The 56281-nt window shown below is 70.4% G+C and carries 53 protein-coding genes (1 of these 53 running past the window's edge); 27 read left to right on the top strand and 26 right to left on the bottom strand.

The window, feature by feature from the left end; genetic code table 11:
- The 3 genes from ACIBVP_RS25785 to ACIBVP_RS25775 form a co-directional block, all read right to left on the bottom strand.
- Window positions 1–232, bottom strand: the 5' end (the start) of a protein-coding gene (locus tag ACIBVP_RS25785) for a single-stranded DNA-binding protein (RefSeq protein WP_396108878.1). The gene continues 263 nt to the left of window position 1, outside the view; the window shows 232 of its 495 coding nt (coding positions 1–232); the start codon lies at window positions 230–232; its stop codon lies beyond the left edge, outside the window.
- A 16-nt stretch (window positions 233–248) separates the two neighbouring features.
- Window positions 249–545 (bottom strand): 30S ribosomal protein S6, encoded by a 297-nt coding sequence (gene rpsF / locus ACIBVP_RS25780; RefSeq protein ID WP_396108877.1) that lies wholly within the window; start codon window positions 543–545, stop codon window positions 249–251.
- A 73-nt stretch (window positions 546–618) separates the two neighbouring features.
- Complete coding sequence (locus tag ACIBVP_RS25775) at window positions 619–1626, bottom strand: hypothetical protein (protein ID WP_396108876.1); 1008 nt, start codon at window positions 1624–1626, stop codon at window positions 619–621.
- 188 nt (window positions 1627–1814) lie between these two features.
- Here ACIBVP_RS25775 and ACIBVP_RS25770 point away from each other — a divergent pair, with 188 nt between their 5' ends.
- From ACIBVP_RS25770 to ACIBVP_RS25760, 3 genes are read left to right on the top strand one after another with little or no spacing between them, the layout of a single operon-like run.
- On the top strand, window positions 1815–2585 hold the full coding sequence (locus ACIBVP_RS25770) for a deoxyribonuclease IV (protein WP_396108874.1): 771 nt from the start codon (window positions 1815–1817) through the stop codon (window positions 2583–2585).
- Window positions 2582–4033: a glycosyltransferase family 87 protein gene (locus ACIBVP_RS25765; RefSeq protein WP_396108872.1), complete on the top strand. Its 1452-nt coding sequence runs from the start codon at window positions 2582–2584 to the stop codon at window positions 4031–4033. The genes ACIBVP_RS25770 and ACIBVP_RS25765 overlap by 4 nt, the downstream gene beginning before the upstream one ends.
- Before the next feature lie 24 nt (window positions 4034–4057).
- Entirely contained in the window at window positions 4058–4549 is a 492-nt protein-coding gene (locus tag ACIBVP_RS25760) for a hypothetical protein (protein ID WP_396108871.1), read from the top strand.
- A 271-nt stretch (window positions 4550–4820) separates the two neighbouring features.
- Here the strand turns inward: ACIBVP_RS25760 and ACIBVP_RS25755 are convergent, their stop codons facing one another.
- The 3 genes from ACIBVP_RS25755 to ACIBVP_RS25745 all read right to left on the bottom strand — a co-directional run bounded on the left by ACIBVP_RS25755 (window position 4821) and on the right by ACIBVP_RS25745 (window position 9912).
- Window positions 4821–6380 (bottom strand): glycosyltransferase family 87 protein, encoded by a 1560-nt coding sequence (locus tag ACIBVP_RS25755; protein ID WP_396108972.1) that lies wholly within the window; start codon window positions 6378–6380, stop codon window positions 4821–4823.
- A gap of 114 nt (window positions 6381–6494) precedes the next feature.
- Window positions 6495–9425 carry a transglycosylase domain-containing protein gene (locus ACIBVP_RS25750; protein ID WP_396108870.1) on the bottom strand — a complete coding sequence of 977 codons (2931 nt, stop codon included), beginning with the start codon at window positions 9423–9425 and terminating at the stop codon, window positions 6495–6497.
- An 82-nt stretch (window positions 9426–9507) separates the two neighbouring features.
- Window positions 9508–9912, bottom strand: a complete 405-nt coding sequence (locus ACIBVP_RS25745) for a DUF5318 domain-containing protein (RefSeq protein WP_396108869.1) — start codon at window positions 9910–9912, stop codon at window positions 9508–9510.
- 265 nt (window positions 9913–10177) lie between these two features.
- On the opposite strand from ACIBVP_RS25745, the gene ACIBVP_RS25740 reads away from it, so the two are divergent.
- Complete coding sequence (locus ACIBVP_RS25740) at window positions 10178–10756, top strand: PadR family transcriptional regulator (protein ID WP_396108868.1); 579 nt, start codon at window positions 10178–10180, stop codon at window positions 10754–10756.
- A 96-nt stretch (window positions 10757–10852) separates the two neighbouring features.
- The gene (locus ACIBVP_RS25735; protein WP_396108867.1) at window positions 10853–11944 is read left to right on the top strand and encodes an inositol-3-phosphate synthase; all 1092 of its coding nucleotides are present in this window, start codon (window positions 10853–10855) and stop codon (window positions 11942–11944) included.
- Here the strand turns inward: ACIBVP_RS25735 and ACIBVP_RS25730 are convergent.
- The gene (locus ACIBVP_RS25730; RefSeq protein WP_396108971.1) at window positions 11941–12288 is read right to left on the bottom strand and encodes a winged helix-turn-helix transcriptional regulator; all 348 of its coding nucleotides are present in this window, start codon (window positions 12286–12288) and stop codon (window positions 11941–11943) included. The genes ACIBVP_RS25735 and ACIBVP_RS25730 overlap by 4 nt on opposite strands.
- A 139-nt stretch (window positions 12289–12427) precedes the next feature.
- On the opposite strand from ACIBVP_RS25730, the gene ACIBVP_RS25725 reads away from it, so the two are divergent.
- From ACIBVP_RS25725 to ACIBVP_RS25695, 7 genes are all read left to right on the top strand, one after another.
- Window positions 12428–13060, top strand: coding sequence for an LUD domain-containing protein (locus ACIBVP_RS25725; protein ID WP_396108866.1), 633 nt, complete (start codon window positions 12428–12430; stop codon window positions 13058–13060).
- A gap of 31 nt (window positions 13061–13091) precedes the next feature.
- Window positions 13092–13607 (top strand): sigma-70 family RNA polymerase sigma factor, encoded by a 516-nt coding sequence (locus tag ACIBVP_RS25720; RefSeq protein WP_396108865.1) that lies wholly within the window; start codon window positions 13092–13094, stop codon window positions 13605–13607.
- Window positions 13604–14287, top strand: a complete 684-nt coding sequence (locus tag ACIBVP_RS25715) for a hypothetical protein (RefSeq protein ID WP_396108864.1) — start codon at window positions 13604–13606, stop codon at window positions 14285–14287. The genes ACIBVP_RS25720 and ACIBVP_RS25715 overlap by 4 nt, the downstream gene beginning before the upstream one ends.
- 125 nt (window positions 14288–14412) lie before the next feature.
- A complete protein-coding gene (locus ACIBVP_RS25710; RefSeq protein WP_396108863.1) occupies window positions 14413–16464 on the top strand; it encodes a PhoX family protein in 2052 nt (683 codons plus the stop codon).
- 78 nt (window positions 16465–16542) lie between these two features.
- A complete protein-coding gene (locus tag ACIBVP_RS25705) occupies window positions 16543–18558 on the top strand; it encodes a PhoX family protein (protein WP_396108862.1) in 2016 nt (671 codons plus the stop codon).
- Window positions 18559–18567: 9 nt separating this feature from the next.
- Window positions 18568–19257, top strand: coding sequence for an SDR family oxidoreductase (locus tag ACIBVP_RS25700; RefSeq protein WP_396108861.1), 690 nt, complete (start codon window positions 18568–18570; stop codon window positions 19255–19257).
- Window positions 19257–19892 (top strand): hypothetical protein, encoded by a 636-nt coding sequence (locus ACIBVP_RS25695; RefSeq protein WP_396108860.1) that lies wholly within the window; start codon window positions 19257–19259, stop codon window positions 19890–19892. Before ACIBVP_RS25700 ends, ACIBVP_RS25695 begins: the two co-directional genes overlap by 1 nt.
- Here the strand turns inward: ACIBVP_RS25695 and ACIBVP_RS25690 are convergent.
- The 8 genes from ACIBVP_RS25690 to ACIBVP_RS25655 all read right to left on the bottom strand — a co-directional run bounded on the left by ACIBVP_RS25690 (window position 19889) and on the right by ACIBVP_RS25655 (window position 27789).
- Window positions 19889–21187 carry an amidohydrolase family protein gene (locus tag ACIBVP_RS25690; protein WP_396108859.1) on the bottom strand — a complete coding sequence of 433 codons (1299 nt, stop codon included), beginning with the start codon at window positions 21185–21187 and terminating at the stop codon, window positions 19889–19891. The two genes, ACIBVP_RS25695 and ACIBVP_RS25690, sit on opposite strands and share 4 nt — an antisense overlap.
- Before the next feature lie 20 nt (window positions 21188–21207).
- A complete protein-coding gene (locus ACIBVP_RS25685; protein WP_396108858.1) occupies window positions 21208–22248 on the bottom strand; it encodes a nitric oxide synthase oxygenase in 1041 nt (346 codons plus the stop codon).
- 135 nt (window positions 22249–22383) lie between these two features.
- Window positions 22384–23028 carry a tRNA (guanosine(46)-N7)-methyltransferase TrmB gene (gene trmB / locus ACIBVP_RS25680; protein ID WP_396108856.1) on the bottom strand — a complete coding sequence of 215 codons (645 nt, stop codon included), beginning with the start codon at window positions 23026–23028 and terminating at the stop codon, window positions 22384–22386.
- A gap of 62 nt (window positions 23029–23090) precedes the next feature.
- Window positions 23091–23699 (bottom strand): hypothetical protein, encoded by a 609-nt coding sequence (locus tag ACIBVP_RS25675; protein WP_396108855.1) that lies wholly within the window; start codon window positions 23697–23699, stop codon window positions 23091–23093.
- A gap of 318 nt (window positions 23700–24017) precedes the next feature.
- Window positions 24018–24779: an ABC transporter permease gene (locus ACIBVP_RS25670; protein ID WP_396108854.1), complete on the bottom strand. Its 762-nt coding sequence runs from the start codon at window positions 24777–24779 to the stop codon at window positions 24018–24020.
- 4 nt (window positions 24780–24783) lie between these two features.
- Window positions 24784–25734: an ABC transporter ATP-binding protein gene (locus ACIBVP_RS25665; protein ID WP_396108853.1), complete on the bottom strand. Its 951-nt coding sequence runs from the start codon at window positions 25732–25734 to the stop codon at window positions 24784–24786.
- 245 nt (window positions 25735–25979) lie between these two features.
- Window positions 25980–26636 carry a response regulator gene (locus tag ACIBVP_RS25660; protein ID WP_396108852.1) on the bottom strand — a complete coding sequence of 219 codons (657 nt, stop codon included), beginning with the start codon at window positions 26634–26636 and terminating at the stop codon, window positions 25980–25982.
- Between the two features lie 10 nt (window positions 26637–26646).
- Window positions 26647–27789, bottom strand: a complete 1143-nt coding sequence (locus ACIBVP_RS25655; RefSeq protein ID WP_396108970.1) for a sensor histidine kinase — start codon at window positions 27787–27789, stop codon at window positions 26647–26649.
- Window positions 27790–28012: 223 nt separating this feature from the next.
- Here ACIBVP_RS25655 and ACIBVP_RS25650 point away from each other — a divergent pair, with 223 nt between their 5' ends.
- The 6 genes from ACIBVP_RS25650 (at window position 28013) to ACIBVP_RS25625 (ending at window position 35296) form a co-directional block, all read left to right on the top strand.
- On the top strand, window positions 28013–29596 hold the full coding sequence (locus ACIBVP_RS25650) for a dynamin family protein (protein ID WP_396108851.1): 1584 nt from the start codon (window positions 28013–28015) through the stop codon (window positions 29594–29596).
- A gap of 5 nt (window positions 29597–29601) precedes the next feature.
- Window positions 29602–30141, top strand: a complete 540-nt coding sequence (gene grpE, locus ACIBVP_RS25645; RefSeq protein ID WP_396108850.1) for a nucleotide exchange factor GrpE — start codon at window positions 29602–29604, stop codon at window positions 30139–30141.
- Window positions 30138–31982: a dynamin family protein gene (locus ACIBVP_RS25640; protein WP_396108849.1), complete on the top strand. Its 1845-nt coding sequence runs from the start codon at window positions 30138–30140 to the stop codon at window positions 31980–31982. Before grpE ends, ACIBVP_RS25640 begins: the two co-directional genes overlap by 4 nt.
- A gap of 86 nt (window positions 31983–32068) precedes the next feature.
- Complete coding sequence (locus tag ACIBVP_RS25635) at window positions 32069–32830, top strand: DUF6802 family protein (RefSeq protein WP_396108848.1); 762 nt, start codon at window positions 32069–32071, stop codon at window positions 32828–32830.
- Between the two features lie 316 nt (window positions 32831–33146).
- Window positions 33147–34970: a phosphoenolpyruvate carboxykinase (GTP) gene (locus ACIBVP_RS25630; protein WP_396108847.1), complete on the top strand. Its 1824-nt coding sequence runs from the start codon at window positions 33147–33149 to the stop codon at window positions 34968–34970.
- 107 nt (window positions 34971–35077) lie between these two features.
- Entirely contained in the window at window positions 35078–35296 is a 219-nt protein-coding gene (locus tag ACIBVP_RS25625; protein ID WP_396108846.1) for a hypothetical protein, read from the top strand.
- A 147-nt stretch (window positions 35297–35443) separates the two neighbouring features.
- On the opposite strand, the gene ACIBVP_RS25620 is transcribed toward ACIBVP_RS25625, so the two are convergent.
- On the bottom strand, window positions 35444–36451 hold the full coding sequence (locus tag ACIBVP_RS25620; RefSeq protein WP_396108845.1) for a sigma-70 family RNA polymerase sigma factor: 1008 nt from the start codon (window positions 36449–36451) through the stop codon (window positions 35444–35446).
- A complete protein-coding gene (locus ACIBVP_RS25615; protein WP_396108844.1) occupies window positions 36448–37440 on the bottom strand; it encodes an NADPH:quinone oxidoreductase family protein in 993 nt (330 codons plus the stop codon). Before ACIBVP_RS25615 ends, ACIBVP_RS25620 begins: the two co-directional genes overlap by 4 nt.
- A 91-nt stretch (window positions 37441–37531) precedes the next feature.
- Between ACIBVP_RS25615 and ACIBVP_RS25610 the strand changes: the two genes are divergently transcribed.
- Entirely contained in the window at window positions 37532–38113 is a 582-nt protein-coding gene (locus ACIBVP_RS25610) for a peroxidase-related enzyme (RefSeq protein WP_396108843.1), read from the top strand.
- Here the strand turns inward: ACIBVP_RS25610 and ACIBVP_RS25605 are convergent.
- From ACIBVP_RS25605 to ACIBVP_RS25590, 4 genes are read right to left on the bottom strand one after another with little or no spacing between them, the layout of a single operon-like run.
- Window positions 38103–39029: a GNAT family N-acetyltransferase gene (locus ACIBVP_RS25605; RefSeq protein ID WP_396108842.1), complete on the bottom strand. Its 927-nt coding sequence runs from the start codon at window positions 39027–39029 to the stop codon at window positions 38103–38105. The two genes, ACIBVP_RS25610 and ACIBVP_RS25605, sit on opposite strands and share 11 nt — an antisense overlap.
- Window positions 39030–39063: 34 nt before the next feature.
- Entirely contained in the window at window positions 39064–39933 is an 870-nt protein-coding gene (locus ACIBVP_RS25600) for an ROK family protein (protein WP_396108841.1), read from the bottom strand.
- A 5-nt stretch (window positions 39934–39938) separates the two neighbouring features.
- Window positions 39939–40700 carry a peptidylprolyl isomerase gene (locus tag ACIBVP_RS25595; RefSeq protein ID WP_396108840.1) on the bottom strand — a complete coding sequence of 254 codons (762 nt, stop codon included), beginning with the start codon at window positions 40698–40700 and terminating at the stop codon, window positions 39939–39941.
- Window positions 40697–44809 (bottom strand): NEW3 domain-containing protein, encoded by a 4113-nt coding sequence (locus ACIBVP_RS25590; RefSeq protein ID WP_396108839.1) that lies wholly within the window; start codon window positions 44807–44809, stop codon window positions 40697–40699. Before ACIBVP_RS25590 ends, ACIBVP_RS25595 begins: the two co-directional genes overlap by 4 nt.
- Before the next feature lie 148 nt (window positions 44810–44957).
- On the opposite strand from ACIBVP_RS25590, the gene ACIBVP_RS25585 reads away from it, so the two are divergent.
- Together ACIBVP_RS25585 and ACIBVP_RS25580 are read left to right on the top strand one after the other, a co-directional pair.
- Entirely contained in the window at window positions 44958–46154 is a 1197-nt protein-coding gene (locus ACIBVP_RS25585) for an AAA family ATPase (RefSeq protein ID WP_396108838.1), read from the top strand.
- Window positions 46155–46382: 228 nt separating this feature from the next.
- Window positions 46383–46529: a hypothetical protein gene (locus tag ACIBVP_RS25580; RefSeq protein ID WP_396108837.1), complete on the top strand. Its 147-nt coding sequence runs from the start codon at window positions 46383–46385 to the stop codon at window positions 46527–46529.
- A gap of 627 nt (window positions 46530–47156) precedes the next feature.
- Here ACIBVP_RS25580 and ACIBVP_RS25575 read toward each other — a convergent pair.
- Complete coding sequence (locus ACIBVP_RS25575; protein WP_396108836.1) at window positions 47157–48428, bottom strand: acetyl-CoA C-acetyltransferase; 1272 nt, start codon at window positions 48426–48428, stop codon at window positions 47157–47159.
- A 105-nt stretch (window positions 48429–48533) separates the two neighbouring features.
- Between ACIBVP_RS25575 and ACIBVP_RS25570 the strand changes: the two genes are divergently transcribed.
- Both ACIBVP_RS25570 and ACIBVP_RS25565 read left to right on the top strand, forming a co-directional pair.
- Window positions 48534–49856: a 3-oxoacyl-ACP reductase gene (locus ACIBVP_RS25570; protein ID WP_396108835.1), complete on the top strand. Its 1323-nt coding sequence runs from the start codon at window positions 48534–48536 to the stop codon at window positions 49854–49856.
- Window positions 49856–50695 (top strand): MaoC family dehydratase, encoded by an 840-nt coding sequence (locus tag ACIBVP_RS25565; protein WP_396108969.1) that lies wholly within the window; start codon window positions 49856–49858, stop codon window positions 50693–50695. The genes ACIBVP_RS25570 and ACIBVP_RS25565 overlap by 1 nt, the downstream gene beginning before the upstream one ends.
- Here the strand turns inward: ACIBVP_RS25565 and ACIBVP_RS25560 are convergent.
- Entirely contained in the window at window positions 50679–51272 is a 594-nt protein-coding gene (locus tag ACIBVP_RS25560; RefSeq protein ID WP_396108834.1) for an NAD(P)-dependent oxidoreductase, read from the bottom strand. The two genes, ACIBVP_RS25565 and ACIBVP_RS25560, sit on opposite strands and share 17 nt — an antisense overlap.
- On the bottom strand, window positions 51224–52120 hold the full coding sequence (locus tag ACIBVP_RS25555) for an EamA family transporter (RefSeq protein ID WP_396108833.1): 897 nt from the start codon (window positions 52118–52120) through the stop codon (window positions 51224–51226). Before ACIBVP_RS25555 ends, ACIBVP_RS25560 begins: the two co-directional genes overlap by 49 nt.
- Before the next feature lie 63 nt (window positions 52121–52183).
- On the opposite strand from ACIBVP_RS25555, the gene ACIBVP_RS25550 reads away from it, so the two are divergent.
- Window positions 52184–52666 (top strand): MarR family winged helix-turn-helix transcriptional regulator, encoded by a 483-nt coding sequence (locus ACIBVP_RS25550; protein WP_396108831.1) that lies wholly within the window; start codon window positions 52184–52186, stop codon window positions 52664–52666.
- On the opposite strand, the gene ACIBVP_RS25545 is transcribed toward ACIBVP_RS25550, so the two are convergent.
- Window positions 52663–53304 carry a TetR/AcrR family transcriptional regulator gene (locus tag ACIBVP_RS25545; protein WP_396108829.1) on the bottom strand — a complete coding sequence of 214 codons (642 nt, stop codon included), beginning with the start codon at window positions 53302–53304 and terminating at the stop codon, window positions 52663–52665. The genes ACIBVP_RS25550 and ACIBVP_RS25545 overlap by 4 nt on opposite strands.
- 78 nt (window positions 53305–53382) lie before the next feature.
- Here ACIBVP_RS25545 and ACIBVP_RS25540 point away from each other — a divergent pair, with 78 nt between their 5' ends.
- The 3 genes from ACIBVP_RS25540 to ACIBVP_RS25530 all read left to right on the top strand — a co-directional run bounded on the left by ACIBVP_RS25540 (window position 53383) and on the right by ACIBVP_RS25530 (window position 55584).
- Entirely contained in the window at window positions 53383–53991 is a 609-nt protein-coding gene (locus ACIBVP_RS25540) for an SCP2 sterol-binding domain-containing protein (RefSeq protein WP_396108828.1), read from the top strand.
- A 94-nt stretch (window positions 53992–54085) separates the two neighbouring features.
- Window positions 54086–54490: a hypothetical protein gene (locus ACIBVP_RS25535; protein WP_396108827.1), complete on the top strand. Its 405-nt coding sequence runs from the start codon at window positions 54086–54088 to the stop codon at window positions 54488–54490.
- Between the two features lie 2 nt (window positions 54491–54492).
- Window positions 54493–55584, top strand: coding sequence for a hypothetical protein (locus ACIBVP_RS25530; RefSeq protein WP_396108826.1), 1092 nt, complete (start codon window positions 54493–54495; stop codon window positions 55582–55584).
- Between the two features lie 13 nt (window positions 55585–55597).
- Here the strand turns inward: ACIBVP_RS25530 and ACIBVP_RS25525 are convergent, their stop codons facing one another.
- Complete coding sequence (locus ACIBVP_RS25525; protein WP_396108825.1) at window positions 55598–56221, bottom strand: DUF3558 domain-containing protein; 624 nt, start codon at window positions 56219–56221, stop codon at window positions 55598–55600.
- Window positions 56222–56281: the final 60 nt, after the last annotated feature.

The raw sequence follows: 56281 nt of genomic DNA, 5'->3' as shown, positions 1-56281 counted from the left end.
TGACGCGGGCGCCACGCGTGAGTGACTCCGCCACGTTCTCCGCGGCCTGCCGCCAGATGTTGCACCGCAGGAAGAGGGCTTCCCCGTCCTTCCACTCGCCGGTCGCCCGGTCGAGGGTGCGCGGTGTCGACGCCACCGTGAAGTTGGCGACCGCCGCGCCGGACTGCGTGAAGCGCAGCTCGGGGTCCGCGGTGAGGTTGCCAATGACGGTGATGATCGTGTCGCCGGCCATCTTGGTACCTCCGGTTTCAGGCCTTCGCGGCGTCGCGCCGCAGGACCTTGGTCCGCAGCACCGACTCCTGGAGGCCCAGCTGGCGGTCGAGCTCCTTGACCGCGTCGGGGTCGGAGTTCACGTCGAGCACGGCGTAGATGCCCTCGGTGTGCTTCTTGATCTCGAACGAGAGGCGGCGCTTGCCCCACACCTCGACCTTCTCCACGTTCCCGCCGGAAGTGCGGATCACGTTGAGGAAGTTCTCGAGGGTCGGCTGCACGGTCCGCTCGTCCAGAGTGGGATCGAGGATGACCATGACCTCGTAATGACGCATGAAGACCACTCACCTCCTGTGGACTCGGCGGCCACGGACTTTCCGTGGCAGGAGGGGTCTTGCGCCCAACAGGCTACAGGGCGGGTCGCGGCGCCTTGCGGAGGACCCACGTGCGGACCAGCGCGGCCGTCACGCACGACAGCACGAGCACGGCGAGCAGCACGGGGAACTCGACGCGCTGACCGGCGGGCGGGTCGATCGCCTCGGCGCGGCCCGCGACGTCCACGCCGTCGTCGGGTGGCGTGTCGCCGACGATGCCGAACTCCGGCGAGTAGCCGGGCACGCCGCCGCCGTACCGGACGCCGGGCGCCGGTGCCCACAGGCCGGCGCGGGCGAACGGGATGTTCGAGTAGTCGGCCATGGGCCAGCGGCCGAAGTCCCACAGGCCGGGCTGGTAGAGGTCGAGGCCGACGCCGGGCAGCCCGCCGAGCGGCGGCTGGTTCGGCGCGGGCATGCCGCCGGTGCCGCCGTTGCCTCCCGTGCCGCCGGTGCCGGAGCCCGGCGGGGTCTCGGCGCCACCACCGCCGCCGCCACCGGGCAGGCCCGGGAGGCTCTCGATGACCTTCGCGGTGGTGCTCTCGGACGCGTCGGCGACCGCGTCGGCACCGTCCTGAACGGGGGCCGCGGCCGCGTTGACGCCCTTGACGGTCACGCCGCAGCCCGCCGTGAGCGCGGACTGCACGCCCTCCACGACGGCCGCGAGCACCGGTCCGAGCAGCGGGATCTTCTTCAGTTCGGCGGTCACGGCGTTCGCGATGGTGCCGCCGGTGATGTAGCCCTGGCCGGTGGGGACCGCGCCGATCGGGATGGGCGGCAGCGCGGCGAAGACCGGCCGCACCGCGCCCGCCAGCACTGGCCCGCCCAGCGGCACGGCGCGCACGACGTCGAGGACGACGTCGATCACGGCGGCCGGGGCGAGCGACACGGGCTGGCCCGGCTTGCCCTCCACCGACGCCGCGCAGGAGCCGATGACGATGGGGTCGGCGGCCGTGGCCGTGCCGCTGCCCGCCACCAGACCCGTCAGTGTCGTCGTCAGGACGAGTGCCATCGCGGCGGCAAGCCTCTTTACGCGCCCGCGCATGCCGTCCCTCCTGGTACTCGTCGGTAACACCTACGGATTCAACGACCGTAACCCGGGTTGGTGACGGTGGCCAGGTGGATCCGTGACCGTAACGATGCCGTTCCACCATCCGGCGCAACCGACCACTCGGCCGGTGTACGCCGACGCCTCCTCTTGGTGTTCGCCATGGCCGACTACGCTCGCGGGCCATGAGCATCGGCGCCCACATCCACAGCGACGACCCACTCGGCGCCGCACGGGAGCGCAACGCGGACGTCGTGCAGTTCTTCCTCGGCGACCCGCAGAGCTGGAAGGCACAGCCGCCCCACCCGCAGGCCGACGCCCTGCGCGAGGCGGGCATCGACGTGTTCGTGCACTCGCCGTACCCGGTGAACATCGCCTCGACGAACAACCGGATCCGCATCCCGTCGCGCAAGACGGTCACCCAGTACGCCGAGTCGGCGGCGAAGACCGGGGCGAAGGGGCTGATCGTGCACGGCGGCCACGTCACGCAGAAGGACGACCCGGCCGACGGCCTGGTCAACTGGCGCAAGTTCTTCGAGCGCCAGGCCGAGGCAGGCGGCTTCCCGCTGCCGATCCTCATCGAGAACACCGCGGGCGGCGACAACGCCATGGCGCGCGGCTTCGACATGCTGGCGCGGCTGTGGGACCAGGTGGGCGAGTTCGGCGCGGGCTTCTGCCTCGACACCTGCCACGCGTTCGCCGCCGGTGAGGACCTGGTCGGCATCGTCGAGCGGGTCAAGGCCATCACCGGCCGCATCGACCTGGTGCACCTCAACAGCTCGCGCGACGAGTTCGGGTCATCGCGGGACCGGCACGCCAACATCGCGACTGGCATGATCGAAGCCGAACAGCTCGCCGCAGTGGTCAAGGAGGCCGGCGCGCCCGTCGTGGTGGAGACCCCGGCGGACGGGCAGGCCGACGACATCGCCTACCTGCGTGAGGCCATGGGCCGGTGAGCACGGTGCCGGCCGGTGCGGCGGCACCAGAGTCGCAGCCGAGGTCAGGAGAGGACGACGTGCCCGAGGAGGTGGGCTCGGCGGGGGACGGTGCCGCCGAGCGGCCGGGCGTCGGCGCCCGTCTCACCTCGCTCGGCCTGGTCCTGCTGACCGTGCTGTGCGGCATCACCCTCGTGCTCGGGTTCGTCAACAAGGACCGCTGCTCGGGGCCGCGCTTCGACGAGTGGGGCCGCAGCCAGCCGGACTTCGACATGCGCCGCTACGAGGACGTCTGCTACTCGGACATCCAGACCCTGTGGATCGGCAGGGACATCGACCGGCACGTGTTCCCGTACGTCCACGGCAGCCTCTCCGAGGAGGGCTGGCCGGTCGGCGGTGTGGTCGAGTACCCGGTGCTGACGGGCGTGTTCATCTGGGCGTCGGCGATCCCCGCGGCCACGGACGCCGACTTCCTGCTGTACTCGGCGCTGCTGCTCGCCCCGTTCGGCCTGGCCACGGTGTGGCTGCTCGGCCGCATGTCGGGGTGGCGCGCGCTGCTGTGGGCGATCGGCCCACCGCTCGTGCTGTACGCGTTCCACAACTGGGAGCTGCCGGTCGTCCTGTGCGCGACGGCGGCGTTCTACGTGGTGCACAGGGGGTGGGGCAGGCGCGGCTCCGACCGCCCGCTGCTGACCCGCGCGACGGCCGCGGCCGTGCTGCTGGGGCTCGGGTTCGCGTTCAAGGTGTACCCGGCGATCTTCGTGCTGCCGCTGATGCTGTACGTGCTGACCGGCGGCCGGGGCGGCAGGGAGGACGACGGGCGGCCGAGCCCGGACTGGAAGGGCGCGCTGCGGGTCGCGTTCACCGCCCTGGGCACCGCGGTGGCCGTGAACGTGCCGTTCATGGTGGCCGGTTTCGAGGGCTGGCGTGCGTCGTTCACGTTCCAGCTGCTGCGCAAGGCCGACATCACCACGAACTCCATCTGGTTCTGGGGCCTTCGGCCCAGCTCCAACCCGGAGAACGTGCCGGTGCAGGAGCTGATCGGTGTCCTCTCGCCGGTGCTCATGCTCATGTCGTTCGTCGTCGCGTGCGCCATCGGCTGGGCGCGGTACCAGCGCGAGGGCTCCTACCCGTGGGTGCCGGTGTCGGCGGCGATGCTGTGCGGGTTCCTGCTGCTGCACAAGGTCCACTCGCCGCAGTACACGTTGTGGCTGATCCCGATGTTCGTGCTGCTGCGTGTCCGGTGGGGCTGGATCCTCGCCTACCTGGTTGCGGACCTGGCGATGGGCATCGGCATCTTCCGCTGGTACTACGAGATCTTCTACGGCGAGCACGGCGACATCCTCGACGGTTTCGCCGCGCAGGCGGTGATGATCGGCGTGTGGGGCAGGGCGGCGCTGCTGGTGGCCCTGTTCTTCGCGTTCCTGTCCGCGAAGGAGACGTTCCGGCGGGAACGCTTGACAGTCTGAGTGGTGCTGCCCTTACATGCGCGCATGACGGCAGCGGAAGGCACGGACGCGAGCGTGCTGGCGGGCGCCGTGGTGGCGTCCTCGGTGGGCCTGTGCGTCGTCGGACTGTTCGCGCTGCCGGACGCCACGCTGGGCATCACGGGCGCGACGTTGATCCCGCTGCTGCTGGGCGCGGCGGGCTTCCTGGTGATGATGCTGTTCGTCGACCCGGTGATCACCCCCAAACAGCGCCCCACCCGCGACGAGATCCACGTCTGGCTGTCGAAGACGGTGGTCTACCGCCTGCCGGTGACGGAGATCCCGGTGCTGTCGTGCCTGGTCATCGCGTTCGCGGGGCAGGAACGCGGGGCCCTGCTGACCGGACTGCTGGGCACACTCGTGCTGGCGACGGTGTGGTGGCCGGGCGAGCAGTACTTCAACGCGATGCGCCGCCGCCTCCAGCCGCTGTCGGCGGACGGCCTGCTGGACGAACTGCTGACCGCCGCGAACGGCCGCCTGAAGCTGCGCACCCGCTGAGTTGTCCACAGGCGCCTCGCTCGCGCGCCGGAACCGTCGGTGGCCGCCGGTAGCGTGGCGACCGGGGGCCGGAGGCCAGGCTCGGCGGTCGCCCGGACGCCCTGAAACCCAAGAGCCACAAGGACTTCCGCTCGTCGACGGGGTGTGGGTCGGCCTCCGGCCCCCGGTTGCCAGCCTACGCGTGGGGGCCGACATTCCCGGTCGGTGAGTGCCGAGTTGTCCACAGGCCGGCGAGTTGTCCACAGCGACCCTGTGGACAGGAGGCCACGCCTCACACCGGCACTTCCTCCTCGCGGCGGCGGCGACGGCCGCGAAGCACCACCTTGTCCGGCGCGCCGTCGAGCACACCGCCCGCCGGGTCGTCGTCGCCGGTGACGCGGACCAGGTCCTTCGCCGGGCGGTAGATCTCGTAGATGATCAGCGCGCACAGGCCGAGCACCGCCAGGTCCCGGACCACCACGAACGACAGGAACCAGTCGGCGGGCAGCCCCTTCTTGTCGTCGCCGAGGTAGAACATCATCCTCGGGGCCCAGACCAGCGCGTCGAGCGTCATCCAGCCCAGCAGCAGCCGCCATCTCGGGATCGCCAGCGCCGCGAGCGGCACCAGCCACAACGAGTACTGCGGGCTCCACACCTTGTTGGTCACCAGGAACGCGGCCACGATCAGGAACGCCAGCTGCGCCACCCGCGGGCGGGTCGGGGCGTGCAACGCGACGAACGCGACACCCGCACAGCACGCGAGGAACAGCACCGCCGTCACCGTGTTGAGCACTGCCGGGGTCTCGCCGAACGCGAGTGGACCGTCGAAGCCCTGCCAGCCGGTGAACTGGGCGACCACGTTGTACAGCGAGTCCGGATCGGCGCCGCGGAGGCTGTTGCGGTGGAAGAACTCCCACCACCCCCTCGGGTAGAGCAGGGCGATGGGCAGGTTCACCGCCGCCCACGTCAGCAGCGCCGCCGCCGTGGTGGTCCAGAACGCACGCATCCGGCCGGCTCTGATGCAGAGCACCAGCAGCGCGCCCAGCAGGAACAGCGGGTAGAGCTTCGCGGCGCCGCCGATCCCCAGCAGCACGCCGGCGAGGAGGGGGCGTTGTCGCGCCCACGCCAGCAGCGCGGTTGCGGCGCAGGCAGTCGCCAGCGTGTCGAAGTTGGTGAACGCGTGCACCATCACCAGCGGCGACGCGGCGATGAGCGCGGCGTCCCACGGGCGTCGGCGGTTCGTCCGCGTGACCGCCCAGATCGTCACCAGCCACGCCAGCGCCAGCCAGAACGCGGAGATGTCGAAGAACACGGTCACGGCCAGGCCGGTCGGGAGCCACCCGGCCGCCGCGATCGTCAGCCAGCCGTCGGTCATCTTCGCGTTCACCCACTGGAAGAGGCCGGTCAGCACCGGGTACTCCATCCAGCGTTCGTGCTGCGTCGGCTTGCCCTCGTCGTCGTACCAGCTGGTCTTGTACGGGAAGCCGCCCTTGTCCAGCTGTTCCGCCGAGTACAGCGGGATGATGTCCGAGTAGCACATGGCGGTGAACGGGCGGTTCGACCGCCAGTCCAGCTCCAGCTGCTTCGAGTCCTCGTTGTAGTACTGCTGCACGCACGCGGCCTTGCCGAACCAGCCGATCGCCAGGCCGATGATCGCGATCAGCAGCGCCACGCGCAGCGGCGTCCAGAACCAGTGCCTGCCGATCACGGCGTGCACGCCGAGCGGGCCGCCGACCGGGCCGCTGCCCGCACGTGCCAGCGGTTCGGTCCACGTCGGGATCACCCGATCGGCAGGGGTGAGTGTCGCGGTGTCGCTGACGTCGCCCGTCCCGGTCGGCGTGTCGTCCGCCACCTTGTCTGGCTCCGTCTCGCCCGGCACGGGCGCGATGCTACGGGGCCCGGTGATCGTCCGGCCGCGCACCTCTCCCCGGAAACGGACAGAGGCCCCGCTCGGGGGCCTCTGTCGTCAGTTGTCGCTCGGTGATCGGTCACCGCCGCCACCGCCACCGATTGTCGGGATCCCTGGTCCCTCCGGATCCGTTTCGTCGGTCGTCGTCTGCTCCGGCGTCGTCGTCTCGGTCGTCTCGTCCGGCTTGCTGTTCGGCGGCCTGTCGCCGGTCGGCCTGTTGTCGGTGGGACGGTTGTCCGACGGGCGGTTGTCCGACGGGCGGTTCTCGCCGTTGTCGTCGTCGTCGTTCAGCTCCGGCTCGGGCTTGCCGATCGGCTCGAACTGGCCGAACGTCAGCTTCTCGGCGTCCTTGAGCCAGTCGTTCATGAACTTCTGCCAGATCTCGCCCGGCAGACCGGAGCCGTAGATGATGTTGCCGTCGGCGTCCTTCAGCGGCACCTGCTTGTTCTTCTCCTCGGCGGCCAGCGACACCGCGACCGAGACCTGCGGGGTGTAGCCCACCATCCAGGCCTTGGCGTTGTCCTCGGTGGCGCCGAACTGGTGCGTGCCCGTCTTGCCCGCGCACGCACGGCCGTCGTCGCAGGGGATCTCGGAGTACTCGGGGATCTCCAGGAGCGACTCGGTGACGTTCCGCGCGATCTGCCGGTTCTTCGCCGGGTCCTTGTCGAACGCCTGCTTCCCGTCGAGCGTCTCCTGGTCCGGCTTCCACACCGTCTTGCCGTCCGGGCCGAGAATCGCCTCGATCATGTGCGGCTTGTGGTAGATGCCGCCGGAGGCGAACGTCGCGTAGGCCGACGCCATCTCGTACGTGCTGACCCGCGTCTTACCACCACCGATGGAGATGTTGGCGTCCGGCGCGGCGCCGTTCTCGCCCTCCAGCGGCGAGGTGATGCCCGCCTGGGCCGCCGCGGCGGCGACCTTCTTCGTCGTGACCTCGTTCAGCGCGATGTCGTAGAACACGGTGTTGATCGACTTCTTCATCGCCTCGGCGACCGTGCAGTTCTCGCCGCACGACATGCCGCCGGAGTTGCGGACCTTGCGGCCGTCGAAGATCCGGTCGGTCCTGCCGTCGTAGGTCTCGTAGAGGCCCTTGCCCTTCTCGAGCAGCGCGACCAGGTCGAACGGCTTGAACGACGAACCCGGCTCCTGCCGCGCCTTCGCCCAGTCGAAGCCCGCTGCCTTGCCGCCGTAGTAGGCGAGCACGGAACCGTTCTTCGGGTTGACCACCACCATGCCCGGGAACAGGTTCTTCGGCTGGCCCTTCAGCACCTCGTTGACGGCGGCCTGCGCGGTCTTCTGCGCGCGCTGGTCGATCGTCGTCTGGATCCGGTAGCCCTTCTGCTGGAGCTCCTCCAGCGGGTACCCCGCCTCCTCGGCCTCCTCGAGCACGGCCGCCTGGATGTGCGCGCCAGGACCGGTGACGGCCTTCGGCATCGCCTTGTCCCTCGGAATCAGCTTGGGGAACGTCGCGGCCTTCCGCTCCTCGGCGGTGACCCACCCCTTGTCGAGCATCTGGTCCATCACGAACTTCCAGCGGCGCTGCTGGTAGGCGACGTCCTCGGGCTCCTCGGAGTCCTGGCTGGGGCGCTGGATCATGCCCGCGATCAGCGCGGCCTGCGACGCGGTGAGCTTGTTGAGGTCGTCGACACCGAACCAGGCCTTCGCGGCGGCGGAGATACCGTTCGCGCCCCGGCCCAGGTAGATGGTGTTCAGGTACGAGGTGAGGATCTGCGGCTTGGTGTAGGTGTTGTTCATCTTGTAGGCCTTGACGACCTCGACCGCCTTGCGGGTGTAACCCCCGAGACCTTCGGACTCCTCCTTGCCCGTGGCCTTCTTGATGTACTGCTGGGTGATCGTGGAACCACCGCCGGAGCCGCCGGTCACCTGGTTGTAGCCCGCGCGGAGCACACCGCCGATGTCGAAGCCCGGGTTCGTCTCGAACTCGGCGTCCTCCGCGGCGTACACGGCGTGCTTGACCGTGTCCGGGATCTCCTCGTACGTCACCATCCGGCGGTTGCCGTTCGGCGGCACGATCTGCGACAGCTGCTTGCCGCCGGACGCCTTCGAGTAGGTCAGGGTCACGACCTGGCCCTGCTCGGCCGCCACCGCCTTCGCGTCGGGCACCTCGACCACCTGGTAGGCGACGAAGAACCCGATGATCGGCGTGATGATGGCGAACGCGGTCATCACGTAGCCGGTGCGGCGCACGCGGCGCCAGATCTTCTTGCGCCGTCGTTTGCGGTCCTCGTCGCTCAGCGGGCCGTCCTCGTCCTCGTCGTAGTAGAGGTCCGGATCGTCGTTGACGTCCTCGTCGTAGTCCGGTTCGCGGTGCGTCAGCAGCTCCGGCTCGGGGCCGCTGCCCCGGTGCACGGGCGGCAGCAGCTCGGTCGGGCCGTCCGGGCCAGCGCCGGGCGGGGTCATGCCGGGGCGTGGCGGGCCGGCGGGTCGCGGACGGACCACGCGGGTCGCCTGCCCGGGACCACCGGGAGGGCGGGCGCCTGCCGGGCCGGGCGCGCCGTTCGGGAAGCCGTTCGCACCGGGCGGCGGCGTGTGCGGGCCACCGGGGCGGCGGCCCGCTGGCGCGCCGGATTCCGCGCTCGGCCACGCGACGGGCCCGGACGAACGCGGCGCGGGGCGGGGTGGGGCGGGCGGCCGGGCGGGTGGCTCGGCGTCCGGCCAGCGGTGCTCACCGCCGCTGTTGCCACCGCCGCTGTCGGCGCCCGGCCACTGCGGCGCGTCGTCACGGCGGGCGTGACTGCCGCCGGAGCGCCCGTTGCTCGGGGCGGCCTCGTGGCGGGGACGTCCGTTCGAGTGCCCGTTGGACGGGCGGGCGGGCGCGGCGTCGTCGCCGTCGTCCTCCCAGAGAGGACTCCAGAAGCCGGTGCGCTCCTGAGCCTCCTCTCCGCGGTTACCGCGCGAACGCGGATCGTCACCACTCGGCCATGCCGGCTCGCTCTCGCGATACCGGTGGTTGCGATGGTCGTTCACGTGAACAGGCCTCCCAGAGCGACGCACGGCAGGGCACGCCGCGTGGTGGTCGAGGGCAGCTGAGCAGGCAAAACCGTCAGTCTCACTCCGCCGCTGTCCTCCTCCGTGGCTTGTGGGTGTCTATCCCACCCGTCCCCAGGACGTATGACTGCACCAGGTGGTTCCATCCACAGGTGCGGCAAACTTCGACGACGTACACCGTGAACTCCGTGAAGAGCGCCGCCATCCGCACGAGCTCCTCCGGCGCGCGGGCCGAGCCCGACGCGTGCTTGAGTTCGTCGCCGTAGACCCAGGACACCTTCGTCACCGGTTCCTTGCGGCAGACGGGGCACGTCACGTCACTCGGTTCGCCGTGGAACTTGGCGGCACGCAGCAGGTACGGGTTCGCGTCGCACACGTCCATGGTGCCGACACGACCGGAGTGCACCTCCGCGAGCAGCGCCTTGCGCTGCAACGCGTAGTCGACCACCTGCCGCTGTGTACGCACGGAGCACAGCGTACGCGGCGCCGTTACCACGTCCACGCGCCGATTGGCGCACGGCGCGCGGCAGTGTCGCCACTCTGCGTTGAAGAAGTGATGTGGTCACGGTTTGTCAACGGCCGTGACCTGCGGTTGCGCTGTGACCTCGCCGAGACGTTCCCGTGTCCTGAGAGTTCGTGATCACTGCCACGTCTACTTCTTCGAAACCTCCCTGATGTATCGGCGCGATATAGTGGCCGAGTAGGTCAGGTGCGCACGAGAGGAGTGGCGGATGCTTGAGTTCGCGATCCTCGGGTTGCTGCACGAGGCCCCGATGCACGGCTATGAGCTGCGGAAACGACTGTTCGACATGCTCGGCACGCTCCGCGCGTTCTCCTACGGCTCGCTGTACCCGACGCTGCGCAGGCTGCTGAAGGCCGGGCTGATCGTCGAGGACGACGAGCGGGAGCAGGACGGCGTGGACGAACGGGCGGCCGCGCGTGCCTGGGGCAAGCGCGCCAAGCGGGTCTACAAGCTCACCGCGGAGGGCAAGGAGCGTTTCGCGGAGATGCTCGCCGACGTCGGCCCCCAGGCCTACGACGACGAGGGCTTCGGTGTTCACATGGCGTTCTTCTCCCGCACGCCCGCCGAGGTGAGGATGCGCATCCTCGAAGGCCGCAGGCGCCGGGTGGAGGAACGCCGGGAAGGGCTGCGCTCGTCGGTGGCGCGGGCGGGTGAGCAGATCGACCGCTACACCCGCGAGCTGCACCGGCTCGGGCTCGAACACAGCGAGCGGGAGGTCCGCTGGCTCAACGAGCTGATCGCGACCGAACAGAGAGAGCAGAAGGAACGGCAGGACGGCGTCGAATGACGGCGCTGACTGACACTGGCAGGTCAGTGCGGATCTGCGACTTCGGACCACCGCGACCGGGGCGTCGCGGTTCACACAGGGAGAAGGAGAACCGGCATGGGCGAACAGCGTCGCAGCGTCCGGGTGGCGATCGTCGGCGTCGGCAACTGTGCCGCGTCGCTGGTGCAGGGCGTGCACTACTACCGTGACGCCGACCCGGAGACCCGCGTCCCGGGCCTGATGCACGTCCAGTTCGGCGACTACCACGTGCGGGACGTGGAGTTCGTCGCGGCGTTCGACGTGGACGCCAAGAAGGTGGGCCGCGACCTGTCCGAGGCGATCGTCGCGAGCGAGAACAACACGATCAAGATCTGCGACGTGCCGCCGCTCGGGGTGAGTGTGCAGCGCGGGCACACGTTCGACGGCCTCGGCGAGTACTACCGCGAGATCATCACCGAGTCCGACGAGCAGCCGGTCGACATCGTCGCCGCCCTGCGCGAGGCGAAGGTCGACGTCCTGGTGTCGTACCTGCCGGTGGGGTCGGAGGAGGCGGACCGCTTCTACGCCCAGGCCGCGATCGACGCGGGGGTCGCGTTCGTCAACGCGCTGCCGGTGTTCATCGCGTCGGACCCGGAGTGGGCGGCCAAGTTCACCGAGGCCGGCGTGCCGATCGTCGGCGACGACATCAAGTCGCAGGTCGGCGCCACCATCACGCACCGGGTGATGGCGAAGCTGTTCGAGGACCGCGGGGTGGAGCTGCTGCGCACGTACCAGCTCAACTTCGGCGGCAACATGGACTTCATGAACATGCTGGAGCGCAAGCGCCTCCAGTCGAAGAAGATCTCCAAGACGCAGTCGGTGACCTCGCAGATCCCGCACGAGATGGCGAAGGCGGACGTGCACATCGGCCCGTCGGACCACGTGCCGTGGCTCGACGACCGCAAGTGGGCCTACGTGCGCCTGGAGGGCAAGTCCTTCGGTGACACCCCGCTGAACCTGGAGTACAAGCTGGAGGTCTGGGACTCCCCGAACTCGGCGGGCGTGATCATCGACGCGGTGCGTGCCGCGAAGATCGCACTGGACCGCGGCATCGGCGGCCCGATCCTGTCGGCTTCCTCGTACTTCATGAAGTCGCCGCCGGAGCAGTACTCCGACTCCGAGGCCTACGACGCGGTGGAGAAGTTCATCGCGGGCGAGCTGGACCGCTAGATCGCCCGCTGGTCCGCGCGGCGGTCGTACGCCGCGCGGGCCTCGTCGATCTCGTCCGCGTGGTCGTAGGCCCACCTCATCAGGGAGCACACGGTCTCGGACAGCGTCAGGCCGAGCCCGGTGAGGTGGTAGTCGACGCGCGGCGGCACCACCGGGTGGACGGTGCGTGCCACGACCCCGTCGCGTTCCAGCGCGCGCAGGGTCGAGGTCAGCATGCGCTGGCTGATGCCGTCGATCGCGCGGCGCAGTTCGGTGAACCGCAGGGTCTTGCCGCCGAGCTCGTAGATCACCGAGATCGACCACTTGTCGCCGACGCGGTCCAGGACCTGTCGCGCGTGACACATCCGGTCGCGCTGCTCTTCCGGTACCTGCACGGTTACCTCCGGCTCACCGAGGCAGAAAAAGGTGCCGTCTTCCGGCACACACCATAGTTCCTCACGATGGGGTCAGTTACCAATCGGAACCACCCATCGAAGAGGGGCTATGACCACCACAGAGGCGCTGCCGGTCGACGAGTCGTTCGCTCACGTCGCCGAGGCCGAGTCGATCCACCGGGCGGCCAAGGGCCTCGCCGAACGCAACTACACCACCCACGTGGTCGACACCGTCGCCGACGCCCGCTCGCTCGTCCGTGACCTGCTGCCCCGCGACAAGGCCATCTTCACCGCCAACAGCGAGAGCGTGCGGCTGTCCGGCCTGGTCGCCGACATCGACGAGGGCGACGAGTTCGTCTCCGTCCGTGCCCGGCTCGCGGGCACCGACCCGGCCGACGTCCGCGCGCAGATCACCATGGGCGCCGTGCCGGACGTGATCGTCGGCAGCGTGCACGCGGTCACCGAGGACGGCGTGCTCGTCGTGACCTCGTTCAGCGGCAGCCAGCTCGGCCCGTACGCGGCCGGTGCGGAGAAGGTGATCTACCTCGTCGGCGGGCAGAAGGTCGTGCCCGACCTCGACACCGCGCTGCGTCGGGTCCGCACCCACTGCCTGCCCATCGTGGCGAACGCGATGCGCGAGCGGGGCATGGACTCGTTCATGGGCAAAACCCTGATCCTGGAGCGGGAGTTCCTGGCCGACCGTGCGACCGTCGTTCTCGTCAAGGAGGCGATCGGCTTCTAAACCCAGGAGCCGTGCCAGGAGTCAAAGGGGCATGAACACGGCGACCGGGCACACGTCGGAACCCCGCACGGCAGGTGCGGGGTTCGACGCGGTGTTCGACCAGAACTTCGAGCTCATGAAGCGGCTCGCGTTCCTGCTCGGCGCGGACGACCCGGAGAACATCGCGCAGGAGGCGTTCGTCCGCCTGCACGGCCGCTGGTCGAGGCTCGCGAGCGCGGACAAGGCGCTGCCCTACCTGCGCAGGACGGTCGTGAACCTGTCCAGGTCGCGGCTGCGGCACCTGCGCGTCGTGCGCGGGACGCCGCGTGACCGCGACCGCGACACGGCCTCGGCCGAGTCCGTCGCGCTCGCCAACCGTGCCGTGGCGGACGCGCTCGACCGGCTGACCCGCCGCCAGCGGCAGGTCGTGGTGCTCCGCTACTGGCTCGACCTCGACCAGCGGTCGATCGCGGACACGCTGGGCATCGCCGTGGGCACCGTCAAGGCAACTACCAGCCAGGCCATGGCCGCGCTGCGCGAGGCGCTGGCCGGGGAGGATGACCGATGAACGACCTCGAGGACCGCCTGCGGACCGGTCTCGGCGAACTCGCCGACACCGTGCCCCCCAGCCCGCACGCCCGCGCCGACCTCGACCGGCGGCTGGCGGGTGGACCCCGGCGGCGCGTCCCACTGATCGCCGCGGCCGCCGCGGTGGTGGTCGCCGCCGTGGCGGTGCCCGTCGCCGTGAGTGGCGGCGGACCAGGGTCCGCGCCGGTCGCGACCGGACCCACGACCGCGGAGCCCGGCAGTTCGACCGGCTACCTCGTGGGGCCGGTCGAACTCGGCCGGTTCGGTGACCACAGCGCCGTGCTGTACGTGCGGGAGAAGGGCCGCGGTGAGGAGATGTGCATCGCCGAGCAGGGTCCGGAAGGCCCGCCGGTGCCGAGGATGTGCGAGCAGGTGCCCCCGACGTGGCCGGCGCCCATGGGCTTCGTGCTCGATTATTCGGTGCTCGGCGGGGACGTGCCGGACAGTGGGCCCCTGCCACACCTGATGCTGTTCGTGGTCGCGCCGCAGGTGCACGAGCTGGAGGTCCGGGCGGCACTCGGCGAGCCGGTACCTCTTGATCTCGTCGCCGAGGTCCGAGGCGCGCGGTTCCTCCTCGCCGACTTCGGTGGCTCGAAGCAGGGTTTCGGCTACACCGCCAAGGACGCGAACGGGACCGTGCTGGTGACTGCGATCAGCTGATCACACTCCGTGTGACCTGCGCGGATGTCCCAGCTGTTCATCTTGTCTTCATCTGCACAACGCGCACCGCTGGTCTTGGCCTCCTAGCGTCGGGCCGTTCCCAGACCTGACAGTGGAGGCCAAGCGTGTCCCCAGCCGACAAACCCCGGCTCCTCCCGTTGCTCACCACGAACCACAAGGGCGGGCGGTCCTCGATCACCTGCCTGTACCGGTGCGGCAACGCCTGCTCGCACGAGGCGCCGAACACCTCGGACAACACCTACTTCGCGGACGTGGTGGCCGACGTGGTCAGCCGCCGCAAGATGCTCAAGGCCGGCGCGGTGATCGCCGTCGCGGGTGCGGGTATGGCCGCCGTCGGCACGGGGACCGCGGTCGCGACGCCGGGGCGCGGTCACGGCAATCACGGCGCCGGCCGCGGCACCGGCCTCGACTTCGAGCCGGTCGCGCCGAACGACCTCGACGCGGTCGTCGTGCCGGAGGGCTACGAGCAGGGTGTGGTCATCCGCTGGGGTGACCCGGTGCTGCCGGGCGCGCCGCGGTTCGACTTCGCGAACCAGACCGCGGCCGCGCAGGCCGAGCAGTTCGGCTACAACAACGACTTCTGCGGCCTGGTCCCGTTGGGCCACGACCGCTACGTCATGGTGTCCAACCACGAGTACACCACCGAGTCGGCCATGTTCTACGGCTACGACCCGGCCAACCCCACCCGCGAGCAGGTCGAGATCGCCTGGGCCGCGCACGGTCTGTCCGTCGTCGTGGTGGAGCGGAACCGCCGCGGCGGTCTCGAGGTGCAGCTGGACCGGCACTACAACCGCCGCATCACGATGACCTCGCCGTTCGAGGTGCGTGGCCCGGCCGCCGGCTCGGCGTACCTGAGGACCAAGGCGGACCCGACCGGCCGCCGCGTCCTCGGCACGCAGAACAACTGCGCCGGTGGCGTGACGCCGTGGGGCACGATCCTGTCCGGCGAGGAGAACTTCAACCAGTACTTCGCGAACGCCGACAACGTCACCGACCCGGTCGCCAAGGCGCGCAACGCCCGCTACGGCATCCGCGGGACCGCGTCGGAGCGCAAGTGGGAACGGTTCGACGAGCGGTTCGACCTGGCCAAGAACCCCAACGAGGCCAACCGGTTCGGCTGGGTCGTCGAGATCGACCCGCTCGACCCGGACTCGACGCCGGTCAAGCACACCGCGCTGGGCCGCTTCAAGCACGAGGGCGCCAACGTGATCGTCGCGCGCGACGGCCACGTGGTCGCGTACATGGGCGACGACGAGCGCTTCGACTACATGTACAAGTTCGTCACCGACGGCAGGTACAAGCCGGGCAACAGCCGCTACGCACGCGAGCACAACAAGCGGCTGCTCGACTCCGGCACCCTGTACGTCGCGAAGTTCACCGGTGACAGCCCGGCCGCCGAGATCGACGGCTCCGGCACGGTCCCCTCCGACGGCGAGTTCGACGGCTCCGGCGAGTGGATCCCGCTCGCGCACAACGACAAGTCGTTCGTCCCCGGCTTCACCGCCGAGGAGGTCTACGTCTTCACGCGGCTCGCCGCCGACGTGGTGGGCCCGACGAAGATGGACCGCCCGGAGGACGTCGAGCCGAGCCTGAGGAACGGCCGCGTCTACGCCGCGCTGACCAACAACTCCGACCGCGGCAAGGCGGGCAAGGAAGGCGCGACCGAGCCGAACCCGCGGGTCGGCAACAAGCACGGCCACGTCCTGGAACTCGAGGAGCGCCGCGGTGACCACACCGGCACCCGGTTCTCCTGGAAGGTGCTGCTGCTCTGCGGTGACCCGGCGTCCCCGGACACGTACTTCGCCGGCTACGACAAGTCGCAGGTCAGCCCCATCTCCTGCCCGGACAACGTCGGGTTCGACAGCAAGGGCAACCTGTGGATCTCCACGGACGGCAACGCGCTGTCGCACAACGACGGCCTGTTCGCGGTGCCGGTCGAGGGCCGCGAGCGCGGGCACGTCAAGCAGTTCCTCACGGTGCCCGACGGTGCGGAGGCCTGCGGTCCGGTCGTGACCGACGACTTCGTGCTCGTCTCGGTGCAGCACCCGGGTGAGCTGGATGACTCCAGCGCGGACAACCCGCTGTCGCACTGGCCGGACGGTGGCGACAGCCAGCCGCGGCCGTCGGTCGTCGCGGTGTGGAAGGCGGGGCGCTGACCACCAGCGCCGAGCGGAACCACAAGCTCTGACCGTTCTCCACTTGGCAGGGAACATCAGCCGTTCTACGGTCGGCTGATGTTCCCTGCGGATGAACGCAAACTTCTGCCACTGTTCACCGGCCATTCACCTCGGCGTGCCGCTGCCACCTGCCAGTACCGCTGCGGCAACGCGTGCGCCCACGAGGCGCCGAACACCTCGGACAACCCCTACTTCGGCGACGTCGTCGGGGAGATCGTCAGCCGCCGCAGCGTCCTGAAGGCGGGCGCCGTACTGGCCGTCGCCGGTACCGCCGCGACGGCGTTACCCACCGCCGCGGCCGCCGCTCCCGCCCGGCACGGCACCGGGCTCGACTTCGCGCCGGTCGCCCCGAACACCCTCGACGCGGTCGTGGTCCCGGACGGCTACGAGCACGACGTGCTGATCCGCTGGGGCGACCCGGTGCTGCCCGACGCACCAGCGTGGTCGTTCACGAACCAGTCGGCCGCCGCGCAGGCCAAGCAGTTCGGGTTCAACAACGACTTCTGCGGCCTGGTCCCGCTCGGTCGCGACCGGTACCTCATGGTGTCCAACCACGAGTACACCAGCGAGGCCTACATGTTCCACGGCTGGGACCCGGACAACCCGACCCGTGAGCAGGCGGAGATCGCGTGGGCGGCGCACGGCCTCTCGGTGGTGGTCGTCGAGCGCGACCGCCGAGGACGGCTCGCGGTCACGCTCGACCCGCACTACAACCGCCGCATCACGCTCAGGACCCCGTTCACCGTCCGCGGTCCCGCCGCCGGTTCGCGGTACCTGCGCACGAACGCCGACCCCGCGGGCCGGACCGTGCTCGGCACCAAGAACAACTGCTCGGGCGGGGTCACGCCGTGGGGCACGATCCTGTCCGGCGAGGAGAACGTCAACCAGTACTTCGCGAACGCCGACGCCGTCACCGACCCGGTGGCCCGGGCCAGGCTCGCCCGCTACGGCTTCCCGGCCGGTGCCAGCGAACGCAAGTGGGAACGCTTCGACGACCGTTACGACCTCGCCAAGGAACCCAACGAGGCCAACCGGTTCGGCTGGATCGTGGAGATCGACCCGCTGTCGCCGCACGAGAACCCGGTCAAGCACACGGCACTCGGCCGCTTCAAGCACGAGGGCGCGAACGTCATCGTCGCCCGCGACGGCCGGGTCGTGGCGTACATGGGCGACGACGAACGCTTCGAGTACCTCTACAAGTTCGTCACCGACGGGAAGTTCAAGCCGGGCGACGGCCGCTACGCGCGTGAACACAACAAGCGGCTGCTCGACTCCGGCACCCTGTACGTCGCGAAGTTCACCGGTGACAGCCCGGCCGCCGAGATCGACGGCACCGGGCGGCTCCCCTCCGACGGCGAGTTCGACGGCTCCGGCGAGTGGATCCCGCTCGCGCACAACGACACGTCGTTCGTCCCCGGCTTCACCGCAGAGGAGGTCTACGTGTTCACCCGCGCCGCGGCGGACAAGGTCGGCGCCACCAGGATGGACCGGCCGGAGGACGTCGAGCCGAGCCTGAAGAACCGCAGGATGTACGCGGCGCTCACCAACAACAGCGAACGCGGCAACGCGGGCAAGGAAGGCGCCACCGAGATCAACCCGCGCGTGAAGAACCGGCACGGGCACGTGCTGGAGCTGGAGGAACGGCGTAGCGACAACACCGCGACCACGTTCTCGTGGCAGCTGTTCCTCGTGTGCGGCGACCCGGCGGCCGACGACACGTACTTCGGCGGCTACGACAAGACGCAGGTCAGCCCGATCTCCTGCCCGGACAACGTGGCGTTCGACAGCAAGGGCAACCTGTGGATCTCCACCGACGGCAACGCGCTGGACTTCAACGACGGCCTCTTCGCGGTGCCGTTGGAAGGCCGGGAACGCGGACACGTCAAGCAGTTCCTGACCGTCCCGGCCGGTGCGGAGACGTGCGGTCCGGTGATCGACGACGACTTCGTGCTGGTGTCGGTGCAGCACCCGGGCGAACTGGACGGCGCGAGCGCGGACAACCCGCTGTCGCACTGGCCGGACGGCGGCGACTCGCAGCCGAGGGCGTCGGTGGTGGCGGTCTACCGTTCGTAGAGTGGGGGCATGACTGATCGCCCGCTCGCCCTGATCACCGGCGCGTCGAGGGGAATCGGCAGGGCGATCGCCGACGCCCTCGCCGACACGCACGACCTGCTGCTCGGCGGCCGCGACGAGAGCGAGCTCGCGTCGCAGGCCGCCGGGCTGCCGTCGGCCCGCCCGTGGCCGGTGGAACTGACGAACGACCACGCCCTGGCAGCGGCCGTCACGGGCATCGACCGGCTGGACGTACTCGTCCACTCGGCGGGCGTCTCCCGCCTCGGCCCGCTGACCGAGGTCACCGCCGCGGACTGGCGCGAGTCGTACGACCTGAACGTCGTCGCCGTCGCCGAGCTGACCCGCCTCCTGCTGCCCGCTCTGCGTGAGGCGGAAGGCCACGTGGTTCTGATCAACTCCGGCTCCGGGCTGAAGGCGAACCCGAAGTGGGGCGCGTACGCGGCGAGCAAGTTCGCGCTGCGGGCCTACGCGGACGTGCTCCGTGCCGAGGAGGAACCCCACGGCCTGCGGGTCACGTCGGTGCACCCGGGCCGCACCGCCACCGACATGCAGAAGTCGGTCCGCGACTTCGAGGGCGGCGAGTACGTCCCGGAGAAGTACATGCGCCCGGAGTCCGTGGCGGGTGTGGTGAAGGCGGCCGTCGAGACACCGCGCGACGCACACGTCCACGAGATCGTGATCCGGCAGCCGAACCGCTGATGAACTGGGACCGGGTGGGCGTGCCCGACGGACTGACCCAGCGCGCCAGGTGGTTCGTCGGTGCCCACGGCGTGCGGGTCGACGCGCTCGACGTGGCGTCGTGGCGGGAGCGGTGGCTCGGCTTCGGCATCCCGGCCGAGGAGATCGACCGGGTCGACGTCTACCAGCGCCGTTGGGGCGGGCTGGTCCTGCCGCCCGCGCCGATGTACGAGGGCGGCCCCCGCTACCTCAACGCCGACACCCCGGAACCGTCCCCGGACGACGGCTGGTGGTTCGAGGCGGGCGAGCAGCGCACGGCCGTGCCGTTCGGGTTCATGGTCGGCCCGACCGGCGAGTTCGGTATCCACGGCAACCACTGGGTGCCGCTGCACGCGACCGTCGAGGGCTGGGTGGAGTCGCTGGCGCTCGCCCACCACGCGACCACGTCCGCGCAGTCCATCACCCGGCTCACCGGCGACGAGGTGGAGACCGTCGACCTCGACGACTACGAACTGGTGCCCGAGGTCGAGGGCCTGGCGGACTCGTGGTGGCGCGACGACGACACGCTCGTCGCCGTCTACACCGGTGAGGCCGAGGCGTTCGGTTTCCCGCAAGACCGAACGACGTTCGTGTACGAGTTCGCCAGCAGCTCCTAGCCACGCAGCCGCGACGTCACCGCACCCGCCTGCGCCTGCACCTTCGCCCGCTCCACCCTGGTCGGCTCGCGGTCCGCGACGACCTGCTCGCCGCCGACCCACACGTTCCGGACACCGCGTGCGTTCGCGCCCCACACGAGGTTCGCCAGCAGGTGCTCGTCCGGCACGTCGAGGCCGGCCGCGAACGCCTCCGACGCCGTGTCCACGTGCACCACGTCCGCCCAGCGGCCCGGTGCCAGCTCCCCGATGTCGTCGCGGCCCACCGCCGCCGCGCCACCGCGGGTCGCCATCAGCAGCACGTCCGCAGCGGTCAGCGCGGCCGAGTCCATGGTCGACAGGCGGGCGACGAGCGCGGCCAGCCGCATCTCCTCCCACAGGTCGAGGTCGTCGTTGCTGGCGGGCCCGTCCGTGCCGAGCCCCACCGGCACGCCCGCCGCCCGCAGCTCCGGCACCCGCGCGATGCCCGACGCCAGCTTCGCGTTCGAGCCGGGACAGTGCGCCACCGCGACCCCGTGCTCGGCGAAGATCGCGATGTCCTCGTCCGACAGGTGCACCGAGTGCGCGGCCAGCACCCGCCCGCCGAGCAGCCCGATGTCCGCCAGCAGCTTCGGCACCGATCCGTGCGACTTCCGCTGCGCGGCGTCCTCGCCGGGCGACTCCGCCACGTGGATCAGCAGCAACGCGTCCCGTGCGCGGGCGGCCTCGGCGACCGTCGTCAGCGCCTCCGGCGACAGCGTGTACGCGGCGTGCGGGCCGTAGCCGATCTCGATCCGGTCGTCCGGGTACCGCCCGTCGACGTCGATGCGGGCGCTCACCTCGTCGAGCTGCGCACGCCAGCTGTGCCCCGGGGTGTCGACGATCGCGGGGCCCAGGATCATCCGGCCGCCGGTGGCGAGCACCGCGCGGATCACGTGGTCGGGCTGGAAGTACTGCTCGACGCTCGTCGTGATGCCGTTGCGCAGCATCTCGACCGAGCCGAGCGACATCCCGGCCTCCATGTCCGACGGCGACAGCTTCGCCTCGGCAGGCCAGATGATCTCCCGCAGCCACCGCATCAACGGCAGGTCGCCGCCCATGCCACGCAGCACCGTCATCGGGCTGTGCGCGTGCGTGTTGACCATGCCGGGCATGAGGACGCCGTCGAGCTGCCGGACCGGGGCCTCGGTCGCGGGCGCGCCGTCGGCCGGGCCGACGTAGCCGAGACGACCGGACGGGTCGACGTCCACCACCCCGTCACGCAGCACGGAGCACGACGGGTCGCAGGGCAGGACGATCGGGGCACGCAGACGTAACATGCCGAGATCCTGCCAGGAGGTCAGGCGGGAGCGTCCTCCCAGGGCGTGAAGGCCGGCCGGTTGCCGCCGCCGTTCGTGGGCAGGAACGCGTCCACCGAGTGCTTGATCGTCACGCGCGCCGCGTCGAACGAGTGCACCACCGCGCGGTTCAGCTCGACCACGGCGCGGTCCCGCCACAGGGTCCGGTCTGACGTGGTGTCGAGGCCGAGCCGGTCGGCGATCACGCGCGCCAGCCCGTACGCGGCGTCGTCGGCGAGCACGTCCTCACCGATGGCCTGGCAGATGTAGACCCCGTTGTAGGGCGCCGCCGGGTAGGTGATGCCGCCGATCCGCAGCCGCCGGTTGCTGATCACCGGCACGGCGTGCCACCGCAGGCCGAGCGTGGCGAACCACGGCAGCTCTGGGTGTTCGAGCGAGACCTCCCGCACGACGTCCCTCGGCAACGGGAACAGGGCGACCCCTTCGTGCGGGGTCTGCACCACCAGCGGCAGCTTGTCGAACGCGGTCCGTCCGGTGGGGGGCCGCCAGCCGAGCCGGACCACCGCGGTCGTGAAGTCGACGTACCGGCGGTCTCCGAGCACCCGTCCCGGTTCGGCGTAACCCGCGTACCGGACGAGCTGGTCGTTGCGCAGCCGCGGCCCCGGCCGCCACGGGGTGTCCGGCGCGAACACGCTGACCATGGGCCGCACGGCACCCTCGTTCGTGGACATCCGCAGGTGTTGCACGCACTGGGCGGCGACCTCCGCGCTGTCGCGGATCTGCCGCAGGTCACGCACCAGCAGCCCGCGCCACGGCACGTTCGCCGGGCACCACCCGCTGTCCCGCAGCGCGAGCCGCGCGCCGTACGCCAGCTCGGCGGGCTTGTGGCGGTAGGTGCCGGTGGCCGCGATCTCCTCGCGCACCTTCGCGAGCCGCGCCTCCACCTGCCCGGCCTTCGGTCTGGCGTGGTGGAACGCGCGGAGGAACTCCTCGGCCTCGTCGTAGAGCGACTGCGCCCGCGGCCGCGCTCGCGCGGGGGCGGGCACCGGGGTGAGGACGGGCTCGTCGCGGAGGGCGGTCACACCATTGGGTATCGGCCCCGGTTGAGGCGTACTGGATTACCTGGACGTGTGGCGTGTCGTGGGGGAAAGCTACCGAGGGTCGGTTCGGATCCGGTCATTTCGCCGCGGATGTGACACGCAGACCACCCAATCCGGTCATGCCCGTTCGAAAATGAGGTCCCGGCTGACCCTGCCCTCTTCCTCGGCGCGGCTCTCGAACTTGGTCAGCGGGCGCCACCGCGGCCGGGGCGCCCAGCCACCGGGCTCGTCCGGGTGGCGGTTGCGCAGGCGCGGCTCCGCCGAGCACACCGCCATCATGTGCTCCGCGTAGTGCTCCCAGTCGGTCGCCATGTGCAACGTGCCGCCGGGCACCAGCCGCGACGCGATCACCGACACCAGCGACGGCTGCACGAGCCTGCGCTTGTGGTGCTTCTTCTTCGGCCACGGGTCCGGGTAGAAGATCCGCACCCCGGACAGCGACCGCTCCGCCAGGTGCTGTTCGAGCAGCACCACCGCGTCCCCGCGCAACAGCCGCAGGTTCGTCAGCCCTGCCGCCTCGGCACGCATCATCAGCTGCGCGAGCCCCGGCGGGTACACCTCGACGGCCAGGTAGTTGACCTCCGGCGCGGCCGCGGCGAGCTTCGCGGTCGTCTCGCCCATGCCGGACCCGATCTCCAGCATGACCGGCGCGCTCCGGCCGAACCACTCGTCGAGGTCCAGCGGGCCCGGCGGCAGCGCCGTGACGTCCCGGCCCAGCTCCGACCAGTGCCGTTCCCACGCGCGGGTCTGCCCGACGGTCATCCGACCGCCGCGGTTCACGAAGCTGACAACTGTGCGCCTGGGTGCCTCCACGGGTGGAGAGCCTAAGGGGCGAGCGATTCCACCCTCGCGAGGTTCGCGCGCAGGTCCGCGAGGCCGGCCACCGCGATCGGCGCCGGGTTCGCCTCGCTGGGGTGCACGCGGATCACGTCGATCCAGCCGGTGTGCCGGTCGGTGAGCATGAGCGTCGTGGGCACGCCGGGTTCGGTCAGCTTGCGTTCGGACGGCACGTACTCCCAGAACCCGGAGTCGCCGTCGGCGCCCCACGGCACGTACACCCAGCCGGTGCGGGCGGTCAGCAGCTTCGACACGCGGTCCTCGACCGTGAACCCCTCGAGGCGGGAGGTCAGCGTGCCCGCCGCGAGCGCACGCAGCCACCAGGGCGCCGGCGCGTCCGGGTCGGACTCCTGGATGGCGCGGTACAGCGTGAGGACCTGCTGCTCCGGCGCGCGGTGCAGCCACGAGCGTCTGGTCTCGGCGGGCGTGGTGGCGTCCTGTTCCCCGCCCCACTGCTCGATGGCCTGCGACCACTCGAGGGCGAGCATCGGCTCGACCCGCAGCGCTTCGGCCGTGGACGGTTGGTGTGACGAGCGCCGTTGCTCCTCAGCCGCGGCAGCGGCATCAGTAGTGGGGCCGGTGTCAACCACCGTCACAAGTCCACCTCCAAGGACGCCCTGTGCAGTTGGGCCGGTTGGGGACCACTGATTCGATATGACCTCAGTAAACAAGGTCTGTCCGCACGCTGTGAGCAGGATCACGGCGACTTTACGTGGTCTTAACCGCGTGGTGTGTTGTACAACACCGCACTCCGGCCCATCTGGCACATCGCTGGTGCCCTCGCGCTTGTTAACCAGCGCCCGGTACTTGGTGGCTTTTTCACCCGATTGGCGCACGATAAGGGGCCCGAGCCACCCCCCGAAGGTGACCCGGGCCCCTCTTCCCCCGTGAACGTGTAGCGGCTCCCCCGAGCGCTACGCGTCCCGCTTGTTGGCCGTGAACAGCGCGATGATCAGCATCACCACCGCGAACCCGGCGAAGTAGGCGAGTGCGGCCCACGGGCTCAGCGTGGACAGCGAGGGCGGCGGGCCCTCCGTGATCGCCCGGTTCGTGATGTCCGGGTCGCCGGTCAGGAACTTGTTGACCACGTAGAAGGGCATCCACTTCTGGATGTCGTCGCCCACGTTCGGGATCAGCGCGACCAGGCTTTCGACGAGCAGCACGTAGATCAGCGTCAGCGACACCGCGCCCGCCGAGTGGCGGACCAGCGTGCCGACCGCCACCGAGACGACCGCCGCCAGCGCGTACACCAGGCCCACACCCGCGGTGGCACGCCACTCGAACGCGGTGTTGATGCCGAGATCCGCGCCCGACTGGATCAGCTTGGAGATCCCGACCGCGCCGAACGCGGCCAGCTCACCGACGATGCCCGCGAACAGCGCGACGACCGTCGTCTTCGCGAGCAGCGTGGCGGAGCGGTTGGGCACCGCCTGGAACGTGGCCCGGATCGTGCCGAACCGGTACTCGGTGGTGATCGCCAGCGTGGCCATCACCATGATCACCATCAGGCCGAAGTTCATGCCGAACTGGGTCGAGGCGATCGTGGGCAGGTTCTCGGTGTCCACGCCGGCGAGCAGCGCGGCGAAACCGATGGTGACCGCGAGCGCGGCCAGCGTGCACCACAGCGGAGAACGCGTGGTGAAGAGCTTGATTCGTTCGACAGCGAGCAGAGTCATCGGGTCACTTCCCAGCGGGCGTCAGGTCGGCGGGCAGCGCGGCGTCATCGAGGTCCACCGCGGCGTGGTATTCGACGGCGTCACCGGTGAGCTGGATGAACGCCTCCTCGAGCGAGCCGCGCTGCGGGCTCAGCTCGTGCAGCGCGACGCCCTTCTCCGCGGCCAGTTCGCCGATCTTGGCGATGTCCATGCCGGAGACGACCAGGCTGTCGCCCTCGTCGCGGACGCTCGCGCCGAACTGGCCGAGCGCCGAACGCAGCAGCGGGAGCTGCGGGCTGCGCACCAGGACCGTGCTTTCCGTCGCCTGTGCGACGAACTCCTCCGTGCTGCACTGCGCGATCAGCTTCCCCCTGCCGATCACCACCAGTTCCTGCGCGGTCAGCGCCATCTCCGACAGCAGGTGGCTGGACACGAACACGGTCCGCCCCTCGTCGGCGAGCCGGTGCATGAACCGGCGGATCCAGAGGATGCCCTCCGGGTCGAGGCCGTTGACCGGCTCGTCGAACAGCAGTACCTGCGGGTCCCCCAGGAGCGCGGCCGCGATGCCGAGCCGCTGCGACATGCCGAGTGAGAACCCGCCCGCCCGGCGGTTCGCCACGTCGGTGAGGCCGACGATCTCCAGCACCTCGTCGACCCGCTTCGGCGAGAGCCTGTTGGACTTCGCGAGCCAGCGCAGGTGGGCGCGCGCCGAGCGGTTCGGGTGCACCCACTTCGCGTCGAGCAGCGCGCCGACGGTGCGCAGCGGGTCGTGCAGCTCCCGGTAGCGCTTGCCGTCGATGCGGACGCCGCCCGCCGTCGGCTTGTCGAGCCCCAGGATCATCCGCATGGTGGTGGACTTGCCCGCGCCGTTGGGTCCGAGGAAGCCGGTGACCCGACCCGACCGCACGGAGAACGACAGGTTGTCGACGGCCAGCGTCTTGCCGTACCGCTTGCTGAGGCCTTCTGCCTCAATCATGGTCTCTCCCTGAAGTGTTCGATGCTTCGCTCCGCAAGCTCCGCGAAGGTTGTTTACCCCTCGGCCCAGATACTGGTCGGTCGCGGGGTTCCCGCACGTCCACCTGTGGTCGCCAGTTCGGGTCAACTTCTGGGAGTAGCCTCCATCAACCGAAAGTCTGGTGGAATCCGTAACCACCCTGAGGCGACCCTGATTCGGGGTCATCCCCAAGTAGGGGTAACCCCCGCTCGGAGCTGACGGTTCGCTCAGGCCTCGCCGGGCCGCACGAGCCCCGTCTCGTACGCGAGTACGACCGCCTGCACCCGGTCCCGCAGGTCCAGTTTGGACAGAACACGGCCGACGTGGGTCTTCACGGTCGCCTCGGACAGGAAGAGCTTCCGCGCGATCTCGGTGTTGGACAGCCCCTGCGCGATCAGCAGCAGCACCTCGCGCTCGCGGTCGGTGAGCACGTCGAGGATCGACGCGTCCCGCAGCTGCCCGCCCGCGGCGCCGAGGAACCGGTCCAACAGGCGGCGCGTCACGCTCGGCGAGACCACCGCGTCCCCGCTCGCGACCGACCGCAGCGCCGCGACGAGCTGTACCGACGGCGTGTCCTTCAGCAGGAAGCCGCTGGCGCCGTTGCGGAGTGCGGACAGCGCGTACTCGTCGAGGTCGAACGTCGTCATCACGAGCACCTTCGCGAGACCCCGTTCGGTGATCAGCTTGGTGGCCTCCACGCCGTCGAGCACGGGCATCCGGACGTCCATCAGCACGACGTCGGGCCGCAGCTCCTCGGCGAGCGCGACCGCTTCCGCGCCGTTGCCCGCCTCGCCGACGATCTCCATGTCCTCCTGCGCCCCCAGCACCATGCGGAAGCCGACACGCATGAGCTCCTGGTCGTCGACCAGCACCACCCGGATCACGTAGCCCAAGTTAGTTGCCCCCGAAGGGCAGGGTGGCGGTGACCTGCCAGCCCCCGCCCGAGCGTGGCCCGGCCTCCAGCGTCCCGCCGAACACCAGCGCGCGCTCCCGCATGCCGATCAGCCCGTTTCCCCCGGAAACCCCGAGGAGCGACCGGCTCGTCCGCTTCCCGTTGTCCACAATGGAGAGGTCGACGCGGTCGCCGACGCGCGCCACCCGCACGGTCGCGGACGTGCCGGGTCCGGCGTGCTTGAGCGAGTTCGTGAGCGCCTCCTGCACGATCCGGTAGACGCCGAGCCCGACACCGGCGGGCAGGTCGTCGACGTTGCCGACGATGTCGAGCTGGACCGGCAGCCCCACCGCGCGGACCCGGCCGGCCAGCTCGGAGAGCGACTGCGTGCCGGGCTGCGGGGTGCGTTCGCCGCCGTTGTCCTCGCTGCGCAGCACCCCGAGCAGGCGCCGCAGCTCGGTGAGCGCCTCCCGCCCGGTGCTGGAGATCGTCTTCACGGCCCGCTCGGCGAGATCCGGCTGGCCGCGCACCGCGTAGGCGGCGCCGTCGGCCTGCACGACCATGACGCTGACCGCGTGGGCGACCACGTCGTGCAGCTCACGGGCGATCCGCGCCCGTTCCTCGGCGACCGCGATCCGCGCCTGCTGGTCCCGTTCGGTCTCCAGCAGGCGGAGCCGTTGCTCCAGCTCGGCGTGATAGGCCCGGCGCGCCCCGACGAACTCCCCGAGCGCCCACGAGAACGCGAGCGACAGGTTCACCACGATCAACGTGGGGATCCACTGGTCCGGGAACTGCCACGGCGTCTGGACGAGCGCGACGACCTCGTTCATCGCCACGTACAGCAACCCGCTGCGCCTGCTCACGTACGCGACCAGCGTGTAGAGCGCGATGCACGTGGTGATCATGCTGGAGACGCCGATCTCCAGCATCGTGTGCGCGACCCCGAACCCGAGCGTCACGTAGGCCGCGGTGATCGGGTACTTGCGCCGGAACACGATCGGCGCGACCACCCCGAGGATCACCGGGAGCGTGATGTACCAGGGCTGCGGCGCGGGCTGCTCGGACGGCGCCACCGCGGTCCGGCCGATGAAGATCAGCACGTCGAGCAAGGCGATGACGGCAGCCAGCAGCGTGTCCCCGACCATCGGGTGGGCCTTCATCCACAGGCTGAGCCGCCGCACGACCCAAGAGTAGGCAGCGATCGCCACCGACGGCGTCACGCCGAGGTCTGATCGTGACTCCACCCCACGGCTGACCTCCCGGCCGCCGCCGGATCGGGAGGACCCGGCCCCGCGCGGGTGGCACGCATGGCACGATCGTCCCCAGCACGGTCGCATGCTGTCCGAAAACGGGGGTGACATGACTGGGATGACGACGGCTACCGAGCAGCAGCACCTCGCCGGTCCGTTGTCGGCCGCGGTTGCCAACCTGTGCACGCGCCTGCAGCCGCAGGTCTCCGCGCGGACGGCGGCCGGGTTCCGGGAGGTGTTGCGCCGGCTGTCGGCGCCACTGCAGGTCGCGGTCGCCGGGCGCATCAAGTCCGGCAAGTCCACGCTGGTCAACGCGTTGATCGGGCGGCGGGTCGCGCCGACGGACGTCGGTGAGTGCACCCGGCTGGTCACCCGTTTCCAGTACGGCACCGTCGACCGGGTCGAGATCGTCTTCGACGACGGGCGCAAGCAGGTGCTGCCCTTCTCCGCCGACGGCATGATCCCCAACGACCTCGAGGTCGACTTCGACAAGGTCTCCCACCTCGAGGCGTACCTGACCAACGCCGTGCTGCGCGACCTCACCGTGATCGACACCCCCGGCCTCGGCTCGCTCGACGCCGCGTCGGTCAAGCGCACCGAGCAGCTGCTCGGCGCGGCCAAGCACCGCAAGCCGGAGGACGACGAGGCCGAGGAGGGCGGCGAGGACAGCGACGAGCTGGACGACACCTCCCGCAACGCGGTCGCGGGCGCGGAGGCCGTGCTCTACGTCGTGACCCAGGGTGTGCGCGCCGACGACCAGCAGGCGCTCGCCGCGTTCACCGCCGCCACCGCGAGCCGCGAGGCGGGCCCGGTGAACGCGATCGCCATCCTCAACAAGGCCGACACCATCGCGCCGGAGTCCGTCGCGGGCTCCGACGGCGACACGTGGAAGGCCGCGACCCTGCTCGCCGAGAAACAGGCCGCCACGCTCAAACCACGCGTCGCCGACGTGATCCCGGTCATCGGCCTGCTCGCCGAGTCGGCCGAGTCCGGCGGGTTCACCTCCGCCGACGCGGACGCACTGCGCACGCTGTCCAAACTGGACGACGCGACCTGGGAGACGATGCTGATGTCCGCGGACATCTTCGTCACCTGGGAGTGCGAGGTGCCGCCGGGCATCAGGACGCAGCTGCTCGAGAAGCTCGACCTGTACGGCGTCCGCACCGCGGTCGACGCGTTGCGCCGCGACCCCGAGATGACCGCGGGCACGCTGCGCCGCGTGCTGTTGAACGCCTCCGGGCTCTCCGGTGTGCGGGGCAAGCTCGACGCCGTGTTCCGCGCCCGCGCCGACGGCATCAAGGCCGCCGCCGCGCTCGCGTCGGTCACCGCGCTCGCCCACGCGTCCGGCGATCCCGGTGAGCGGCAACGGGTCCACGACGCGATCGAGGTGCTGCTCGCCAAGCCGGAGGCGCACCAGCTGCGCCTGCTGGAGGCGCTCACGCTCGTCACGTCCGGCGCGGTCGCCATGCCGGAGGACCTCGCCGAGGAGGTGCTGCGGGTCGGCAGCAGCGCCGACATCGGCGAGCAGCTCGGGCTGAAGGGCAGACCGCCCAAAGAGCTTTCCGCCTACGCCCTGGAGCGGGCCGGGTGGTGGCGGTCGTTCGCGTCGTTCGGCGCGACACCGGCGCAGAGCCGCGTCGCACACGTGGTGCACCGCGCGTATTTCCTTATCTGGCAACAGCTTCGCGAACAGGCGGGGTGAGGCACATGGCATCGTGGTTCAAGCGCCGCGAGGAGAACGACGGCGACGCGGCGGAGGCCGACGACGCGCGCGACGACTCGACCATCGAGGTGAAGGCCCAGGTCATCGCCGACGCGGTCCGCGCGGCCGACCAACAGCAGCAGCGGGTCGGGCCGCAGGCGGGTATCGCGGCCGACGGGCTGGTGGCGGGCGGTGACTTCGCCGACCCCGACGACACCCCGCAGAGCCCGGAGGCGGTCGCGCTCGACCAGGCGCTCGCCGAGCGCAAGTCGCTGGTGCAGCTGTGCCTCTACGCGCTCGACCGGGCCAAGAGCGCCGGTGTGGTCGAGCGGCTGGAGGAGGGGCTCGCGGGCGTCGGCGTCGACGCCATCCGTCCGGAAGGCGTCCGGTTCGACCCGGCCTACCACGAGGCGGGCGGCACGGTCGCGACCGCCGACGAGACGCTCGACGGCGTGGTCGCCGAGACCGAGGTCGTCGGCTTCTCCGACCGCGGCGAGGTGCTCCGCGTGCCGATCGTGACGGTCTACAGCAAGGGCGCGTCATGACCGCGCCCGCGCCGCAGAAGCAGCAGAAGCCGTCGTTGCCCCAGCAGGTCAAGGCGACCCGCGAGAAGCTGCTGACGCTGCTGAAGGAGGCCGACCCGGACTCGGCGGCGTGGGTCGAGGAGATCAGGACCAAGCGCAAGGGCACCCCGTCGGCGGTGGTGGTCGGCGAGACCAACCGCGGCAAGAGCTCGCTCGTCAACGCGCTCATCGGGCAGCCCGGCCTGTCCCCCGTGGACGCCGAGGTGGCCACCGCCACCTACCTGATGTTCTCCCACGCGGAGGAGTGGCAGGCCCGCGCCTGCTACCCCGGCCAGGTCCCGCCGGTGCCGATCGAGCTGCCCGAGCTGATCAACTGGGTGTCCGCGGCGCACGAGCTGCCCGGCGGCCGGCTGCCGCCGAGGTACGTGGAGATCGACGGCCCGTCCGAGCTGCTCGGGAAGCTGACGCTGGTGGACACGCCCGGCGTCGGCGGCCTCGACTCCATGCACGGCGAGCTGGCCAAGGAGGCCGCCTCCTCCGCGACCGCCCTGCTGTTCGTCGTCGACGCCTCGGCGCCGTTCACGATCGGTGAGCTGAACTTCCTCGCCGAGGTCGGCGAGCGCGTCGAGACCGTCGTCTTCGCGTTGTCCAAGGTGGACCAGTACCGCGGCTGGCGGCAGGTGATGGAGGAGGACCAGGCGCTGCTCGCCGAGCACGCGCCCCGGTTCGCCGGCGCCACGTTCCACCCCGTCTCGGCCCGGATGTACGAGATGGCGGCGAAGGCGCCCAGCCCCGAGGCCGCCGCGATGCTGCGCGAGCGGTCCGGTGTGGAGGAGCTGCGGAACGCGCTCGTGGGCCTGATCGCCGGGCGCGCGGCCATGCTCGGCGAGGCCAACACGATGCGTGCCCTGTCGACCGCGCTGACCGAGCTGAAGGTCAGGCTGGAGAGCGAGAAGCGCGCGCTGTCGACCGGTGAGGACGAGGCCGAGAAGCTGCGTGCCCGCAAGGACGAGCTGACCGGCGAGCGGCGGTCGTCCACCAAGGGGTGGCAGGTCCGCATGCGCACCGAGATCCAGCGCACCCGCGTGGAGAACAACCACGAGGTCCAGCGGCAGATGCGGGACGTGCAGTCGTGGTTCCGGCAGGCCATCGACGCCGCGGGCAAGGACGAGCTGCGCGAGCTGCCGCCCCAGGTCGACGCCGCGTTGCAGATGGTGTCCGGCCGGATCAGCCAGTCCGTGGCCTACCGGCTGAACCAGGTGGCCGAGGCGGTGCTCGGCGAGCTGTTCACGGTGGACGAGGTGGCGATGATCCGCGCCCAGTTCGCGCGGACCGGCCAGCCGATCATGGTGCGCCAGGTGGAGAAGCGGCCGCCGACCACCGAGGACAAGCTGCTCGTGTTCATGGGCGCCACGGGCGGCCTGTCGGCGGGCAAGATGGCCCTCCTGCCGCTGGCGGGCGTGGTCGCGGCGCCGATCCTGCTGGTGCCGACGATCGCCATCGCGCTCGGCGCGGGCTGGTGGCTGTCGACCACCCGCAAGCACTCCGCGGACAAGCAGCACATGAAGCAGTGGCTCACCGAGGCCATCGCCGACGCGCGTTCCACTGTGGACCAGCTGCTGGCCGAGCAGCTCATCGAGGCGGAGCAGCAGCTGTCGCTCTCGCTGGACGAGGCGCTCGGAAAACGCATCGCGGGTATCGAAGAAGAGCTCCGTGAGGTAGACAAGGCACTACGGTTGGACACCGCGGAGCGGACGAAGCGCCTGAACGCGGTGAACAAGCGACTGGTCGACGTCAACGCCGGCCAGGAACGCGCGGAGAAGCTGCTCGCGGCGATCCGCTCCGTCCGGGACCGGGCGTGACCTCTCCGATCGTGGAGGGAACCGTCCGGCCCCACAGTCAGTCATACATCCAGCAACACTGAATGCACATATAAGGGGGCAAGCCCGTGTACGTGGACGACGACACCTCGGCTGACACGACCGACACCACCGAGGACACCACCGGCTACGAAGACGACTCGACCGGCACCACGGGCGAGGACGACCTGGTGGTCGAGATCGACGGCGAGGAGTACCACGCCGAGGAGAACGTCGACATGACCGGTGACGGTCAGAACGACACCGCGGTCGTCGAGACCGAGGACGGCTACCTCGCGTTCGCGGACACCGACGGTGACGGCACCGCCGACGTGGCCGTCGAGTACGACGCGGAAGGCAACCCGATCGCGGGTGCCGAGTACGACGAGTCGACCGGTGAGTGGACCGCTGAGGACGTGGAGAGCCTCCCGGCGCCCACCGACGGCGGTGCTGACGATGCCGATGGGTCCGGCACCGACACCACCGACACCACGGACACGACCGACACCACCGAAACGGGCACGGGCGGCGAGGACATCACCGTCGACATGCCGGGCGAGGACGTGGACGCGGGTCCGGCCACGTACGACACCGACGGTGACGGCACCAACGACACCGCGGTCGTGACCGACGCGGACGGCACCACCTACGCGTTCACCGACGCGGACGGCGACGGCGAGGCCGACCAGGCCGTGATCATCGAGTCCGACGGCGACGTCACCGTGGCCGAGCACACGGGCGAGGACGAGTGGACCACCGTCGAGGAGGGCCACATCGACGAGCAGGGCAACTACGAGGCCGAAACCGGTGGCGCGTCGACGGCCACGGCGTCGGACGCCGCGTGGCGGTGACCTGAACCACTTACGCACGAAACAGTCAAAAGCCGATCCCGGCAGGCGCTCTGCCTGCCGGGATCGGCTTTTGTGCGGTAGACCACTCGTACATCTGTGTACTGAATCGATATCCGAATCGGTCTTGTGGCCGACCCGACACGTCAGCTCTCGTTTGATCCTGCGCCATGTGGTTAACCTCGTGAGCATCCCCAAGCGAAGTCCCGTTCGGCGGCCCCGGACGGGTACCTCGCCGTTCACTCAGGACGCCGGAGTCCGGGCCCACGGACCGCGGCGTCCTGAGTCGTTCGGTGTCCCAGTCAGGAGATGAAGCGAGATGACGGCAGTGGCAATCCCAGGTGTCGACAACGCACCGACTACGCACGGACGGCTTCTTTCCTGGGTGCGGGAGGTGGCCGAGCTGACCACTCCGGACCGTGTGGTCTGGGTGGACGGCTCGGATGAGGAGTGGACCCGCCTGACCGACGAGCTGGTCGAGGCCGGGACCTTCACTCGCCTGGAGAAGAAGCCGAACTCGTTCTGGGCCGCTTCCGACCCCGACGACGTCGCCCGCGTCGAGCAGCGCACGTTCATCTGCTCCGTGGACCCCGACGACGCGGGCCCCACGAACAACTGGATGGCCCCGGCCGAGATGAAGGCCACCATGACCGAGCTGTACCGCGGCTCGATGCGTGGCCGGACGATGTACGTGATCCCGTTCTGCATGGGCCCGCTGACCGCCGAGAAGCCGATGCTGGGCCTGCAGCTCACCGACTCCGCCTACGTCGTGGTGTCGATGAAGATCATGACGCGCATGGGGACGAAGGCACTGGAGCGGTTCGTTGCTCCGGACGGCACCGAGCGTGACTTCGTGCCCGCGCTGCACAGCGTCGGCGCGCCGTTGGAACCCGGCCAGGAAGATGTCCCGTGGCCGTGCAACGAGGAGAAGTACATCTCGCAGTTCCCGGAGACCCGCGAGATCTGGAGCTACGGCTCGGGGTACGGCGGCAACGCGCTGCTCGGCAAGAAGTGCTACTCGCTGCGGATCGCGTCGGTGCAGGGCCGCGACGAGGGCTGGCTGGCCGAGCACATGCTGATCCTCAAGCTGATCTCCCCGGAGAACAAGGTCTACTACGTCGCGGCCGCGTTCCCGAGCGCGTGCGGCAAGACGAACCTCGCGATGCTCGAGCCGACCATCCCGGGCTGGAAGGTCGAGACGCTCGGCGACGACATCGCGTGGATGCGGTTCGGTGAGGACGGTCGCCTGTACGCGGTGAACCCGGAGGCCGGGTTCTTCGGCGTCGCGCCGGGCACCGACTACCACACCAACCCGAACGCGATGCGCACGATCGAGAAGGGCAACTCGATCTTCACGAACGTGGCGCTGACCGACGACGGCGACATCTGGTGGGAGGGCATGGGCGAGCCGCCCGCGCACCTCACGTCGTGGAAGAAGCAGGACTGGACGCCGGAGTCGGACGAGCTGTCGTCGCACCCGAACTCGCGGTACTGCACGCCGATGTCGCAGTGCCCGATCCTCGCGCCGGAGTGGGACGACCCGAAGGGCGTGCCGATCTCGGCGATCTTCTTCGGCGGCCGGCGTGCGGACACCATCCCGCTGGTGACCGAGTCCCGCGACTGGCAGCACGGCACGTTCATGGGTGCCACGCTGTCGTCGGAGACCACCGCCGCCGCGAAGGGCAAGGTCGGCGTGGTGCGCCGCGACCCGATGGCGATGCTGCCGTTCATCGGCTACCACGCCGGTGACTACTTCCAGCACTGGATCGACACGGGCAAGCGTGCCGACTCGGACAAACTGCCCAAGATCTTCTACGTCAACTGGTTCCGCCGGGACGAGAACAAGAAGTTCCTGTGGCCGGGCTTCGGCGAGAACTCGCGCGTGCTGAAGTGGGCCATCGAGCGCATCGAGGGCAAGGCCGCCGCGACGGAGACGCCGATCGGCTACGTCCCGACCGCCGACGACCTGGACCTGTCCGGTCTCGACGCTTCGCGCGAGGACATCGAGGCGGCGCTGAAGGTCGACGCCGACGAGTGGCGCGCGGAGATCCCGCTGATCGAGGAGTGGTTCGCCAAGATCGGAGAGAAGCTGCCGACGCTGCTGCGTGCCGAGCTGGACGCGCTGAAGACCCGCCTCGGCTGACGTTTCTTCGGGTGAGAGCGGGGACCGCCTTCGGGTGGTCCTCGCTTTTCACATCACGATCATGGAGTGGCGTCGTCGACACCATGAGCGATCGTGGGAGGTCAGCGATGTGCGACAGGTGGCAGTGGCAGCTTTCCGGGTATGACGGCCGGGTGCACGCGTTCGAGAAGGCGGACGGACTGGCGAGCTTCCTCGAGGCGGTGTGCGGTCACAGCGTGCCGGTCGACAAGGCGCAGCCGGGCCACGAGGGCACCCGGTGCGTGGCCTGCCTGCTCATCGTCGGTAATCACCTGACCGAGTATCACCGATCCGGTGTCGCGTCCTAGGTTTGTCCACAGCCTGTGGATAACCCTGTGCACAGCCTGTTGATTCGACCCTCAGGCTGTGACCAGGCGTGACGCCGACGACATGCGAACGACATGTCGACTTCACCCGGAAGACACCTGTGTTGTCCACAGATCCAGGTGTCACGCTCAGCCACGAAGGTTCGTTCGAACGGGTAGCACGTCCGGGAAACCGAACAGCGCGACCAGCGACGGATCGTGGAACTCGACCACGCGGGAGACACCGGTGACGGTCGCGTCCAGCACCACGATGCCGTGCGCCCGTCGCCGGTGGTACACGGCGGCGGCCGGCTGGCCGTTGGCCGTCGTCGCGATCATCCGCCAGTCGCCGGGCACGCCGAGCACGTACTCGTCGAGCAGGTGGACGCACCGGACCCGGCCCGCGTACCACTCACGGAACGGCGTCGCCTCCAGCGTGGCGTCCGTGCGCAGCACTCGCTCCAGCATGCCGGCGTCGGCGCGCTCGAAGGCCGCGATGTAGCCGTCGAGCAGGGCCCGCGCCCGCTCGTCGGCCGGTTCGAGCAGTTCCCCGGGCTCCGGCGCCAGTTCGTGCAGCCGGGCACGGGCACGCTGCAGACCGCTCTTCACCGCCGCGGTGGTGGTGCCGAGGACCGCCGCGGTCTCGTTCGCGGAGAACGCCAGCACCTCGCGCAGGATGAGGATCGCGCGCTGGCGGGCGGGCAGGTGCTGCAGACTCGCGACGAGCGCCAGCCGCAGCGACTCGCGCGCGACCACCGCCTCGGCCGGATCGTCGGTGGCCGGGGCGACCCACCGGTCCGGCAGCGGTTCCAGCCAAGAGACCTCGCCCGGCGCCACCTGGACCGGCGGGCGATCGGGTCCGTCGTGCGGACCTCCGAGGTCGGAGGGCAGCACCCGCTTCCCGCGCCGCTCCAACGCGGTCAGGCAGACGTTGGTGGCGATCCGGTAGAGCCAGGACCGGACCGACGCACGGCCCTCGAAGCCTGCGTAGGAACGCCACGCCCGGAGATACGTTTCCTGCACCAGGTCCTCGGCGTCGTGCGCCGAGCCGACCATGCGGTAACAGTGGACCAGCAGTTCGCGGCGGAACCGCTCGGTCTCGACGGTGAACCGGTCCTGCTCCGCCTCCCGCACGGGCGTCATCATGCCGCGAGTCATGGCAGCAGGGCCAGTTTGCCGACGGTCGCCCTGGCCGCCAGTTCCGCGAGGGCCTTGGGCCCGTCGGCCAGGTCGTAGGTGGTGGCACGGACGGGGGTGAGGACGCCCGCGGCGATCAGGGCGGACAGCTCATTCGTGAGCTCGCCGAAGATCCGGGGTGCTGCCTGGCTCAGCACGCCGATGTTGAGGCCGATGACGTGGACCTGGTGCCGGTACACCAGTGCCCAGTTGGTGACCGCGGCCTCCCCGCCCGCCACGCCGTAGACGACGACCCGGCCGGTGACCGGCTTGGCCGCGGTCAGGCTGGCGTTGAAGGTCGCGCCGCCCGCCGACTCCAGCACCACGTCGGCACCCGCACCGTCGGTCAGTCGCAGCACCTCGGCGGCGAGGTCGTCGTCGCGGGAGTCGAGGACGTGGTCGGCGCCCAGCGCCAGCACCGCCTCGTGCTTGCCCGGCGACGCCGTGGCGATGACCGTCGCGCCGTAGTGCTTGGCCATGGTCACCGCGGCCTGGCCGGTCGCGCCCGCGGCGGCGTGGACCAGCACGGTCTCCCCGGCGGCGACGCGGCCGAGGGGCCTGAGCGCCGCGAGTGCGGTGGGCCAGTTCACGACCAGGCCCAGCGCCTGCTCGGCACTCCACCCGACCGGCACCGGCGTCGCCACCGCCGAGGGCAGGACCATGTACTCGGCGAACGCCCCGTACCCGACGCCGGCCACCCGAGCCCCCGGTCGCGGGCCGGTCACCGCGTCGCCCACCGCCACGATCTCGCCCGCGGCTTCGAAGCCCGCCAGGTACGGCGGCCGAGGGCCGTTGAGGAACGTGCCGTGGGCCCTCGAGATGTCGGCGAAGTTGACGCCGGCGGCGGCGACCCGGATCAGGACCTCCCCAGGTCCAGGGCTCGGTACCGGGGCATCGGTGATCAGACGTGTGTCCTGCGGGCCGTCGAGCGAGGTCTGCTGCAGGGCGCGCATGGTGGCGGGAATGCTCACGGGGATCGGCTTTCTTCTCGGGCTGCGAGGTCGGCCCATGTAGACCCCTGTCAACGCGGAAAGGAATCGCCGCTGGAGCCACAATCGACACATGACCGAGAACATCAGCCGGTTCCCCGTCGCGGAACCCCACGAGCTGCCCGACGACCTGCGTGACCGCGTGAACGCGATCGCCGACAAGTCCGGCTTCGTCCCCAACGTCTTCTCCGCGCTCGGTCACCGGCCCCGCGAGCTGCGTGCCTTCCTCGACTACCACGACGCGGTGATGGAACGGGAGGACAGCGCGCTCTCGAAGGCCGAGCGCGAGCTGGTCGTCGTCGCCACGTCCGGGGCCAACAGCTGCACCTACTGCGTGGTCGCGCACGGCGCCATCCTGCGCATCCGCGCCAAGGACCCCACGATCGCCGACCGGGTCGCCACCAACCCGTGGACCGTCGAACTGAGCCACCGGGAACGGGCGATCGTCGACCTCGCGCTGGCGCTGGCCGTCGAGCCGAACACCTTCGGCGAGCAGGACCTCGACGACGCCCGCGAGGCGGGCCTGACCGACGACGAGATCTGGGACGTCGGCGCGATCACCGCCCTGTTCGCCCTCTCCAACCGCATCGCGCACCTGACCGCGCTGCGCCCGAACGACGAGTTCTACCTGATGGGCCGCATCCCTAGAGGGTGAGCCGCCAGGTCTGCCCGGTCAGCTCGTGGCCGAACCGCATCGCCGTGTCCTCCTCGGCGAGCGTGAACCCGGACCGCTGGTAGATCCGGCGGGCCGGGGCGAGCAGCGACACCGTCCACAGCTCCATCCGCCGGTACCCGGCCGACTTCGCGAACCGCACGCACTCCTCGACCAGCACCGTGCCCACGCCCGCGCCGCGCGCGGTCGGTTCCACGTGCAGCAGCCGCAGCTTCGCGGTCGTGTCGTCCTCACGCACGCAGAAGATCGCGCCGACCCGTTCGCCGTTCAGCTCCGCCACCCACGCCCGCTCGCGCTCCGGGTCGTGGTCGGCCAGGTAGTCGGCGACGATCCGCGCGACCAGCGCCTCGTACGACGAGTCCCAGCCGTGCTCGGTCGCGTACAGCGCGCCGTTGCGTTCGATCACCCAGCCGAAGTCGCCGGGCTCCGGGTCGCGCAGCGCCACGTCCGGCCGGGCCGTCGGCCGGTCGACCCGGTTGCGGATCATCTCCATGGCCTCGATCAGCCGGACCTGCTCGTCATCGGTGAGGTCGGCCAGCAGCTCGCGGATCTGACCGACCGACTTGGTGTCGAGCACGCGGAACGCGTCCCGGCCCTTGTTGGTCAGCCGGATGACCTGCCGCCGCGCGTCCGCGCCGGACCGGTCGCGCCGGACGATCCCGTTGTCCTCGAACCGGCTCAGCAGCCGGCTGAGGTACCCCGCGTCCAGGCCCATGAGCTGCCGCAGCACGGTCACCTCGGTCTCGTCCCGCTGCCCAAGCTCGAACAGGACTCTTGCCTCAGTCAAGGAAAATGGTGTGCTGAGGAGGTGCTCGTTGAGTGCGCCCAGGAACTTCGTGTAACTGCGGTTGAAGGCGCGTACTGCGGCGATGCGGTCAGGCGAGACTGTGGTGGCCATCGTGAGCCTCGTTTCCCGTGAAACAATTCATTGACTAAGTCAAAGAATAGGCCAGGGCGGCCGCCCCGTACAGACCCGCCCCACCGCCGAGCTTCGCCTGCTCGACCCGCAACGCCCGCAGGTAGGACAGCCGGGCGTGGGTCGCGAGCGTCGCCCGCACCGGCTCGAACAGGAGGTCGCCGACCTGCGCCACGCCGCCCCCGATCACCACGAGGTCCAGGTCGCACACGGCGGCGGTCGCCGTGATCGCCAGCCCGATGGCCTGCCCGCCACGCCGGAACGCCTCCGCGGCCACCGCGTCACCGGCGTGCGCGTCGGCCGCCAGCACGCGAGCGTCCGGCCCGCTCCACCCCTGTGAACGCGCCCACCGCACGAGGTGTGTCCCGCTCGCCACCGTCTCCACGCAGCCGCGCCCACCACACGTGCACGGCACCCCGTCGGGCTCCACCACCACGTGCCCGACGTGCCCCGCGTTGCCACTGCTCCCGCCGAACGGCCGCCCGTCCAGCACGAGCCCGCCGCCCACGCCGGTCGACACGACCATCCCGAGCATCGCGGTCGCTCCCTGCCCGGCGCCGACCCAGTGCTCGCCCAGCGCCATGCACAACCCGTCGCCCGCGAGCGCGACCGGCGCGCCGACCAGCTCCCGCACCCGCTCGACCAGCGGGAAGTCCCGCCACGACGGGATGTTGATCGGCGAGACCGTGCCCGCCACCGTGTCGACGGGGCCCGCGCACGCGATGCCCACCCCCGGGAGGTCCCCGGGCGCCAGCTCCGCCACGACCGCGCGCAGCGCGGCGAACGGCTCGGTCCCGGTCGGTCTCGTCGCGCTCCGCGCGAGCGTGCCGTCCGCCCCGACGATGCCTCCGGCGATCTTCGTGCCGCCGATGTCCAGTGCCAGCATGGTCCTCAGTGCCTGTGGGTGTTGTCGGGTTGGTTGGGGTCGCCGGGGTGCTCGAACCCGGGCGCGAGCTCCACGGCGGCGGCCACGTGCTGGTCGAGCCAGATCGTGAACGCCTGCCGTCGCGCGCCAGCCAGCAGGTGTGCGGTGATCTCGTCGCGGGCCTCGGCGAGGGTGCGCGTCCGCGCGGGCCGCACCTCCTCGACCAGCACGGTGTGCGTGCCGAGCGGGTCCCGCACCGGGCCGACCGTGTCCCCGGCACCGGCCGCGAACACCGCCTCCTCGACCGGTCCGGCCAGCTGGCCGCGCCGCAGGACCCGGCGGCGCGGCGGCCCGTCCCCGATCGTGTGCGTCACGAGCCGTTCCTCCGGCACCCGGAACCGCTCGGGGTTGCGCGCGTGGAAGTCCGCCACCGCCTCCGCCGACACCGCCACGTCCTCGGTCACCGCGACGAACACCCTGCGCGCCACGGGACTGCGTGTCAGCAGGTCCGCCGCCACGCTGCCGAGCCCGAGCATCGCGGCCCGGTCCGGCGCGAGCGCGAACAACGCGGGGGCGTCGGTGTCCGCGAGCCCCCGTGCACCGGCCTCCGCCGCGACGATCCGTTCCGCCACCAGCACCTGCACGAGCCACCGCCGCAGCTGCCGTCCCTCGCTCGTGTGCTCGCGCGGCAGCGTCGGCCCCACCGGCCCGGCCCGCAGGTCCGACTCCATGCTGTCCACTTCGGACACGTCGAGGGGACTGCCGGACACCCAGGCCACGGCCGTCACGCCGTCACCTCCAGCGCGACCGCGGGCGAGTACAGCAACCGGCCCGCCCCGGCCACGCGGACCAGCGCCCACCAGCAACCCGGCGCGGCCCACCGCGGCACGTCCACGTCGAACGCCAGCTCCACCTCGCCGCGCGCGGGCAACTCGGCGCCGACGAGCCGCGGCCCGGCGAACTCCCAGGTCCCCCACGGGCTCACGAGCGCCGCCTCGAGCGTGATCGGCGCGTGCGCCACCGACGCGACACGCACGGCCAGTCGGCCGCGTTCCCCGCGCGCCAGCCGCACCGGCTCCGGCTCGGCCGACAACCGGATCAGCCCGTCCTGCTCGAACCCCGCGCCGACGGTCACCACGGCGACGTCCTCCACGACCTGCCGCCAGCTCGGCGGCAAGGCGTCCCCCGCCGGTTCGACCCGCACCCGCACGGGGTAGCGGCCGGGCTCGGCGTCGGCGGCCGCGGTCACCGCGACCTCGCTGGTCAGGTGTCCACCCGGGGGCAACCCGAACGGCAGCTCGGCGGGTTCGGCGGTCCACCCGTCGGGCAGCGCGAGCCGGACGTACCCGTGCAGGTCGACGTCCGTGGCGTCGGACGCGACCGTCACCGTCAGTGCCTCGCCAGCCTCGGCACGTGTGGGGGTGACGTGCACCGCCAGCGGCAAGCCGCCCAGCGGCGCCGGACCGCGGTTGTGCAGCCAGTACTTGGCGTACAACGGCAACACGGGCTCCGCCTCGGGCCCGAGCGCCCCGCCGTCCACAGTGGACCACGCAGCGGCCGGGGCGGCGAGCACGGTGAGCGCGTCGCACCCGGCGACCTCGATCGGCCCGGCCACCGCGTCCCCCGGTTCCTCGAGCAGGTTCGCGGTCGTGAGGTCCGACAGCGTGACCACATCGGACGCGAGCGTCGCGGCCGCGGGCGCACCCGTGTGCGCGACGACCCGGACCGCGAGACGCGCCCGCGGGTCGGCGGCAGCCGCGGAACCGCGGACGAGCGGGTTGCCCGCGGCCTTCACCGCGGCCAGCCGAACGCGGTCGGCGGGCTCGGCACGCAGCAGCGAACCACGTCCTGGCAGCCCGCGCTCACCGTCGTCGGACGTGATCACGGCGTGCAGCGGACGGCTGAACTCCGCGCTGTTCTCGGAGATCCCGGCCGTGCGCCAGTCCCCGTCACCCGCCGCGACCGCGTACCGGAACTCGTGTGTCCAGTGCTGCAGCTGGAAGTTCGACCCGTCCGGCACCGTGCGGCGCGGCGGGTCGATCCACACGCCCGACGGCCAGCCGGTGCACGACCGCAGCAGCGACGCGTGCAGCGTGCCCGCCGCGTCGACCGCGAACCCGGGCAGGCCCCGGTTGAGCAGCGCCACCGACCGGCCCGCGTACTCGTCCTGGCCCGCGTACCCGGCGCCGACGTCGATCACGTTGTCCACCAGATCGTCCACAACGGACTGGATGTGCGCGGTCGGCACCACCAGCACGCCGAGGGAGCGTGCGTCCCGCAGGTCCGCGCTGGGCAGCCACACCTCGGGCAGCGGCTTCTCCGGCGGCACCCAGTAGACGCCGTCCTCGCTGATCCCGGACCGTTCCACCACTTCGGCGGTGAACGCGTTGACGTCCGGCCCGCCCAGCGTGATCCGCACGTCCGGCAGGTTCGAGTCGACCCCGAGGTCGCCGTAGCGGGCGCCCGCCGCGCTGCTGACGGTCGCCGTGACACCGGACCTGGCGAGCGCGATCGCCAGCTCACGGGCCAGCGGCGCCGCCTCCGCCTCGGTCGGCACGATGATCTCCGCGACGCCGATCGGCCGCAGCGCCCCGTCCGCGAGCCGGAGCGAGGCGGCGGCGGACAGGCCGAACCACGTGTGCGCGGGGTTGTCGAGCGTCCACGGGTGCTGCGCCGAGTCGACGTCGATGAGCCCGAAACCCCGGCCCACCACCGCGTTCCCGACCTCGCTGACCGGCAGCGCACCCGGCACCGCGCATGGCCAGCGTACCCGCAGGAGCTGGTCGGAGCCGGTGAACTCGTCGACGGTCGTGGTGCAGTCGACCCGGCCCACGCCGTGCCACAACGTGATCGTCTGCGTGTACCGGACCGTCCCGACCCGGCCCTTCGCGGTGATCCGCTCGCCAACGGGGCAGCGTTCGACGGTCACCTCGGCGGCCGTGGCCGAGGACGTGGTGACCGGTCCCTTCGGCAGCAGGTGCCACGGGCCCTCACCGAACCTCGGGTGCTGGTGGTACTCCTCGTACAGCGCCAGCTCGTTGCCGACCGCACCGTGCGTGATCAGCTCCCGGCCGCGGTCGACGAGGCTCGACACCCCACCGCCGCGAGCCGCGTCGACGGTCACCCGGAACCGGTCGTTCGCCGCGGTCTCACCGTCGACCGCCGACCAGCCCTCGCCGTCGGACTCTTCGAGCCGGAACACCTTCCACCCCAACGGCGGCACGTTCTCGGCGAGGAACGTGGTGGTGCCGTTCTCCACGAGCGCGGGGAGCGTCGCGCCGGTGTCGTCGGTGATCATCCCGCCCGCCGTCACCGTCACCACGTCGGTCCGCTCGTGGTTGAGCGGGTTCCAGACCACGACGGGCTTCCCGGTGCCGCCGGGCAGCGCGACCAGGCCGGACAGCACCTTCAGCGCGTTGTCGCGGACACCGGTCGCGAGGTCGTGCGCGTCGCGCCAGCTCGTGACCAGGTCCAGGTACACCTGGTCGGACTCGGAACCGGTGATCCCGTCATGGTGTGCCCCGTAGGCCAGCTGCACCCACGCCTTCGCGAGCGCGGCGTCCGGGTAGTCGGCGTTGGCGAGGATCGCGGCGAACGCGGCGAACGGCTCCGCCTCCAGCAGGGCGGCCTCGGCGGCGCGCTGTGCCTGCTTGGTGTCGATGTAGGAGACGTCCTTGCCGGTGTAGATCGGGTTCATGTCCCGTGTCTGCGGCGTCGGCTCCGCACCCCGCTCGGCCAGCTCGGCACGGACGGCGGCGAAGAAGTCCCTCGGCAGCGAGCAGACGAACCGCGGCCACACGTAGCGGCGCGCCCAGTGCTTGTGCAGCTCGGTCACCCACTTGTTGGGCGGCGTGTAGTCGCCGCCGACCGGCAGCAGCACGTGCTTCGCGGTCGTGACCCGCTTCAGTTCGAGGAACTCCTGGTAGGCGGCCTCCGCCGCGGCCTCCAGGGACGGCGCGGAGTTCATGCCCCAGCCGGAGCCGTAGTGGTCGGTCATGTAGGCGGTGAGCAGGCCCTTGCCCGACGGGGACAGCCACTCGAACTCGCTCGGGAACTGCATCCGCGTCGGATCGCCCTTGCCCGCGGCCGTCTTCTCCATCGGCCCCCACTGGTGGAACGGCCCGCGCGCCCACGAACTGCTGGTGAGCCCGGCGTCGGCGGCGAACCCGGGGAACGCCGGGTCGTGCCCGAACGCGTCGAGCTGCCACGCCGTGGCGGGCCGGCTGCCGAACACGTCCCGCTGGAAACCCATGCCGTGCACGAAGTTCCGGATCGTGGTCTCCGGGTCGGTCAGGTTCGTGTTCGGCTCGTTGTACGCACCGCCCATGACCTCGACGCGGCCCTCGGCCAGCAGGCGCCGCAACACCTCGCGGTCCTCGGGGTAGGCGTCCCAGTACGGCTTGAGGTAGTCGACCTCGGCGAGCACGAACCGGTATTCCGGCTCGGCGAGCGCCAGGTCCAGGTGTGCCCTGACCAGGTCGAACCCGGCGAGCTGCACCGCGCCGCGCGGCGAGCCGGGGAAGTCCAGCTCGTCCCACGCGGTCGTGTAGGCCGCCTGCGTGTTCCACCAGACCGGGTCGTAGTGGAAGTGGGACACCATGTGCATCGTCCAGCCGGGCTCGGCGACGACCAGCTCGAACTCGGTCTCACCGGCGCCCTCGATGACCACTCTCGCCGGGATGCGGGTGCCGGGCGCGGCCCCCTGGGTGTCCACCCCAACCTCGATGCCGACGTGACCGGTCGCGGCGACCTCGACGGGCGCCGGTGTCGAGATCCCCCGGCCCTCGACATGGACCCGAGCGGCCCCGACCGCCTCCCACGACACCCGGACAACCTGAAGCGGAGCTTCGACCGACCCGACGAACAACTCGGTCGACTCCACGGAGACAACACCCATGTCTCGCACTGTGCTGCCTTCTCCGGGGAAGGCACAAGCCGAAGAACGGATCTTGTCCGGCTGTGTCCACGGTGTGTCCCGCGACACGCCGTAGACCTTTCTGTCCCAATATCGGGATCCTGCTAGAAACCCGGATACGGTCTGATGCGTGGACCCGGTGCGCAACCCGTTCGCCCCTGGAGCCGGACAGCGACCCCCCGAACTGGCGGGCCGCGAGAAGGAGGTCGCCGCGTTCGACGTGGTGCTGGAACGGGTGGCCCGCGGGCGACCCGAGCGCAGCCTCGTGCTGACCGGCCTGCGTGGCGTCGGCAAGACGGTGTTGCTCGGAGAGCTTCGTTCCATGGCCATCCGCCGCGGCTGGGGCGCGGGCAAGATCGAGGCCCGGCCGGACGCCGGTCTCCGCCGCCCGCTGTCGGCCGCACTGCACCGAGCGGTCCGCGACCTGGCCGTGCGGCATCGTGCACCGGACCGTGTCGAGGACGTACTCGGTGTGCTGAAGGCGTTCGCGCTGCGCGCCAGCCCCAGCGACTCGAAGCTGCGCGACCGGTGGCAGCCGGGCATCGACGTGCCCCCGACGCAGGGCCGCGCTGACTCGGGTGACATCGAGATCGACCTGGTCGAGCTGTTCACGGACGTGGCGGAGCTGGCACAGGATGTGGGCACGGGCGTGGCGCTGCTGATCGACGAGATGCAGGACGTCATGGCCGACGACGTGTCGGCCCTGTGCGCGGCGTGCCACGAGCTGTCGCAGTCCGGCGCACCGTTCGTGGTCGTCGGCGCGGGCCTGCCGCACCTGCCCGCGGTGCTGTCGGCGTCGAAGTCCTACTCGGAACGCCTCTTCCGCTACGTGCGGATCGACCGCCTCGACCGAACCGACGCCGACCAGGCGGTGGTCGCCCCGATCGCCCGTGAGGACGCGGGCATCACGGACGAGGCCCTGGACGCCCTGTTCGACGCGGCGGGCGGCTACCCGTACTTCATCCAGGCGTACGGCAAGGCGGCGTGGGACGCGGCCCCGAGCGACCCGATCACCGCGGAGGACGTCGCCGTGGCCGCCCCGGAAGCGGAGGCGGAGCTGGCGGTCGGTTTCTTCGGCTCCCGCTACGAACGAGCGACCCCCGCGGAACGCGAGTACCTGCGCGCCATGGCCGAGCTGACGAAGGGCAAGACCGACGAGGGCGCGGCCACGGCGGACATCGCCTCCCACCTGGGCAGGAAGCCGTCGTCCCTGTCCCCGGCCCGCGACAGCCTCATCAAGAAGGGCCTGATCTTCTCGGCCGAACGCGGCCGCATCGCGTTCACGGTGCCGCACTTCGGCCGGTACCTGCTGAACATGGACGACTGACTCACGCTCTATCCGGCTCTCTAGTCCTCACTCTAGAGAGTCGTATAGGCCTGCATCGAGCTGGATCGTAGGATCGTCCCACATCCTGTGTCAGCGAGATGTCACCGATGATTCACCGGAGTGTGCCCCGCTTCACCGAATAAACGGGTGACTTGCTGCGTTGGAAGAGGCATAATGGTCAGTAGCTGAGGAACCAGCGAAGAAACCAAAGAGGAGCGCAGAACCACCATGAACATCGCCGCCAAGCTCCGCGCCCGCCGCGTCGAGTCCCGCAACCGCCGGGCGGTGAACCACGCGATCGCCACCGCCGCCACCCCGGCCATGCGCGACGAGATCCTGATCATGGCCCAGCGCCAGGCCGCCGGCATCCGGTAACCAAAAAACTTTCTTCGAACCCGTGTAACACCCGTGGCTCCCCCCACGATGTTCCGGTTGACCCCGTAGTGCTGGCGGACCCCCGACCTGGCAGCACTGCGGGGTTTCCATATGGGTGCTCGACGCTTTGCGTCTTCGCGCCCACCCCTTCGTCATCATCTTGGGGGGCCGAGCCCCCCAAACCCCCCACGGTGCGGTCGCTTCCGACCCAGCGTGGGAACTTTCTTGAGTGGCGGCCTACCTCGCTTCGCTCGGTGGCTTGCCCGCGAAGCCGGCCCCCAGCCCCGTGCACAAGCCGGGCGCTAGCCCACAAAGATGGCCTGCCTGCCCTCCCGTCGACCTGGCGAAGCCCGATCACACCGGGTCAAGGGGGCCAGCCCGAAACACCCCCATGCCAAGGTGATGGCCCCCTTGACGCGGTGTGATAGCCCGGAGGGAGGTCGACGGGAGGGCAGGCAGGAACCCATCCTTGCCAGATCTCAGCAGGCCCGAATCGTGAGGCCCCTCCCCGAGATCAGCCCGTCCGGCGAGGACCCCCCGGAGGGCAGCACCCATCCTTGCCAGATCTCAGCACGCCTGAATCGGAAGGCCCTCCCCGAGATCTGCCCGTCCGGCGAAACCGAGCTGTCAGGCGGCTTCCAGGATGGCTGTTGTGCCTTGGCCGCCTGCCGCGCAGATCGAGATCAGGCCTCGGCCGGTGCCCTTCTCGTGCAGGAGCTTCGCCAGCGTGGCCACGATTCGGCCGCCGGTCGCGGCGAAGGGGTGGCCCGCCGCCAACGACGAACCGTTCACGTTCAGCTTCGAGCGGTCGATCGCGCCAAGGGGCTCGTCCACGCCAAGGCGGGTCTTCGCGAAGTCCGCGTCCTCCCACGCGGCCAGCGTGGCAAGGACCTGCGACGCGAACGCCTCGTGGATCTCGTAGAAGTCGAAGTCCTGCAACGCCATACCCGCGCGGGCCAGCATCCTCGGCACCGCGTACGCCGGGGCCATCAGCAGGCCCTCGTGACCGTGGACGTAGTCGACCGCCGCCGTTTCCGAGTGGGTGAAGTACGCCAGGATCGGCAGGCTTCGTTCCTTCGCCCACTCCTCCGAGGCCAGCAGGACCGTGGACGCGCCGTCCGTCAACGGGGTCGAGTTGCCCGCCGTCATCGTGCCGTCCTTGCCGCCGAACACCGGCTTCAGCGTGGCGAGCTTGTCGGCCGTCGAGTCCGCGCGGAGGTTCGCGTCCCGGGTCAGGCCCAGGTACGGCGTGAGCAGGTCGCCGAAGAAGCCCCGCTCGTACGCCGCCGCCAGCTTCTGGTGCGACGCCGCCGCCAGCTCGTCCTGGGCTTCGCGGGTGACGCCCCACTCCTTCGCCGTGATCGCCGCGTGTTCGCCCATCGACAGGCCCGTGCGCGGCTCCGCGTTCCGAGGGATGTCCGGCACGATCTGCGTCGGGCGGATCTTCGCCAGTGCCTTCAGGCGAGCACCGACCGACTTCGCCCGGTTGAGTTCCAGGAAGACCTGGCGGAGGTCCTCGTTCACGCCCAGTGGCGCGTCGCTCGTGGTGTCCACGCCGCCCGCCACGCCGGACTCGATCTGGCCCAGCGCGATCTTGTTCGCCACCTGGACGACGGCCTGCAGGCCGGTGCCGCACGCCTGCTGCACGTCGTTCGCCGGGGTCTCCGGGGACAGCTTCGAGCCCAGCACGCTCTCGCGGGCCAGGTTGAAGTCGCGGCTGTGCTTCAGCACCGCGCCCGCGGCCACCTCGCCCAGCCGCTCGTTCTGCAGGCCGAAGCGGCTCACCAGCCCGTCGAGCGCCGCGGTGAACATGTCCTGGTTCGACGCCGTGGCGTAGTGCTTGTTCGACCTCGCGAACGGGATCCGGTTCCCGCCGACGATCGCCACCTTGCGCGTCATGTCTCGATCACACCCCTGCGAACTGGTCCCGGCTGGCACTCCTAACCTACTCGCGAGTAGGCTTGGCGTCGAGTGAGGCCCCGAACTTCTCAGATGCGGAGCATCATGACCGACCGCTACCAGCAGTTTGCCCGGTCCGGCCTCGGTCGGCAGCTCGTCCGCCGGCTCGGACTGCCCGACCCGACACCGCTGCGACGCCACGCGCCGGGGCAGCCCGCGCTCGACGGGCCCGCCATCGTCGGCGGCAAGGGACGGCTCACCGACACCGTGCACGCGGTGCTGAAGGCGACCGGCACCGACGAGGTCGCGGACGCCGAGAAGTACGCCGCGCTGGTCTTCGACGCCACCGACATCGACGACCCCGCCCGGCTGCGCGAGCTGTACGACTTCTTCCACCCGCTCATGCGCAAGATCGGCACCTGCGCCCGTCTCGTCGTGCTGGGCACGCCGCCGTCGGGCACCGGCCGGGACGCGATCGCGCAGCGGGCGCTCGAGGGCTTCACCCGCTCTGTCGGCAAGGAACTCCGCAAGGGCGCCACCGTCCAGCTCGTGTACGTCGCGCCCGGGTTCGAGGCCGCGGCCGAGTCGACGTTGCGGTTCGTGCTCTCCGCGAGGTCCGCGTTCGTCGACGCGCAGGTCATCCGTATCGGCACCCACGGCGGCGACACCCTCACGCCCGACGACTGGGAGCGGCCGCTCGCGGGCAAGGTCGCGCTCGTCACCGGTGCGTCGCGTGGCATCGGTGCGTCGATCGCCGAGGTGCTGGCCCGCGACGGCGCGCACGTGGTCGCGCTCGACATCCCCGCGCAGGGCGCCGAGCTGTCCGACGTCGCCAACGAGATCAGGGGCGCCGCGCTCCAGCTCGACATCACCGCCGCCGACGCGCCCGCCCAGCTCGTGAAGTACCTGCGGGAACGGCACGGTGGCGTCGATGTCGTCGTCCACAACGCGGGCATCACTCGGGACAAGCGACTTGCCAACATGAAGGAAGGCGCCTGGGACGCCGTCCTCGCGGTCAACCTGTCCAGCCAGCTCGCGGTCAACGACGCGCTCCTCGCCGAGGACGTGCTGAAGCCCAACGGCCGGATCATCGGGGTCTCCTCGATCGCCGGTATCGCGGGCAACAACGGCCAGACCAACTACGGCACCAGCAAGGCGGGCGTGATCGGCATGGTCGACGCGTACGCGCCGGTGCTCGCCGAGCGCGGCGCCACGATCAACGCGGTCGCGCCCGGGTTCATCGAGACCAAGATGACCGCGGCCGTGCCGCTGTTCATCCGCGAGGCGGGTCGCCGCATGAGCAGCCTGCAACAGGGCGGCCTGCCGGTCGACGTCGCCGAGACCATCGCCTGGTACGCGAGTCCCGCGTCGGCGGCGGTCAACGGCAACGTCGTGCGGGTGTGCGGCCAGAGCCTCCTGGGGGCGTGATGGTCGAGCTGTCGTCGCCGCCGAGCCTGCGGGTGCTGTACCCGAAGGCCGTGCTCACAGGCTTCCGTCGCAAGGGTGGTGAGCTGCCGGACACCGTCTACACGCTGTCCGGCGTGCGCACCGACCCCGCGCATCTCGCCGCGTACAACCGGGTGTGCCGGTTCCGGCTGTCCGACGAGCTGCCCGCGACCTACCCGCACCTGCTCACCTTCCCGCTGCAGATCAAGCTGATGGCGGGCGGCGACTTCCCGTTCCCGCTGGTCGGGTCGGTGCACGTGGCGAACCGGATCACGCAGTCCCGCCCGCTGCGCGTCGGCGAGTCGTTCGACCTGCGCGTCCACCTGGAGAACCTGCGCGACCACCCACGCGGCCGGCAGTTCGACGTGGTCGGGGAGGCGCTGGTGGACGGCGAGGTCGTGTGGACCGACGTGTCGACGTACCTGCGCCGTGGCGGTGGGACCGGCAGGTCGGAGAGGTCGGAACGGACCGAACCGCCCGCGCCGACGGCCGTCTGGCACGTACCGGACGACATCGGCCGCCGCTACGGCGAGGTGTCCGGCGACCGCAACCCGATACACCTGTACCGGATGACCGCGAAGATGTTCGGGTTCCCGCGCGCGATCGCCCACGGCATGTGGACGAAGGCCCGCTGCCTGGCGGCGTTCGAGGGCCGCCTGCCGGACGCGTACACGGTCGACGTGGCGTTCAAGCTCCCCGTGTTGCTACCGGCGAAGGTCGGCTTCGCGGCCGCCGAGACCGACGACGGGTGGCGGTTCGATCTCTTCGGTGCAAAGGACGGCAAGCCGCACCTGACGGGGACCATCAGTAGCCCACGGTGAAGCGGGTGCGGTGGTGCTTCGGCCGTTCCGCCTCGTCGAGCAACGCGACGGCCAGGTCCGCGTTCGTGATCCGGGACGTGCCGGACTCGTCGACGACCAGGTCGTCCGCGCCGAGCCGGTAGCGGCCGGTGCGCGGGCCCGCGTCGAGGAACGCGGGCGGGCTCAGGTAAGCCCAGTCCACGGCGACCTGCCCCTGGCACACCGCGAGCTGGTCGGCGCACGCGTTCGCGATGGGCAGCAGCTCGGCCGGGAAGTCCGGGGCGTCCTGCACGAGAACCCCGTCCGGTCTGCGCAGGGTGGCGGCACCGCCGACCAGCAACAGCCGCACGCCGCTGCCCCGCAACCCAGCGAACAACGCGCTGGCCGCGGCCACCAGCTGCGGTTCCTGCCCTGGCTGGGGCCGGGTCGCGCTGATCACCAGGTCCTGACCGGCGGCGAGCCGGGCGACGTGCGCCGGATCGGTCGCGTCGACGCCGGTGGCACGACTGGCGGGCCGGACCTCGTGCCCGCGGGCACGGGCCTCCGCGACTACCTCGCGGCCGACGGCACCGGTTGCGCCGAAGACGGTGATGCGCATGGCTTCTTCTCCTTCACGAGCTGGGGAGCGATGACGGCGGCGAGCACGAGCAGCGCGCCGAGCAGTTGGGGAGCGGTGAGCCCCTGACCGAGCGCCACCCAGCCGAGGACGGTGGCGACGAGCGGGCTGAGCAGCGTCAGGAACGTGACCTTCACCGGCGACATCGCGCCGATCCCGCGGAACCACAGCGAGTACGTGAGCGCGGCGCCGATCAGCGACAGGTACGCGTAGCCGGCGACGTTCACGCCGGTCACCGCCGACGGCAGGCCCTCGACCTGGAACAACGCGGGGACCAGCACGAGCCCGCCCGCGGTGAGCTGCCAGCCGGTGGTGGCGAGCACCGGCGCGGGCGAGCGCCACCGCTTCGCGAGGACGACGCCGCACGCCATCACGACCGCGCCGCCGACCGCGGCGAGCACGCCGATCGTGTCGAGCCGGGCGTCCGCACGCAGCACCAGCAGGCTCACGCCCGCGACCCCGGCGGCGCCCGCCACCACGGTCCGGGTCCGCAGCTTCTCGCCGAGCAGACCGGCGGACAGCGCGCCGACGAGCACCGGCTGGATCGCGCCGACCGTGGCCGCGACGCCGCCGGGCAGCCGGTACGCGGCGACGAACAGCAGGAAGAGGAACGCCCCGATGTTGAGCGTGCCGAGGACGAGTGCCCGCCACCACCAGTCGCCGGTGGGCAGTCTGCGGGTGACGGCGATGAGCAGGAGCCCGGCTGGGAGAGCGCGGACGACGGCCGCCAGCAGCGGCCGGTCGGGCGGCAGGAATTCGCTGGTCACCAGATAGGTCGTGCCCCAGACCATGGGCGCGACCGCAGTGAGCAGGAGTCGATTGCTTAGCACTAAGACAAAGTATCTCAGCGCTAAGAGAACTGCAAGGAGTTATCTCACCGCTAAGGTGTCCGCATGGGTGACCACCTGGACATGGTGCTCGAGCAGTGGGCGGCGGTCCGGCCGGACCTCGACGCCTCGCCGATGGGCGTGATCGGCAGGCTCTCCCGGCTGGCCCGGGTGCTCGACACGGAGCTGAACCGCACGTTCGCCGAGCACGACCTGGACCGCCCGTCGTTCGACGTGCTCGCGACGCTGCGCCGCAACGACCGGCCGCTGACCCCCGCCGAGCTGATGCGCTCGTCCATGATCACGTCCGGCGCGGTCACCCAGCGCGTGGACCGGCTCGCGGCTCGCGGTCTGGTGGCGCGCACGCCCAGTCCGACCGACGGGCGGGTCGTCCACGTGTCACTGACCGACGAGGGACGTGCCCTCATCGACCGTGCGCTGCCCGATCACGTGGCGAACGAGCACCGCATCCTGGCCGCGTTGACCGAGGAGGACCGTGACGCGCTGGCGGACGTGCTGCGCAGGCTGCTGACCAGCCTGGAACCCTAGCCTTCGCTCGGGTGCCAGGTGGTGCCCTCGACGAGGCCGCCGAAACCGATCCACGCGAGGTTCATCAGCCGCGACGCGACGGCCCGGCTCGGCACGTCCGGGTTGTCGAGCCACCAGTCCGCGAGCGACTCGGCCGCGCCGACCAGTGCCGCGGCGAGCGACTCGGTGGCGCCGCGCTCCAGGCCCTCCTTGGTGGCGACCCGGACCAGTAGCGTGTCGACCAGGCTGATCGCCTGGCGGCGCATGTCGAGCAGTTCCTCGGAGAACGGCCCACCCTGCGAGATGGCCTGCCGGTGCAGGACCCGCCAGCTCTCCCGGTGCGCGCCGACGTACTCGAAGAACGCGCCGAGACCGTGCCACAATTGCATGTCTGCGGGTAACTCGGTGCGCACACCCGCCGCGACGGCCGCCAGCAGTTGGGTCGCCTCGCGGTGGATGCACGCGGCGAACAGGTCCTCCTTCGACCCCAGGTACGCGTAGATCATCGGCTTGGACACGCCGGCCACGTCGGAGATCTCGTCCATCGACGCGTTGTGGTAGCCGTGGTCGGAGAACACCCGGACCGCGGCGTCGAGGATCTGCCGCTCGCGAACCTCGCGCGGGAGTCGCTTGACTCGCCGCCGTTCCTCCACGGTCACCGATCCTCCTCAGTCGATCGATCCTTGCCAGCGTACAGAGTCGAACGTAGCGTTACCCGCCAGTAGATAAGGTGGCGTATGCGATTCAGACGCAAACCGGCCGCGTCGACGCTGAGTGGTCCGGTCGTCGACAGCACGGTCGACATCGACGCCTTCGCGCGTGCCGTCGATCCGGTGCGGCTCGACGAGAAGCAGTTCGTGCAGCTCATCGACGTGCTCGACATGCTGGGCCGGGTCGGCACGGGCATCGAGCTGGCCGCGATGCGCACGGACACGTTCGTCTGGTTCGTCTCCAGGGCCTCCGCCGCGCAGCTCGAGCACCTGATGGAGCACCCGCACCTGCGGACGGTCGTGTTCGGCGAGATCTTCCGCCGGATGGGCGAGCACCTGGACCCGGTGAAGGCGGCGACGCTGAACGCGGTCGTGCACTGGCGCCTGTCCGGCGGTGCGGGCCCCGGCGGCTACGACCGCTTCGAGACCGTGATCGAGAACGGCACCTGCAGGTCCGGCCAGTCCCCGACCGCCGACGCCCGCGTCACGCTCACCCTCGCGCCGACGGACTTCCTGCGCGCGGTCACGGGCAGCGTCAACGTGGCCATGCTCTTCATGCGCGGCAAGGTGAAAGTCAAGGGCGACATCGCGTTCGCGGCGGGCCTGATCAACTACTTCGACCTCCCCCGCCCCTGACAGGGCGACTCACGTGAACCGGTCATGCGAGCCGTACCGCTGTGACACGATGTGACCGGCAGTGCATCATGCGTTATCTGGGGAGGGTTTTCGCATGGGTGCGGAGATGGATCCGACCAAGGTTTACATGATTTCGACGCCGCACATGGCGGAGGGGATCGAGCTTTACCTGGACCCTGTGGTCCGGGATGTGCAGCGGGTCGCCGGTACCTACCGGGCGGCCCACGACCAGGCGAAGGCCGCGCACGACCAGCAGACGCCGGGATGGTTCGGGGGCGAGGGAAACGGCCACGTGCGGCCCGCGATCAGCACTTTCCTGAACGAGGTCGTCTACCAGGTCGGCGAACTGGCCGGTGACCAGGAACAGCTGGCCGCGTCGTTGCAGAACTACCGGGAAGCGCTGGTGGCGCACATCGACAAGGCCGTGCGTACGGATCTCACCAACGCGGATCGTTTCCTCGCCATTCATCGCGAGCTCGACGCGAAGCGGGAGTGGTAGCGATGGCCCTGCCTCCCGGTTGCGAACCGATTCCCGTCGACGGCATCCGCGCCGAGATCAACCCGCGGATGGCCGAGGTGGCGGCGGAACTGAACGCATGGATTCAGTACCTCCTTCAACCGGAGTCGAACGACGGCCCGCGTATTTACCGCCAGCGCGGCGCCACCGGTTCGCCGCCGTCGGATCTGGAGATGGCGTACCGGGTTCCCCGGCTCGACGACCAGGCCAACATCTACGACACGGTTTCGGTGCTGGAGGACTTCGCGGGCGACCCCGGGTGTTTCTTCAGGCCCGCCCAGGCGGTGTGCGGAATCGACACCGAGGTAATCGAGGAGACGTTCGTCAAATTGGTGGACGGCGTACTGACCTGGCATCGGGAAGGTGCCCCGAGCATGCCGAGAACGGAGACCACCGAAACCAAGAAGGACCAGGAACCGTGGCCTGTCCCGGACATGAAGTACATGGACGTCACCGACACCCGGATCAACTGGCTGGTCATGCGCAAGTCATGGGTGGCACGCGAGGACCTCTGGGCCCACGAGTATGAGCGTGACTTCCTCGACTATCAGATGCGGACGGAGAACTGCCTGTACGCGGTGGCCGAGCATCTCGTGCGATACCGGGCCATCATGCACAAGGCCGGGGAGGACGTTGTCACGTTGATGGAGGGGCTGATTCGGTTGTGTCCGCGTCCCGCCCCGGCGGATGTCCAGATTTCGGCCGACGTGAAGTCGATTGTCGTCACGGGCATCGTCGCCGCGGCGGCCACCGTTCTGACGGCTGGCGCGGGTGGTGTGACCGCCGCAGTCCTGCTCGGCGCGACGGCCGTGGAGATGGCCGGTGAGGCGGTCAAGACCGCTTCGGCGAAGAAGGATCTGGTCGTCGGCAACAAGGACTACCTCCGCGACGTCGTGAGGGAGTACCTGAAGAACGTCGAGCAGATCGAGCGTGAGGTCGCCGAGGCACTGACGGATCTCGGCGACTCGCTGCGCCGCCGTCTCGATCAGATTCGCCAGGTGCGCGAGTACAAGAGCTACGGCGAATCGCCGCTCACGGACAAGGTGCCGTTCTTCGACGACTACCGACGTGCGTGACTGTTGCCCGGAATCAGTTGGCGGCCTTGATGGTGGTCAGCACGGCGGTGGCGATGCTCTTCGCCGCGGCGCAGGTGTCCCGCCCATCCCAGTCGTTCCAGTCATAGTAGTAATACGTGACGTCGAAGAAGGTGGTGTCGCTGGTGCCGACATCGACGTGGCACCGGGTCCGGTCCTTCGATGGGGCATGAACAACGGCCGGGAAGCCGTCGATCTCGGTAGGTGTCCAGTGGGGGCTCGGGGTTGCCGGGCGGCGGTCGGTGTAGATGTAGGTCAGCCCGTTCTTGATGCGCGGGAAGTAGTTGACATACGCCGTCAGGGTGTTCTTGGGGTTCAGGTTGTAGTTGCACCCGACCTCGGCTTCGTAGGCGTCGTCGCCGCGGTTCACCTCCGGGTCGATGAGCTTCAGGTCAGCCAGTTGGGTGGCGGTGAGGCTGCTGCACGGGTCGTCGACGAACTTCTTGATGTCGAGCGGGTTGCGCACCTTCGGTGCCTGATTCTCGGGATCCGTTGGTGTGCTGGGGATGGGTGTGGTCGAGGTACCCGTGACGGGCGGGGTGGGTTCGCTGTCGCAGGCGGTGAGTGCTAGGGCAGAGACGGCCGCCATGACGGCGAGCCGGATTTTTGGTGACGTCATCGATTTCCCCCTCGCGGACGCTCGTGTTCCGAGCATAGGGAGTCGCGCGCGGAGGGATGG

The sequence above is a fragment of the Actinophytocola sp. NPDC049390 genome, from assembly GCF_044466355.1.
Classification (GTDB): Bacteria; Actinomycetota; Actinomycetes; order Mycobacteriales; family Pseudonocardiaceae; genus Actinophytocola.
The sequence above is the reverse complement of the archived record's forward strand: the minus strand, read 5'-3'. Positions and strand labels throughout refer to the sequence as shown.

Coding starts and splice junctions, on each gene's coding strand:
- rpsF (WP_396108877.1), bottom strand. CDS start 545: ATGCGTCATTACGAGGTCATGGTCATCCTCGATCCCACTCTGGACGAG.
- ACIBVP_RS25775 (WP_396108876.1), bottom strand. CDS start 1,626: ATGCGCGGGCGCGTAAAGAGGCTTGCCGCCGCGATGGCACTCGTCCTG.
- ACIBVP_RS25770 (WP_396108874.1), top strand. CDS start 1,815: ATGAGCATCGGCGCCCACATCCACAGCGACGACCCACTCGGCGCCGCA.
- ACIBVP_RS25760 (WP_396108871.1), top strand. CDS start 4,058: ATGACGGCAGCGGAAGGCACGGACGCGAGCGTGCTGGCGGGCGCCGTG.
- ACIBVP_RS25740 (WP_396108868.1), top strand. CDS start 10,178: ATGCTTGAGTTCGCGATCCTCGGGTTGCTGCACGAGGCCCCGATGCAC.
- ACIBVP_RS25735 (WP_396108867.1), top strand. CDS start 10,853: ATGGGCGAACAGCGTCGCAGCGTCCGGGTGGCGATCGTCGGCGTCGGC.
- ACIBVP_RS25730 (WP_396108971.1), bottom strand. CDS start 12,288: ATGTGTCACGCGCGACAGGTCCTGGACCGCGTCGGCGACAAGTGGTCG.
- ACIBVP_RS25725 (WP_396108866.1), top strand. CDS start 12,428: ATGACCACCACAGAGGCGCTGCCGGTCGACGAGTCGTTCGCTCACGTC.
- ACIBVP_RS25720 (WP_396108865.1), top strand. CDS start 13,092: ATGAACACGGCGACCGGGCACACGTCGGAACCCCGCACGGCAGGTGCG.
- ACIBVP_RS25715 (WP_396108864.1), top strand. CDS start 13,604: ATGAACGACCTCGAGGACCGCCTGCGGACCGGTCTCGGCGAACTCGCC.
- ACIBVP_RS25705 (WP_396108862.1), top strand. CDS start 16,543: ATGTTCCCTGCGGATGAACGCAAACTTCTGCCACTGTTCACCGGCCAT.
- ACIBVP_RS25700 (WP_396108861.1), top strand. CDS start 18,568: ATGACTGATCGCCCGCTCGCCCTGATCACCGGCGCGTCGAGGGGAATC.
- ACIBVP_RS25695 (WP_396108860.1), top strand. CDS start 19,257: ATGAACTGGGACCGGGTGGGCGTGCCCGACGGACTGACCCAGCGCGCC.
- ACIBVP_RS25690 (WP_396108859.1), bottom strand. CDS start 21,187: ATGTTACGTCTGCGTGCCCCGATCGTCCTGCCCTGCGACCCGTCGTGC.
- trmB (WP_396108856.1), bottom strand. CDS start 23,028: ATGACCGTCGGGCAGACCCGCGCGTGGGAACGGCACTGGTCGGAGCTG.
- ACIBVP_RS25670 (WP_396108854.1), bottom strand. CDS start 24,779: ATGACTCTGCTCGCTGTCGAACGAATCAAGCTCTTCACCACGCGTTCT.
- ACIBVP_RS25665 (WP_396108853.1), bottom strand. CDS start 25,734: ATGATTGAGGCAGAAGGCCTCAGCAAGCGGTACGGCAAGACGCTGGCC.
- ACIBVP_RS25655 (WP_396108970.1), bottom strand. CDS start 27,789: ATGGTCGGGGACACGCTGCTGGCTGCCGTCATCGCCTTGCTCGACGTG.
- ACIBVP_RS25650 (WP_396108851.1), top strand. CDS start 28,013: ATGACGACGGCTACCGAGCAGCAGCACCTCGCCGGTCCGTTGTCGGCC.
- grpE (WP_396108850.1), top strand. CDS start 29,602: ATGGCATCGTGGTTCAAGCGCCGCGAGGAGAACGACGGCGACGCGGCG.
- ACIBVP_RS25640 (WP_396108849.1), top strand. CDS start 30,138: ATGACCGCGCCCGCGCCGCAGAAGCAGCAGAAGCCGTCGTTGCCCCAG.
- ACIBVP_RS25630 (WP_396108847.1), top strand. CDS start 33,147: ATGACGGCAGTGGCAATCCCAGGTGTCGACAACGCACCGACTACGCAC.
- ACIBVP_RS25625 (WP_396108846.1), top strand. CDS start 35,078: ATGTGCGACAGGTGGCAGTGGCAGCTTTCCGGGTATGACGGCCGGGTG.
- ACIBVP_RS25620 (WP_396108845.1), bottom strand. CDS start 36,451: ATGACTCGCGGCATGATGACGCCCGTGCGGGAGGCGGAGCAGGACCGG.
- ACIBVP_RS25610 (WP_396108843.1), top strand. CDS start 37,532: ATGACCGAGAACATCAGCCGGTTCCCCGTCGCGGAACCCCACGAGCTG.
- ACIBVP_RS25605 (WP_396108842.1), bottom strand. CDS start 39,029: ATGGCCACCACAGTCTCGCCTGACCGCATCGCCGCAGTACGCGCCTTC.
- ACIBVP_RS25600 (WP_396108841.1), bottom strand. CDS start 39,933: ATGCTGGCACTGGACATCGGCGGCACGAAGATCGCCGGAGGCATCGTC.
- ACIBVP_RS25590 (WP_396108839.1), bottom strand. CDS start 44,809: ATGGGTGTTGTCTCCGTGGAGTCGACCGAGTTGTTCGTCGGGTCGGTC.
- ACIBVP_RS25580 (WP_396108837.1), top strand. CDS start 46,383: ATGAACATCGCCGCCAAGCTCCGCGCCCGCCGCGTCGAGTCCCGCAAC.
- ACIBVP_RS25575 (WP_396108836.1), bottom strand. CDS start 48,428: ATGACGCGCAAGGTGGCGATCGTCGGCGGGAACCGGATCCCGTTCGCG.
- ACIBVP_RS25570 (WP_396108835.1), top strand. CDS start 48,534: ATGACCGACCGCTACCAGCAGTTTGCCCGGTCCGGCCTCGGTCGGCAG.
- ACIBVP_RS25565 (WP_396108969.1), top strand. CDS start 49,856: ATGGTCGAGCTGTCGTCGCCGCCGAGCCTGCGGGTGCTGTACCCGAAG.
- ACIBVP_RS25560 (WP_396108834.1), bottom strand. CDS start 51,272: ATGCGCATCACCGTCTTCGGCGCAACCGGTGCCGTCGGCCGCGAGGTA.
- ACIBVP_RS25550 (WP_396108831.1), top strand. CDS start 52,184: ATGGGTGACCACCTGGACATGGTGCTCGAGCAGTGGGCGGCGGTCCGG.
- ACIBVP_RS25540 (WP_396108828.1), top strand. CDS start 53,383: ATGCGATTCAGACGCAAACCGGCCGCGTCGACGCTGAGTGGTCCGGTC.
- ACIBVP_RS25535 (WP_396108827.1), top strand. CDS start 54,086: ATGGGTGCGGAGATGGATCCGACCAAGGTTTACATGATTTCGACGCCG.
- ACIBVP_RS25530 (WP_396108826.1), top strand. CDS start 54,493: ATGGCCCTGCCTCCCGGTTGCGAACCGATTCCCGTCGACGGCATCCGC.
- ACIBVP_RS25525 (WP_396108825.1), bottom strand. CDS start 56,221: ATGACGTCACCAAAAATCCGGCTCGCCGTCATGGCGGCCGTCTCTGCC.